At 61.7% G+C, this 55885-nt stretch carries 54 protein-coding genes and 1 tRNA gene (1 of these 55 running past the window's edge); 24 read left to right on the top strand and 31 right to left on the bottom strand.

The window, feature by feature from the left end; genetic code table 11:
- Positions 1-62 precede the first annotated feature (62 nt).
- The 3 genes from Q0908_RS06780 to Q0908_RS06770 all read right to left on the bottom strand — a co-directional run bounded on the left by Q0908_RS06780 (position 63) and on the right by Q0908_RS06770 (position 1573).
- Positions 63-497, bottom strand: a complete 435-nt coding sequence (locus Q0908_RS06780; protein ID WP_299282137.1) for an RDD family protein — start codon at positions 495-497, stop codon at positions 63-65.
- 59 nt (positions 498-556) lie between these two features.
- Positions 557-961, bottom strand: a complete 405-nt coding sequence (locus Q0908_RS06775; protein ID WP_299282135.1) for a DUF2852 domain-containing protein — start codon at positions 959-961, stop codon at positions 557-559.
- Between the two features lie 144 nt (positions 962-1105).
- Positions 1106-1573: a YbaK/EbsC family protein gene (locus tag Q0908_RS06770; RefSeq protein ID WP_299282133.1), complete on the bottom strand. Its 468-nt coding sequence runs from the start codon at positions 1571-1573 to the stop codon at positions 1106-1108.
- Between the two features lie 76 nt (positions 1574-1649).
- On the opposite strand from Q0908_RS06770, the gene Q0908_RS06765 reads away from it, so the two are divergent.
- From Q0908_RS06765 to Q0908_RS06745, 5 genes are all read left to right on the top strand, one after another.
- Positions 1650-4412: a glutamine-synthetase adenylyltransferase gene (locus tag Q0908_RS06765; RefSeq protein WP_299282131.1), complete on the top strand. Its 2763-nt coding sequence runs from the start codon at positions 1650-1652 to the stop codon at positions 4410-4412.
- Entirely contained in the window at positions 4409-4687 is a 279-nt protein-coding gene (locus Q0908_RS06760) for a hypothetical protein (protein WP_299282129.1), read from the top strand. The genes Q0908_RS06765 and Q0908_RS06760 overlap by 4 nt, the downstream gene beginning before the upstream one ends.
- Before the next feature lie 128 nt (positions 4688-4815).
- Positions 4816-5472: a DUF6778 family protein gene (locus Q0908_RS06755; RefSeq protein ID WP_299282127.1), complete on the top strand. Its 657-nt coding sequence runs from the start codon at positions 4816-4818 to the stop codon at positions 5470-5472.
- A 39-nt stretch (positions 5473-5511) separates the two neighbouring features.
- Positions 5512-6723 (top strand): RSP_2647 family RNA methyltransferase, encoded by a 1212-nt coding sequence (locus tag Q0908_RS06750; protein WP_299282126.1) that lies wholly within the window; start codon positions 5512-5514, stop codon positions 6721-6723.
- A complete protein-coding gene (locus Q0908_RS06745) occupies positions 6720-7268 on the top strand; it encodes an RSP_2648 family PIN domain-containing protein (protein ID WP_299282124.1) in 549 nt (182 codons plus the stop codon). Before Q0908_RS06750 ends, Q0908_RS06745 begins: the two co-directional genes overlap by 4 nt.
- Here Q0908_RS06745 and Q0908_RS06740 read toward each other — a convergent pair.
- The 7 genes from Q0908_RS06740 to Q0908_RS06710 all read right to left on the bottom strand — a co-directional run bounded on the left by Q0908_RS06740 (position 7265) and on the right by Q0908_RS06710 (position 13451).
- On the bottom strand, positions 7265-7954 hold the full coding sequence (locus tag Q0908_RS06740) for a M48 family metalloprotease (RefSeq protein WP_299282122.1): 690 nt from the start codon (positions 7952-7954) through the stop codon (positions 7265-7267). The genes Q0908_RS06745 and Q0908_RS06740 overlap by 4 nt on opposite strands.
- Before the next feature lie 41 nt (positions 7955-7995).
- Positions 7996-9159 carry a cytochrome P450 gene (locus Q0908_RS06735; RefSeq protein ID WP_299282120.1) on the bottom strand — a complete coding sequence of 388 codons (1164 nt, stop codon included), beginning with the start codon at positions 9157-9159 and terminating at the stop codon, positions 7996-7998.
- A 39-nt stretch (positions 9160-9198) separates the two neighbouring features.
- On the bottom strand, positions 9199-10386 hold the full coding sequence (locus tag Q0908_RS06730) for a VWA domain-containing protein (protein WP_299282118.1): 1188 nt from the start codon (positions 10384-10386) through the stop codon (positions 9199-9201).
- 1 nt (position 10387) lies between these two features.
- A complete protein-coding gene (locus Q0908_RS06725) occupies positions 10388-10558 on the bottom strand; it encodes an apolipoprotein acyltransferase (protein ID WP_299282116.1) in 171 nt (56 codons plus the stop codon).
- A gap of 35 nt (positions 10559-10593) precedes the next feature.
- Positions 10594-11952 (bottom strand): DUF2927 domain-containing protein, encoded by a 1359-nt coding sequence (locus Q0908_RS06720; protein WP_299282366.1) that lies wholly within the window; start codon positions 11950-11952, stop codon positions 10594-10596.
- A gap of 5 nt (positions 11953-11957) precedes the next feature.
- A complete protein-coding gene (locus Q0908_RS06715; RefSeq protein WP_299282114.1) occupies positions 11958-12416 on the bottom strand; it encodes a GNAT family N-acetyltransferase in 459 nt (152 codons plus the stop codon).
- 195 nt (positions 12417-12611) lie between these two features.
- Positions 12612-13451 (bottom strand): MoxR family ATPase, encoded by an 840-nt coding sequence (locus tag Q0908_RS06710; RefSeq protein ID WP_299282112.1) that lies wholly within the window; start codon positions 13449-13451, stop codon positions 12612-12614.
- Between the two features lie 184 nt (positions 13452-13635).
- On the opposite strand from Q0908_RS06710, the gene dksA reads away from it, so the two are divergent.
- Complete coding sequence (gene dksA, locus Q0908_RS06705) at positions 13636-14058, top strand: RNA polymerase-binding protein DksA (RefSeq protein WP_299149960.1); 423 nt, start codon at positions 13636-13638, stop codon at positions 14056-14058.
- 140 nt (positions 14059-14198) lie between these two features.
- Here dksA and Q0908_RS06700 read toward each other — a convergent pair whose 3' ends face one another.
- The 5 genes from Q0908_RS06700 to rocF form a co-directional block, all read right to left on the bottom strand.
- Positions 14199-14489 carry a hypothetical protein gene (locus tag Q0908_RS06700; RefSeq protein ID WP_299282110.1) on the bottom strand — a complete coding sequence of 97 codons (291 nt, stop codon included), beginning with the start codon at positions 14487-14489 and terminating at the stop codon, positions 14199-14201.
- Positions 14490-14783, bottom strand: a complete 294-nt coding sequence (locus Q0908_RS06695) for a hypothetical protein (RefSeq protein WP_299282108.1) — start codon at positions 14781-14783, stop codon at positions 14490-14492.
- A 48-nt stretch (positions 14784-14831) separates the two neighbouring features.
- Positions 14832-15083: a hypothetical protein gene (locus Q0908_RS06690; protein WP_299282106.1), complete on the bottom strand. Its 252-nt coding sequence runs from the start codon at positions 15081-15083 to the stop codon at positions 14832-14834.
- A 174-nt stretch (positions 15084-15257) separates the two neighbouring features.
- Positions 15258-16304, bottom strand: a complete 1047-nt coding sequence (locus tag Q0908_RS06685; protein ID WP_299282104.1) for an ornithine cyclodeaminase — start codon at positions 16302-16304, stop codon at positions 15258-15260.
- 12 nt (positions 16305-16316) lie between these two features.
- Positions 16317-17237, bottom strand: coding sequence for an arginase (gene rocF / locus Q0908_RS06680; RefSeq protein WP_299282102.1), 921 nt, complete (start codon positions 17235-17237; stop codon positions 16317-16319).
- A 105-nt stretch (positions 17238-17342) separates the two neighbouring features.
- Between rocF and Q0908_RS06675 the strand changes: the two genes are divergently transcribed.
- On the top strand, positions 17343-17768 hold the full coding sequence (locus Q0908_RS06675) for an Lrp/AsnC family transcriptional regulator (protein WP_299282100.1): 426 nt from the start codon (positions 17343-17345) through the stop codon (positions 17766-17768).
- On the opposite strand, the gene Q0908_RS06670 is transcribed toward Q0908_RS06675, so the two are convergent.
- Positions 17765-18229, bottom strand: coding sequence for a disulfide bond formation protein B (locus Q0908_RS06670; protein ID WP_299282098.1), 465 nt, complete (start codon positions 18227-18229; stop codon positions 17765-17767). The two genes, Q0908_RS06675 and Q0908_RS06670, sit on opposite strands and share 4 nt — an antisense overlap.
- Complete coding sequence (locus tag Q0908_RS06665) at positions 18226-18837, bottom strand: exopolysaccharide biosynthesis protein (protein ID WP_299282096.1); 612 nt, start codon at positions 18835-18837, stop codon at positions 18226-18228. Before Q0908_RS06665 ends, Q0908_RS06670 begins: the two co-directional genes overlap by 4 nt.
- Before the next feature lie 189 nt (positions 18838-19026).
- On the opposite strand from Q0908_RS06665, the gene Q0908_RS06660 reads away from it, so the two are divergent.
- A tRNA-Leu gene (locus Q0908_RS06660) sits at positions 19027-19112 on the top strand.
- 400 nt (positions 19113-19512) lie between these two features.
- On the opposite strand, the gene Q0908_RS06655 is transcribed toward Q0908_RS06660, so the two are convergent.
- Complete coding sequence (locus tag Q0908_RS06655; RefSeq protein WP_299282095.1) at positions 19513-19953, bottom strand: hypothetical protein; 441 nt, start codon at positions 19951-19953, stop codon at positions 19513-19515.
- Between the two features lie 82 nt (positions 19954-20035).
- Between Q0908_RS06655 and Q0908_RS06650 the strand changes: the two genes are divergently transcribed.
- Together Q0908_RS06650 and Q0908_RS06645 are read left to right on the top strand one after the other, a co-directional pair.
- Entirely contained in the window at positions 20036-25774 is a 5739-nt protein-coding gene (locus tag Q0908_RS06650) for a tandem-95 repeat protein (RefSeq protein ID WP_299282093.1), read from the top strand.
- Between the two features lie 319 nt (positions 25775-26093).
- A complete protein-coding gene (locus tag Q0908_RS06645; RefSeq protein WP_299282092.1) occupies positions 26094-27965 on the top strand; it encodes a Hint domain-containing protein in 1872 nt (623 codons plus the stop codon).
- On the opposite strand, the gene Q0908_RS06640 is transcribed toward Q0908_RS06645, so the two are convergent.
- Positions 27958-28557, bottom strand: coding sequence for an NTP transferase domain-containing protein (locus Q0908_RS06640; RefSeq protein ID WP_299282090.1), 600 nt, complete (start codon positions 28555-28557; stop codon positions 27958-27960). The genes Q0908_RS06645 and Q0908_RS06640 overlap by 8 nt on opposite strands.
- A gap of 13 nt (positions 28558-28570) precedes the next feature.
- Positions 28571-30979, bottom strand: coding sequence for an FAD-dependent oxidoreductase (locus tag Q0908_RS06635; protein ID WP_299282088.1), 2409 nt, complete (start codon positions 30977-30979; stop codon positions 28571-28573).
- Positions 30980-31084: 105 nt separating this feature from the next.
- On the opposite strand from Q0908_RS06635, the gene Q0908_RS06630 reads away from it, so the two are divergent.
- The 3 genes from Q0908_RS06630 to Q0908_RS06620 all read left to right on the top strand — a co-directional run bounded on the left by Q0908_RS06630 (position 31085) and on the right by Q0908_RS06620 (position 35977).
- Entirely contained in the window at positions 31085-32455 is a 1371-nt protein-coding gene (locus Q0908_RS06630; protein WP_299282086.1) for a DUF2254 domain-containing protein, read from the top strand.
- 116 nt (positions 32456-32571) lie between these two features.
- Complete coding sequence (locus tag Q0908_RS06625) at positions 32572-34992, top strand: FAD-dependent oxidoreductase (RefSeq protein ID WP_299282084.1); 2421 nt, start codon at positions 32572-32574, stop codon at positions 34990-34992.
- A gap of 154 nt (positions 34993-35146) precedes the next feature.
- Positions 35147-35977, top strand: a complete 831-nt coding sequence (locus tag Q0908_RS06620) for a LytTR family DNA-binding domain-containing protein (protein WP_299282082.1) — start codon at positions 35147-35149, stop codon at positions 35975-35977.
- A gap of 4 nt (positions 35978-35981) precedes the next feature.
- On the opposite strand, the gene Q0908_RS06615 is transcribed toward Q0908_RS06620, so the two are convergent.
- Positions 35982-37292 (bottom strand): HlyC/CorC family transporter, encoded by a 1311-nt coding sequence (locus tag Q0908_RS06615; RefSeq protein WP_299282081.1) that lies wholly within the window; start codon positions 37290-37292, stop codon positions 35982-35984.
- A 70-nt stretch (positions 37293-37362) separates the two neighbouring features.
- Here Q0908_RS06615 and Q0908_RS06610 point away from each other — a divergent pair, with 70 nt between their 5' ends.
- Positions 37363-38169, top strand: a complete 807-nt coding sequence (locus tag Q0908_RS06610) for a metallophosphoesterase family protein (RefSeq protein WP_299282079.1) — start codon at positions 37363-37365, stop codon at positions 38167-38169.
- Here the strand turns inward: Q0908_RS06610 and Q0908_RS06605 are convergent.
- The 3 genes from Q0908_RS06605 to Q0908_RS06595 are packed head-to-tail and all read right to left on the bottom strand — an operon-like array spanning position 38109 to position 40745.
- A complete protein-coding gene (locus Q0908_RS06605; protein ID WP_299282077.1) occupies positions 38109-39071 on the bottom strand; it encodes a site-specific tyrosine recombinase XerD in 963 nt (320 codons plus the stop codon). The genes Q0908_RS06610 and Q0908_RS06605 overlap by 61 nt on opposite strands.
- Entirely contained in the window at positions 39068-40606 is a 1539-nt protein-coding gene (locus Q0908_RS06600) for a hypothetical protein (protein ID WP_299282076.1), read from the bottom strand. Before Q0908_RS06600 ends, Q0908_RS06605 begins: the two co-directional genes overlap by 4 nt.
- Positions 40596-40745 (bottom strand): hypothetical protein, encoded by a 150-nt coding sequence (locus tag Q0908_RS06595; protein WP_299282075.1) that lies wholly within the window; start codon positions 40743-40745, stop codon positions 40596-40598. The genes Q0908_RS06600 and Q0908_RS06595 overlap by 11 nt, the downstream gene beginning before the upstream one ends.
- Positions 40746-40837: 92 nt before the next feature.
- On the opposite strand from Q0908_RS06595, the gene Q0908_RS06590 reads away from it, so the two are divergent.
- Together Q0908_RS06590 and aroB are read left to right on the top strand one after the other, a co-directional pair.
- The gene (locus Q0908_RS06590) at positions 40838-41425 is read left to right on the top strand and encodes a shikimate kinase (RefSeq protein WP_299282073.1); all 588 of its coding nucleotides are present in this window, start codon (positions 40838-40840) and stop codon (positions 41423-41425) included.
- Positions 41418-42524 (top strand): 3-dehydroquinate synthase, encoded by a 1107-nt coding sequence (aroB, locus tag Q0908_RS06585; RefSeq protein WP_299282071.1) that lies wholly within the window; start codon positions 41418-41420, stop codon positions 42522-42524. Before Q0908_RS06590 ends, aroB begins: the two co-directional genes overlap by 8 nt.
- On the opposite strand, the gene Q0908_RS06580 is transcribed toward aroB, so the two are convergent.
- Together Q0908_RS06580 and ssb are read right to left on the bottom strand one after the other, a co-directional pair.
- Positions 42521-42832 carry a hypothetical protein gene (locus Q0908_RS06580; RefSeq protein WP_299282069.1) on the bottom strand — a complete coding sequence of 104 codons (312 nt, stop codon included), beginning with the start codon at positions 42830-42832 and terminating at the stop codon, positions 42521-42523. The genes aroB and Q0908_RS06580 overlap by 4 nt on opposite strands.
- Positions 42833-42841: 9 nt before the next feature.
- Positions 42842-43357, bottom strand: a complete 516-nt coding sequence (gene ssb, locus Q0908_RS06575) for a single-stranded DNA-binding protein (protein WP_299282068.1) — start codon at positions 43355-43357, stop codon at positions 42842-42844.
- 235 nt (positions 43358-43592) lie between these two features.
- On the opposite strand from ssb, the gene Q0908_RS06570 reads away from it, so the two are divergent.
- From Q0908_RS06570 to Q0908_RS06560, 3 genes are all read left to right on the top strand, one after another.
- Positions 43593-44132, top strand: a complete 540-nt coding sequence (locus Q0908_RS06570) for a lytic transglycosylase domain-containing protein (protein WP_299282363.1) — start codon at positions 43593-43595, stop codon at positions 44130-44132.
- Between the two features lie 196 nt (positions 44133-44328).
- Complete coding sequence (locus tag Q0908_RS06565; RefSeq protein WP_299282066.1) at positions 44329-44841, top strand: hypothetical protein; 513 nt, start codon at positions 44329-44331, stop codon at positions 44839-44841.
- 173 nt (positions 44842-45014) lie between these two features.
- Complete coding sequence (locus Q0908_RS06560; RefSeq protein ID WP_299282064.1) at positions 45015-45443, top strand: hypothetical protein; 429 nt, start codon at positions 45015-45017, stop codon at positions 45441-45443.
- 13 nt (positions 45444-45456) lie between these two features.
- Here the strand turns inward: Q0908_RS06560 and Q0908_RS06555 are convergent, their stop codons facing one another.
- From Q0908_RS06555 to miaA, 5 genes are all read right to left on the bottom strand, one after another.
- Positions 45457-47544, bottom strand: a complete 2088-nt coding sequence (locus Q0908_RS06555; protein WP_299282062.1) for an ABC transporter ATP-binding protein — start codon at positions 47542-47544, stop codon at positions 45457-45459.
- A 97-nt stretch (positions 47545-47641) separates the two neighbouring features.
- On the bottom strand, positions 47642-49114 hold the full coding sequence (locus tag Q0908_RS06550; RefSeq protein ID WP_299282060.1) for an ABC transporter permease: 1473 nt from the start codon (positions 49112-49114) through the stop codon (positions 47642-47644).
- A 15-nt stretch (positions 49115-49129) separates the two neighbouring features.
- On the bottom strand, positions 49130-50176 hold the full coding sequence (locus Q0908_RS06545) for an ABC transporter permease (protein WP_299282058.1): 1047 nt from the start codon (positions 50174-50176) through the stop codon (positions 49130-49132).
- Between the two features lie 354 nt (positions 50177-50530).
- Positions 50531-51322, bottom strand: coding sequence for an AraC family transcriptional regulator (locus tag Q0908_RS06540; protein WP_299282056.1), 792 nt, complete (start codon positions 51320-51322; stop codon positions 50531-50533).
- 78 nt (positions 51323-51400) lie between these two features.
- On the bottom strand, positions 51401-52282 hold the full coding sequence (gene miaA, locus Q0908_RS06535) for a tRNA (adenosine(37)-N6)-dimethylallyltransferase MiaA (protein WP_299282054.1): 882 nt from the start codon (positions 52280-52282) through the stop codon (positions 51401-51403).
- 72 nt (positions 52283-52354) lie between these two features.
- On the opposite strand from miaA, the gene pyrH reads away from it, so the two are divergent.
- From pyrH to dxr, 5 genes are all read left to right on the top strand, one after another.
- Entirely contained in the window at positions 52355-53086 is a 732-nt protein-coding gene (gene pyrH / locus Q0908_RS06530; RefSeq protein ID WP_299282052.1) for a UMP kinase, read from the top strand.
- A gap of 89 nt (positions 53087-53175) precedes the next feature.
- On the top strand, positions 53176-53739 hold the full coding sequence (frr, locus tag Q0908_RS06525) for a ribosome recycling factor (RefSeq protein WP_299150022.1): 564 nt from the start codon (positions 53176-53178) through the stop codon (positions 53737-53739).
- Between the two features lie 130 nt (positions 53740-53869).
- Positions 53870-54589: a polyprenyl diphosphate synthase gene (gene uppS, locus Q0908_RS06520; protein ID WP_299282360.1), complete on the top strand. Its 720-nt coding sequence runs from the start codon at positions 53870-53872 to the stop codon at positions 54587-54589.
- Positions 54586-55371 (top strand): phosphatidate cytidylyltransferase, encoded by a 786-nt coding sequence (locus Q0908_RS06515; protein WP_299282050.1) that lies wholly within the window; start codon positions 54586-54588, stop codon positions 55369-55371. The genes uppS and Q0908_RS06515 overlap by 4 nt, the downstream gene beginning before the upstream one ends.
- Positions 55368-55885: the 5' end (the start) of a 1-deoxy-D-xylulose-5-phosphate reductoisomerase gene (gene dxr, locus Q0908_RS06510; RefSeq protein ID WP_299282048.1), read on the top strand. 652 nt of this gene lie beyond the right edge of the window; 518 of the gene's 1170 nt are visible here — the first part of the coding sequence; the start codon lies at positions 55368-55370; the stop codon falls past the right edge of the window. Before Q0908_RS06515 ends, dxr begins: the two co-directional genes overlap by 4 nt.

Genomic DNA, 55885 nt, shown 5'->3' with positions numbered 1-55885 from the left:
CTGACAGGGTACGCGCGGATGATACCAGCGCAGCGGCGCGAGGCAAGTGCGTAAACTGCGCCTTACGCTCGGGCACGCCGGTTCATCGCGGCTGTGCCCAGCATCACATCACTCAGCCCCTGACCGCGGTTGGATGTGGCCATCAGCACGACCGAGATCAACTGCAATGGGGCCATGGCCCAGCTGAGCGTGTAGCCGAATGTATGCACAAAAGCCTGGCCGAGATTGAGCCGCGCGCCGGTCGCGTCGCGGATTTCGATGGCCATCAGCCGCATGCCCCATGTGGCGGAACCGGTGGTCAGCGTGATCACCCGGTAGACAAAGCTGACCACCGCCACGAGCCCAAAGAAGAAGAACAGCCCGATAAAGGCCGTGAAGGGCACGATGATCAGCGCCAGGATCACAATCACAACCATGTCCACCACCCACGCCAAAAGCCGCTTGCCAGCGACGTCGCGGTAGAACTGGGGCTGCGTGATAGGGTCGGCGAGGTGCATGGGTCGGATCTCCGTTCTAGGGATGCGCGACCCCGGGTGGGGGCCGCGCGGTGGTTGTATCAGTCTTCGGAACTGGCCGCTTTGGCACGCTCGTCCATGAATTGATCGAACTCTGATTTGTCCTTGGCTTCGCGCAGCCGTTCGAGGAAGGATTCAAAGTTATGCTGTTCTTCTTCGAGGCGGCGCAGGGTGTCGGCCTTGTAGGCATCAAAGGCCGAGTTGCCGGTCGAGCGCATTGTGCTCATCGCGTTGCCCATGCGCCGGGTGCTGCAGGATTTCGAAAACATGCGTTTGCTCCAGATCATGTAAAACAGCAGGGCGAGGCCCACGGGCCAGAAGAAAATGAACCCCAGAACCATGGCCGCGATCCAGGCCCCTTTGCCTTTGTGATCAAGCCAGGACTCGGCTCTGCTGAACCATCCGCCCGAGGTATGTGCTGGTGGGTTTGTGGACATGGACGTCATTTTCGGACCTTTCGCGTAAGCGGGGCCTCTTTCGCCCCTATGGCTGTTGTGTCGGTTAATGTGAATGTGCTTCACATACTCAAAATTGGCATGTTGGGCCGATCTTGCAAGTCTTAATGTGAATCTTTTTTACATAAATTTCGATTAGGACGTAAAATCAGCAGGTTGGCTGCCTGAAAATGTGATCAGATCGTCGGGTTTGGCGCTGAAAACGTGGTGCGGGGTGCCTGCAGCGGCCCAAATCACATCGAATTCAGTCAGTTTTGGGTCGAAGAAGGCACGGATCGGGGACCGTTGCCCGACGGGGGAAACACCTCCGATCGCAAAGCCGGTTTGCGCCCGGATGAGTGCCGCGTCCGCCTTGCCCAAAGGCTCACCGGCCAATGCGGTCGCTTTATCGACGTCGACTCTGTTCCCTCCGGCGGTGATGAACAACAGCGCTGTGCCGCTGGTTTCGCCGCGAAGGATGATGGATTTGGCGATCTGGTCGATCTCGCATCCGATGGCAGCGGCTGCATCGGCAGCCGTGCGCGCCAGCGGGGTTTCCTGAATGGTGGTGTCGATGCCTGCCGCGTCCAATGCCGCGCGCACCCGTTTCAGACTTTTGCTCATAAGGGGAAGGTGGCGGGAAATAGGAGGGGCCACAAGGCCCATTGACGCCGTGCGGGTGCGCTTTGATGGTGGGCGGATGCGATTGACTGACGCCATCACCCGCCTGCCGCGCCCCCATAACCCCGAAAGGGGGGCGGAGGCTGTGGAGAGCCTGCCGGACCTCACCGGACCGGTGCGGGACCTGATCCGGGGGGCGGCGGGGTGCAGCCCTTACCTCGCCGGTCTGATCGCGCGCGAGGCGGCGTGGCTGCCGGACGCGCTTGATAATGTAGAGGCGGCTTTGCACAAAGCCCTTGTGCCGCCCGAGGGTGATCTGGAGGCGCTGCGGCCCGCGTTGCGGCAGGCCAAGCGGCGGGTTGGCCTGCTCGCTGCGCTGGCGGATCTGGGGGGCGCGTGGTCGCTTGAGCAAGTGACGGGTGCGCTGACCGCATTGGCCGATATGGCCTGCGACACGGCCCTCAAGGCGGCGTTGGCCCGACAGGTACAGCGGGGCAAGCTGGCCGATCCGGATGTTGGTCTGTTCGTCCTGGCCATGGGCAAGATGGGCGCGGGCGAGCTGAACTATTCCTCGGACATCGACCTTGTGTGCCTCTTTGACGAAACCCGGCACGATCCCGACAGCTACGGCGCTGTGCGCAAGGCCTGCGTCAAGGCGGTGCAGGACATGTCCGCCTGCCTCAGTGACCTGACGGGCGATGGCTATGTGTTTCGCACCGACCTGCGCCTGCGCCCCGATCCATCGGTGACACCTGTGGTGCTGTCGACCGCCGCTGCCGAGCGATATTATGAGGCTTTGGGCCGCACTTGGGAGCGGGCGGCCTATATCAAGGCGCGGACCTGCGCGGGGGATATCGCCGCCGGAGAGCGGTTTTTAGAAGAGTTGCGCCCCTTCATCTGGCGGCGCCATCTGGATTTCACGGCCGTGCAGGATGCGCATGATATGCGCCTCGCCATCCGCGAACACAAAGGGACGGGCGGGCCGATCACCTTGCCCGATCACAATATGAAACTGGGGCGGGGCGGCATTCGCGAGATCGAGTTTTTTACCCAGACCCGGCAGTTGATCGCCGGGGGCCGGGACAGGGACTTGCGCGTGCGCGGCACGGTCGAAGGTCTGGCGCGACTGGCGGAAAAGGGCTGGGTGCCGCCACACATCGCCACCGAACTCAGCGATCACTACCGCTTTGAGCGCACGGCGGAACATCGCGTGCAGATGGTGCGCGATGCCCAGACCCACAACCTGCCCGGCTCGGATGAGGGGTTTGACCGGCTGGCCGACATGATGGCCATGGACCGCGCCGCTCTGGAGGCGGAGTTGCACACACGCCTCGCCGCCGTTCACCAAGAGACCGAAGGGTTCTTTGCGCCCGGCGACCAACCCGCCGAACCAGTATTGGTGACGGATCCGGCCATGCAGGCCCGCTGGCGCAGCTATCCGGCGCTGCGCAGCACGCGGGGGGCTGCCCTGTTTGACCGGATCGAACCGGTGCTCGTGGACCGGCTGTCCCAAGCCGCCAAGCCGGACGAGGCATTTGCCGCCTTTGACCGGTTTCTGGCGGGGCTGCCCGCCGGGGTGCAACTGTTCGCGCTGTTTGAGGCCAACCCGCAATTGATCGATCTGCTGGTCGATATCGTCGGCACCTCGCGCGCTTTGGCCCAATATCTGTCACGCAATGCGGGCGTGCTTGATGCGGTGATCGGGGGTGCATTCTTTGCGCCATGGCCGGGCCAGTTTGCGCTGCAGCGTGAGGCGGCGACGCGGATGAAGGCCGAGACGGATTACGAGGCCAAGCTCGACGCGATCCGGGCCTGGGCGAAGGAATGGCACTTTCGCATCGGGGTGCATCACTTGCGCGAACTGACGACCGCCGACGAGGCCGGTGTGCAATATGCGGACCTTGCCCGCGCGGCCCTCATCGCGCTCTGGCCCGAGGTGCAGGCGCAGTTTGCGCGCCGCTATGGCCCGCCGCCGGGGCGCGGCGCGGTGATTGTGGGGATGGGCAGTCTGGGGGCGGGGCTGCTCACGACCCATTCGGATCTCGATATTATCATCATCTATGACGCAGATGGGGTTGAGGCCTCGGCCGGGCCGCGCCCCCTGCCTGCGCGCACCTATTACGCGCGGTTGACGCAGGCAATGATTACCGCTGTTACGGCTCAGACCGCTCAAGGGCGGCTTTACGAGGCGGACATGCGGCTGCGCCCGTCGGGCAATCAGGGCCCGGTGGCGACCAGTTGGGCGGCCTTCCAGAACTATCAGATGAACGAGGCGTGGCTGTGGGAGCATCTGGCCCTTGTGCGGGCACGCACGATTGCGGGGCCCGACGATCTGGCCGCCGATATCGACGCCTTCCGCCAAACGATCCTGTCCCAACCACGCACGGGGGCCTCCGTCATGGCGGACCTGCACGATATGCGCGCGCGGATTGCGCAGGCCAAGTCGTCCCAAGGGGTCTGGGACGCCAAGACCGGGCCAGGCCGGATGCTGGACATCGAACTGTTGGCGCAGGCGGGCACGGTGCTGAGCGCGGACACATGCGCTGATGTGCCGGGCGGATTGCGGGCCTGCGTCGCTGCGGGCTTGCTGAGTGACGCAGACGCGCAATCCCTGGCCACGACCTATGCGATGTTGTGGCAGGTTCAGATGGCCGCGCGGCTGCTCAGCACCGGGCCGGTGCGCATCGAAGATGTGGGCACCGGGGGGCTGGGCGTGTTGATGCGCGCCACCGGTGCCACAACCCAAAAAGCAGCCGAGGCTACATTGACCGAGGCGTACACCCAATCCGCCGCCATCATTGCACATGCGGTGGGGGACCCCGACACAAAGGCTAACCCATGATCCACAAAGGCAGCGCAGACGATCCAAAGGGCCTGATCTTTGAAGCCTACCGGATTGCCGGGATCACCAAGCCCGAGTGCCGCACCATTTTTCTGGACTGGGCGTTGAGCCTGCCGGGGGAGCAACCCCCCCATGAGGCCATCGCACGACTGCTTGAAACCTACGGCACCGACCATCCGGATCATCCGATGACCGACGTGTTGCGCGAGGGGCAGATGAGCCAGGCCAGCCCGCGCAGACGGGGTGGCTGGCGCGGGCGCAACAGGCCCAACTGAGCGCAGAGCGCCTCAGAACAATCGCGCATTTGAAACAATATTGTCTCAATTCCGCCAGAATTCCCGTGGAAGTTAACGGTGAGTTAACAGAAGCATGGGGACTCCCTCGTGCGGATCGGAGACATGAGATGACACGTATCAAACTGGTTTTGCTTCTTGCACTGGGTGGCCTCGTTTCGGCCTGCGCAAGCACCAACGTGGCCACACGCAACGCGCCCTTTGACGCGCCCCAACTGAGCGCCACGCCGCAGGTGCAACAGGTTCTGCCCCTCGGCGCGATCCGGGTGGAGGACGTGACCGTGCGCGTGCCGCGCAGCCTCACCGTCTCTGAGGCAAACCGGTACTTGCCCAAAAGCGATATCGTCTGGCGCGATGACCCCATCGGGGATCGTCACGCACAGGTCGGAGCGATCTTTTATGAGGCGATGACGCGCGGCACCGCAGCCCTTGATGGCACGCGGGGCGTTACGCTTGACATCGAAGTGCTGCGCTTTCACGCCCTGACCGAAAAGGCGCGCTACAGCTTTGGCGGCGTGCACAATATCAACTTCAAGCTGACATTGCGCGATGCCGAAACCGGCACGCTTCTGGCCGAGCCACGCATGGTGCGTGCTGATCTCGAAGGGTTCGGCGGCGATCAGGCCATTCAGGCCGAGGCCCGCGGCCAGACCCAAAAGGTCCGCATCACCGATCACCTGGCTGAAGTGATCCGTCAGGAACTGACCCAAGCCGAAGGGTTCCAGAACCCGCAACTGGGCTTCATTCAGGCGATGAACCAAATCTGACCTTTCGCAGCTCAGCACAACACACTAGAGGAGGGCGCTATGACAGCGCCCTCACTTGTTTCCGACACCCGCCCCGTAATTCGTCTGCGTCCCAAGATGGACCCGCGCCGCATCCGCCATGGCTTTCCCTGGGCTTATGCCAATGAGGTCGTGACCGACCGGCGCACCAAGGCGCTGGCACCGGGCACCCTGGCGGTGCTTGAGGATGAAAACCGCAGCCCCATGGCGCTGGTGGCGGTGAACCCGGCGTCAAAGATCATCGCGCGTGTCGTCGATAAGGATGTCACCGCCGAAGTCGATGTGGCGTGGTTCACGGCGCGGTTGCAAAAGGCTCTGGCGTTGCGTGATCGGCTTTATGATGCCCCATTTTACCGGTTGATCCATGCCGAGGCGGACGGTTTGCCCGGTGTCGTTGTTGATCGCTTTGGCGACCTGCTGGTGATCCAGCCCAATGCGGCCTGGGCTGACACCCGGATCGAGATGCTGGCTGAGGCCGCACGGCAGGTGACGGGGGCGACCACGCTGATCAAGAACGCTGGCGGGCGGGCGCGCAGCCTCGAGGGGCTGGACGACGTGACAATCGTGTTGTCGGGCGAGATGCCAACCGCCCCGATCCCGGTGCCGATGAACGGGGCCACCTATATGGCCGACATCGTCGGCGGGCAGAAGACCGGCCTGTTCTTTGACCAGCGACCCAACCATGCGCTGACCAAGCAGATGTCCAGGGGCGCGCGCGTGCTGGATGTGTTTTCGCATGTGGGCGGCTTTGGGCTGGCCGCGCTGGCCGGTGGGGCGACCTCTGCACTGTGCGTGGATGGATCAGCGCCCGCGCTGGAACTGGCAGCGCAAGGGGCGGGTGCTATGGGCGCATCCGACCGCTTTGAGGCACGCAAGGGCGATGCGTTCGATGTACTCACAGCCCTTGGTGACGAGGGCCAAAAGTTTGACATCGTGGTCTGCGATCCGCCCGCCTTTGCGCCCGCCAAACCCGCGCTCGACGCGGGCTTGCGCGCCTATGAGCGCGTGGCACGACTGGCCACGCCTCTGGTGGCCGAGGGCGGCATTCTGGTGCTGTGTAGTTGTTCGCATGCCGCAGACCTTGCGAAGTTCCAGAGCGCCTGCGTGCGCGGCATTGGCCGCTCGGGGCGCAGTGCAGCCTTGATCCATAGCGGTTCGGCCGGGCCTGATCACCCTCTGTTGCCGCAACTGGCCGAAACCGGATACCTCAAGGCGCTGTTCTTCCGCCTATGAAAATCCTGATCGACGCCAATGTGCTTTATCCTACGGTCATGCGCGAAGTGGTCTTGGGTGTGGCACGCGCGGGGCTGTTCACCCCGCAATGGTCGCCCCGCATCCTCGAGGAATGGGCGCGGGCGGCGGCAAAACTTGGGCCCGAGGGCGCGGCGCAGGCGCGCAGCGAGGTCGCGATGCTGAATGCGGCGTGGCCGGGGGCCGAAGTGCGCCATCCGCCTGAACTGGAAAACCGGTTGTGGCTGCCCGACCCCAATGATGTGCATGTGTTGGCGTCGGCCATCGCCGGGTCGTCGGATGCGATCATGACCGTCAATGCCAAGGATTTCCCGTGTCATATCCTGACCGAAGAGGGGCTGGTGCGTGTCGATCCCGACAGCTACCTGCAAGGCTGCGTCGAGGCGAACCCGGACCGCGTCGTGCCCGTGGCCCATGCGGTGCTGGCCGAAGCGCGCAGGCTTTCAGGTGAGGATTGGACCCTACGCGCGCTGATGAAAAAGGCCCGGCTGCCGCGGTTCGGCAAAGTCATTGAACGGCTCGGTTAAGACGGAATTTGCCATTTGGCTTCAAGGTCTTGCAACGCCTTGATGCGCTGTTCGGTCTTGGGGTGGCTCATCAGCCAGGCCGGGGCTGCGCCCGAGTTCGATTGCGTCAACGCCTCCAGCTTTTCAAACAGTGAAATCTGCGGGCCAATGCCGATCCCTGCCTTGGTGAGCAAAGCGGCGGCATAGGCGTCCGCCTCGTACTCATCGCCGCGCGACAAGCGGGCGGCCAGCAACGTGGTCAGCCCGTTCGCAATCCACACCCCAACGCCGGGAATAAAGCGCGACAGGATCATCGCGAGCGCCGTGCGCAGCGCGTTCTGGCCCGAAAAGTCAATCATGCGGCGGCGGCTGTGCCCGAGGGCGACATGGCCCAACTCATGCGCGATCACGCTGGCCATTTCGGCGGCGGACACGGCCCCTGTGCGAAACTTGTTGTAGAAGCCGCGGGTGATGAAAATACGTCCATCAGGTGCAGCCAGCCCGTTCACGGGCGCAATTTCGTAGATATGGACCTTGATCCGGTCGATCTCCAACGCACCCGCAAGTTGATCACACATTTGGCGCAACATCGGATCGGCGAGTTCTGTGGATTTCTCGTCCAATTCCCGGCTCGTGCGCCAGACCGAAAACCGATACATCGCGATGCCGTAGCCAAGCGCGAGAAGGATGGGAAGAACCTTGATCATAGCTCAGATATGGGGCCGGGCAGGGCGCGCGGCAAGCGGCATTATGCCTCCCATGTGACGGGGACACGGACAGGACCGCGAAAGGCCCACCCGGCAAAAGGGACATCACCGGCCAATGCGAGGCCGGGCAGTTGGTCAAACAGCATCGGCAAGGCGTGGCCCGCGATCAGCGTCCGCGAGGCCGCTGCACCTGCGCAGAAATGCGGGCCAGCCCCGAACGGGATCGCGGGGCCGGTGTTGCGCGTGACGTCAAAGTGGTCGGGATCGGTGAAGTGTGCGGCGTCCCGGCAGGCCGAGCCGAACATGAAAAAGATCAGCTCGTCCGTCTCGAAATCAACCCCGCAGGCCTGCCCGTCATAGGCGACCCGGCGTGGCGACATGCCGATGGGGGCGACGAGGCGGACATATTCGGCAAACACGTCCTCCCATCTGGCGGTGCCGTCCTTGATTAGCGTGTGTTGGTCGGGGTGGTGCAGCACGGCCCATGCGGCCCCGGCGATGGCGTCACGCGGCTCGTTCTGGCCACCGCCGATGATGACGCGGACATTGCCTGCGATGGCGTCGACGCCCAACCCCGCCTGATCGAGGACCGAGATGATCGACAGGTCGGGCGCGGCGCGCAGGGTGGGCAGGCGGTCTTTGATCAGGTCGAGAACACGGGCGGCATAGCCATGGCCCTTGGCGTCCACCTTCGGGTCGCGCTGATAGTTCGCGGCGGCATCGAGCATCGCCTGACTGGCGGCGTCCATCTCTGCCGCCTCCATATTCGTCAGACCCGTCATCACCCGCAGCGCGTCTGCCGACACCGGCATCGCGAAATCGGACACCAGATCGCATCCGCCCTGCGGTTTCAGCCGGTCAATATGGCCCTGCACGATGGCGTGGAATTGCGGGGCCAGCACATCGCGCACCGTGCGCGGGCTGAGGGCGGGGAACAGTGCGCGGCGCTCAAACATATGCGCGTCGCCATCCTTGCGCATCATGTTGGGGCCCATCACGCGGGTCAGCAAGCCATTGGGCTGGTGGCTGGAAAACAGATCGATCCGCTTTTCGTGCGCAAAGACGTCATCACGGCGGGTGAACAGCGTCGCGCCAAGCTCGGGCACAAAGCAGACCGGAGCCGTCTCGCGCATCGCCGCCAGCGTCGGGTAGGGATCTGCGTGAAAGGCGACCGGGTCGATGGAAAAGACAGGGGCGTTGGACATGCGCACGACGCTAGCCCGGCGTTTCGTAACTGAACAGCCCTAGCGGGTCATCGCCTTCATGCCCCGGCTGAGGCCCTCGAGAGTCATCGGCACCATGGTGTCGGGGCCAAAGATCTCCTGAATCATGCCGATGGAGTGGGTGTAGCCCCAGTATTTCTCGGGGACCGGATTGATCCACAGGTTTGATGCCCACTGATCGCGCGCGCGCGCAAGCCAGACCTGTCCGGCCTCGGCGTTCCAGTGTTCGTTGGCCCCGCCCGGATAAGCGATTTCGTAGGGGGACATGCTCGCATCGCCCACGAAAATGCATTTGTAATCAGGGCCATAGGTGCGCAGGATCTCGTGGGTTGGGGTCTGCGCATCCCACCGTCGCCGGTTGTCGCGCCACACGCCCTCGTAAAGGCAATTGTGGAAATAGAAGTGTTCAAGGTGCTTGAATTCCGACTTGGCGGCGGAAAACAACTCTTCGACAATTTTCACGTGGGGGTCCATCGACCCGCCGATATCGAGGAACAGCAAGACCTTGACTGCATTGCGCCGCTCGGGGCGGGTCTGCACATCAAGATAGCCGTGTTCGGCGGTGGCGCGGATGGTGCCGTTGAGGTCCAGTTCCTCTGCCGCGCCATCGCGCGCCCATCGGCGCAGACGTTTCAGGGCCACCTTGATGTTGCGCGTGCCCAGTTCAACTGTGTCGTCCAGGTTCTTGAATTCACGCTTATCCCATACTTTGGTGGCACGCTGATGGCGGGATTTGTCCTGACCGATCCGCACGCCCTCGGGGTTGTAGCCATAGGCCCCAAACGGTGAGGTGCCCGCTGTCCCGATCCACTTGCTGCCGCCCTGATGACGTTTCTTTTGTTCCTCCAGTCGTTTCTTCAGCGTTTCCATGAGTTTATCAAAGCCACCCAAAGCTTCGATCTCAGCGCGTTCCTCTTCGCTCAGATGCTTTTCAGCCAGCTTTTCAAGCCAGTCCTGCGGGATATCCACCGCCTCGAGGACCTGATCGATACCGATCTGTTCCAGCCCCGCAAAGGCGGCGGCAAACGCGCGGTCAAACTTGTCGATGTTGCGCTCGTCCTTCACCATGGCGGTGCGGGCGAGGTAGTAGAACGCCTCGGCATCGTATGTCGCCAGCCCCGCCTTCATCCCCTCGAGAAAGGCCAGAAATTCGCGCAAGGACACCGGCACTCCGGCTTTGCGCAAACTCTCGAAAAAGGGCAGGAACATCTCAGGTGCTCAGGATGCGGTCGATTGACACGGTGGCGATGAGGCCGACCACCACGAAGGCCAGCGCGTATCCCGTGGCGTATTGCGCGATGTCCAGCCGGTTGCCGCCGCGCTTGCGCGCTGTCAGCCCGCCGATAATCGCGCCGGTGATGGCGGCTGCGAGTACGATCATTTGTCCTTGCCTCTCAATTGCTTGGGGCGGCAAATTCATCCATTCAATGGGTTCAGCGACGAGATTTCGCGCAGCTTGGCCCGGACCGCCCAGTCTGGGCCAAATCCGTAGCGTGCCCACCCGAGGCTGTCCAGCCTGACCGTGCGTGCCTCGGCCGAGCGGCCTTGCAGATCGAGCGCCTCGGCGCGCAACAGCAGCAGGGTAGACAACAGCGCGGCGTTCTCGTTCAGCGCGGCCTCGTCGATATGAGGGCTGAGGATCACCATGGCCGCATCGCCGTCGCCCCGCGTGATTGCATAGGCGGCCAGTTGAGTGGCGACATAGGCGCGGTGCAGATCGGCCCCCTGGGTGGCGGCATAGTACTGGTCGGCGGCGCGGAAATGGGTCTGCGCGGCTTTTGGGTCAGACGACAACAGCAGGCGGCCATTGGCGTAGTGGGCAAAGGCGCGGCGGTGGTCTTTCCAGCCCATGGCCTGCGCGATCTTCAGCGCGCGGTCGGCAGCGGCGCGGCGAGCAGGCTGCGTGGCACCGGGGCCGAGGGCCGTCTGCACGGCCTGGCTCCAGGCGCGGGGGGTGCGGGTCGCGTATTTGGCGGGAAGTTGATCGCCGCGCGGGTTGATGCGCGCAAAAATGGCCGGCAGGCGCTGCGCCACTTCGCCCCGGGTCATGCCGGAGCGCAGTTCGGGCGCGTAATAGGCCCGCAGCATCATCATATCAAAGCCGGTCAGGACAGTGTGCACATTGTCGTCGTTGAACACGGAGTCGGGCAGGCGATAAAGATCGTTGAGCGGGCCAATGGCCTGGGCCAATTCCTCGTGCAGACAGTCGCGCACCTCTTGAGGGCTGGCGTCGTTGGGCAGGAATATCGCCAGTTGTTTGCGGGTGCGCAAATTGGTCCAGCTTGTGCGGGCGCTGCGGCGGTTGGATTTATATTCCGAAATGGTCGTGATGTTGGGCACGACGAAACAGGCGGCATGGGGCAGGGCGCGGCGGATCTGCGCACGGCTGACCGCCTCGATGGTGATATTGGCGGTGCTGCCGGGAGTGGCGGCACCGATGTCGATGCCAGCCTCGGTGCGCAACCGGTGCATCAGGCGGCGCAGGTCGGGCCCGAGGGACGCAGGTGGCGCGCCGGTGACCCGGACCGAAATCGGCCCTTCAAAGCGGGTGAAGACGGGCAGCTCTCGCCCGGACTCAAGTTGAAAGCTCAGCTCGATGAAATCCAGCGCCAGATCGTTGTTGGACCGGATCGGGACCGCAGGGCGCGGCGCGCCAAAGGTCTTCATCGGGGGCAGGTCGCTGATCTGGGGCAAGGCGCGCGTGGGCGTATCGCCCGGCGTCACAGGCATACAGGCGTTCAGCAACAGCACCATCGGCAGGACAAAGCGGCGCATCCGGTTCATGACGCGCGTTCGTATTTGATGAAGGGCGTGAGGTGGCCGATACGGTCATAGAGCTTGCGGGCCTGCGTGTTGGACTCTTGGGTCATCCAGTAGACGGACGGCGCGGCATTGGCGTCCGCCGTCGCATAGACCGCTTCGATCAGACGCCGTCCGACCCCCAAACCGCGCACTTCTGGCGTGGCATAGAGGTCTTGCAGGTAGCAGACGTTTTCAATGCGCCAGCCGTGGCGGTGAAACAGGAAATGGGCCAACCCGACCAGTTTGCCGTCCAGTTCAGCCACCAGCCCGTTGAAGTCATGCGGGTTGTCGCCGATGAGGCGAACAAAGGAGGTTTCGAAAACCTCTTGCGAATGGGATGTCTTGTAGAATGCGAGGTAGGCCGCCCACAGGTCGTTCCATTGCGGACGGTCCGCCAACGAAAGTGGGCGCACAATAAGTGCGTCTGAAAAGCTCATTTATACTGCCTGCCTGCCTTATAGCATTTTGGATGCGGGTGTTTTCACCTCTCATCAAGGTTAGGGTATGGAGCATTTCAGGCAAAATAAAGACATTTTATCCACAGCCCGCCACAGCCATGGCGGGAAAGTACACATGTGACCGAAAAGACTCGCCTTTCGGTCAAACGGATCTGGTGGTCAGCGGATACGGTGTCAGCGCTGGCCACGCGCCATAAAGGCCAGCGGCTCGAACAGGTGGACGTCCTGTTCATTCTTGAGCAATGCGCCATGCAATTTGGGCAGCGCAGTTGAGCCATCCGCCTTCAGATCCTCGGCGCTCAGATCTTCGGCCAGAAGCAGTTTCAGCCAGTCCAGCACTTCCGAGGTCGATGGCTTTTTCTTGAGCCCCTGCTTGTCGCGGATTTCAAAGAATTGGGTGAGGGCAGTGGTCAGCAGCGCCTCTTTGATGCCCGGGTGATGGACGGCGACGATCTGTTTCATCGTGTCCATGTCGGGAAAGCGGATGTAGTGAAAGAAACAGCGGCGCAGGAAGGCGTCGGGCAGTTCCTTTTCGTTGTTGGACGTGATGATGACGACGGGCCGGTGACGCGCCTCGATCGTCTCGCCGGTCTCGTAAACGAAGAATTCCATCTTATCGAGTTCCTGCAGCAGATCGTTGGGAAACTCGATATCGGCCTTGTCGATCTCGTCGATCAGCAGCACGACTTTTTCGCCCGCCTCGAACGCCTCCCACAGCTTGCCCTTTTTGATGTAGTTGGACACGTCATGCACGCGGTCCTCGCCCAACTGGCTGTCACGCAGGCGCGACACCGCGTCGTATTCATAAAGCCCCTGTTGGGCGCGGGTGGTGGATTTGATGTTCCATTCGATCAGCCGCAAGCCAAGGCTGCGTGACACTTGCTTGGCCAGTTCGGTTTTGCCGGTGCCCGGCTCGCCCTTGACCAACAGCGGGCGTTCCAGGGTGACGGCCGCATTGACTGCAATGGTCAGGTCATCGGTGGCCACATAGGCGTCGGTGCCTTGAAATTTCATTTGGGTTCACCCTGTTGCACAACTTTGTTCATGGATACGCTTTTAGCCAACCTGAGATGGGATTGTGTAGTGACAATCCTCAAACCCTCCGATAAATGCTGCGGCAGAACACCGGTCGGGGCGGTGTGTCCGAGACCTTAGGGGACCGTTGATGGCAAGCATCAGTCGAATTGAGGGGGAACAAATGAAACAGGAAGTGTTTTTGCCGGATGATTATCGTCCGGCCGAAGATGAGCCGTTCATGAACGAGCGGCAGGTCGAATATTTTCGGCGTAAGCTGCTGAACTGGAAGTCCGAGTTGCTGGCTGGCAGCAAAGACACCATTGAGGGGTTGCAGGACGGCACGCGCAACATTCCGGACGTTGCCGACCGCGCCTCTGAAGAGACGGATCGCGCGCTCGAATTGCGAACCCGGGACCGTCAGCGCAAGCTGGTGTCCAAGATCGACGGCGCGCTGCGCCGCATCGACGAGGGTGAGTTCGGGTATTGCAACGTGACGGGCGAGCCGATTTCGCTCAAGCGGCTGGATGCGCGGCCCATCGCGACCATGAGCCTCGAGGCGCAGGAACGCCACGAGCGGCGCGAGAAAGTACATCGCGACGATTGAGTTTGCGCAGGTGACGGCGATCAGTGGTAAGGGTGGTTCGGCAAGACCCATCAGCCCCACCCTTCGTTCAATCACCGATACAGTAAGGCGCATCCATGATGCGCTTTTTGTTTGCCGAAAGGCCAGTGCGATAACGGGTGCTATTTCGCCCCGTTCATCATCGCAGCCATCGCCTGATGGAATTCGGCATAGGTCTTGAACGTACGGTCCGCCTTTCTCAACTGCTCTTGCGCTGCTTTGAGCGCGCTCGCCGTCGACATCCGCTCTTCCTTTGCGTAGTCGAGCTTGCTGTATTGCGGGAAGGCACCTGTCAGCTCTTTGAAGATCTTCGGCAAACTGTTCTTCAGATTTTGCGCATGGATCGGCACATTGTACTTTTTCTGAAGCGAGACGAGACCTTTTTCAAACCGTGACAGAAGTTCCGGGGCCACTTAGCCGGAGCCATCCAACTGCCCGTCCAGCGCCGCCGTCAGTTTCTTGAGATCCACGGTGGCAAGGCTGACATCCTTTTGAATGCTCTCACAGGCTTTGGTCACTTTGCGCGCCTGTGTGTCCAGCTTTTCCAGTTCTTTCAGCACCAGTCCTCGTGTCTTGTCGCGCTCGTCCTTGAACTTTGCAAACTCCTTGGCCTCGTCCTTTTTTGCCTGCTCTTTGCGGGCTTCGACCTTGTCGGCATTCTTGATCAGCGTGACGGCGACCGCTTCGAGCCTGCGGATTTCCTTCATATATGCGGCGCACAGCTGTTTCGTGTGCGATTGGAGCTTGGTGCATTTTTACTCCGCCTTGCCCATCGCCTCGTAGAGTTTGCCATAGGTTTCCACGATGGCCTCCATTTCCATCATGCTGGCATTTGATGGATCGCCCGAGGGCGGAATGTTGTAGGCTTTCAGCTTGTTCATCATCTTGGCGACGCCACTGCCTGAACAAAAGCCGGAGCGGTGATCTTGCCAGAACTTCGCGGTGAAGCCCTTCTTGGGAATATCCTTGATCATCGATTTGGTGTTTTTGTCGTCAAGCGTTGGCATGGCTGCGGATGTATCCCTCGTGTTTCGTTTTTTCTTTGGTGTAGTGATCCGGGGGCCCGTCACAATGTCAGGCGACCCCGTTCCCAATTATTCTTGGCCGAAAAAGCCATTTTTTGGGCGCGTTTCGTCAAGGCTAGAATCGGGGCCGGCTGAGTGCCTCAACGTAAAGTGCTGTCAGACCTTGGCCCGGTTCAACATCCCGAACAGATCGCGCGGATCATCCGGGTCGGCCAGCAGATCCAACGGATGGAAGAACGCCGTCCCCTCGATCCGGTCCCGCACAAAGCGCAAGGCGGAAAAATCCTCGATGGCAAAGCCGACGCTGTCGAAAATGGTGATCTGCTTGTCGGATGTGCGGCCCGCACGCCGCCCTGCCAGCACTTCCCAGATTTCGGTCACCGGGTGGTCGTCGGCCAGTTGCTGAATATCACCCTCGATCCGGGTCTGGGGCGGGTATTCGACAAAGATGTCGCCGCGTTCCAGAATGGCGGGTGCGATTTCGGTCTTGCCGGGGCAGTCCCCGCCGATGGCGTTGATGTGCACGCCCGCGCCGACCATGTTGTCGGTCAGGATCGTGGCATAGGCCTTGTCGGCAGTGCACGTGGTGAGGATCTGCGCGCCCTCGATGGCGTCTTCGGCGCTGGTACAGGACGTCACATGCAAGCCCGTACCCGCGAGGTTCGCCGCACATTTCGCCGTGGCGGCGGGGTCGATATCATAAAGCCGCACGTGGGTGATGCCCCCAATCGCCATCATCGCGAGGCTTTGGAATTCGGACTGCGCGCCGTTGCCGATCATCGCCATGATCGTCGCCCCCTTGGGCGCGAGTGTCTTGGCCACAAGGGCCGAGGTTGCGGCGGTGCGCAGCGCTGTCAGCATCGTCATTTCGGTCAGCAGCACGGGGTATCCCGTCTCCACATCCGCAAGCAGGCCAAAGGCCGTCACGGTCTGCAACCCCTCGACGGTGTTCTTGGGATGCCCGTTGACGTATTTGAACCCGTAGGTTTCCCCGTCCGAGGTCGGCATCAACTCGATCACCCCTTCGGCGGAGTGGCTGGCGACGCGCGGGGTCTTGTCGAACCGCTCCCACCGGGAAAAGTCGTCGGCGATGTAGTCGGCGAGGCCGCGCAGCATCTCTGGCAGGCCCACGTGGTGGATCAGTTGCATCATGTTGTCGACAGACACGAAGGGCACGAGGGCCTTGTCGGAGGGGGATAGCATCAAGCGGCTCCTTCAATATGCGCGGGTGGGGCGGTCGAAAATGCGGCGGCCAAAGGCCGAGGCGGTCAGATCCACCATGGCCTGCGCCGTGCGTCCGCGCTCATCCAGAAACGGGTTCAACTCGACCAGATCAAGCGAGGTGAGAAGGCCGCTGTCGCAGATCATCTCCATCACCAGATGCCCTTCGCGCATGGTGGCTCCGCCGGGAACGGTGGTGCCAACGGCGGGGGCGATGGAGGGGTCGAGGAAATCCACATCAAGCGAGACATGCAGCATCCCGTTGTCCTCTTTCACCCGCTCTAGAAAGGCGGCGAGGGGCTTGGCGATGCCGTGTTCGTCGATATGGCGCATGTCGATATAGGCCACATCGGTGTCTTGCAGGGCCGCACGTTCGGCCGCATCGACCGAGCGCAGGCCGATCATCGCGATCCGCTCATGCGGGATGGGGTGGGCGACCTCGGGAAAGCCGTCGAACCCGTCGCGGCCCGTCAAATAGCCCATTGGCGTGCCATGCAGGTTGCCGGAGTCGGTGGTGGCGGGCGTGTGGTAATCGGTATGCGCATCGAGCCACAACACGAACAGCGGGCGGTTCTGGTCTGCCGCGTGCGCCGCGACCCCGTGGACGGTGCCCAGGGCCAGCGCGTGGTCGCCGCCCATAAAGATCGGCAGGGAAGTGGCGCAGACGGTGCGGGCGGCCTCGGACAAGGCTTGCGTCCAGGCAATCGTTTCCTCGAGCGCGTGCAGGCGGTCATGCGGTTTGCCCTCGAACGGGGCTGGGGTCACGTTACCCGCATCGCTCACCTTGTGACCCAGATCGCGCAGCGCCGTATCCAGCCCGGCCGTGCGATAGGCATCGGGGCCCATGAGGCAGCCGCGGCGCCTCTTGCCGCTGTCCATCGGAACGCCGATCAGGGTGATGTCAGTTTGGGTCATGAATGCCTCCGCTTTGATTGTCCTTGATATCTGCGCGATATGTGCCATGGACAAGACTACAAATTGATCATATTGGACGGTCATTAATCAAATTGGACATTCAAGATGGACGAAACGGACGCCCGCCTGATCGCAGCTCTGCGCCATGATGCGCGTGCCAGCCTGTCGGACCTGTCCCAGAGCCTCGGGCTGTCGCGCGCCACGGTGCGCAGCCGCATCGACAAGCTGCGGGCGCGGGGCGATATCCTTGGCTTCAGCGTTGTGCTGCGCGAGGATACGCTGCGTGACCCGGTGCGGGGGCTGATGATGATCGGGATCGAAGGGCGCGGCACCGAGCGGATCATTCGCCAGCTTCAAGGCATGAGCGAATTGCGCGCGGTCTATTCCACCAACGGGCGGTGGGATGTGATTGTCGAGATCGGCACGGACACGCTGGAACGTTTCGATGCGGTTCTGTTCCGTATCCGCGCCCTTGACGGTGTGGTGGCGAGCGAGACGTCGCTGCTGCTGTCGACCCGCAAATCCGCCTAGCGGGCGCGCAGGGCGGCGATCCAGAAACCGGCCAATACAAGTGACAGCACCATGTTCCAGCCCGCCATGCTGAGGCCTGCGACCTGCCAGGCGATCTCGTCACAGCGGATCAAGGGCGCAGCCATGATCTGGTCGAACAGCGCATCCGCGTCCACCCCACCGACGGCACCGGAGGAACAGGAGGTCGGACCCTGCCACCAGCCTTGCTCGACCCCGACATGATAGCCGCCGATGGCTGCGGTGGTCAGCGCCGCAAGTGCGCCAAGGGCCAGCAGCGCGGGCAACGGCACGAAAAGTGCGATGGCACCGATCAGCACAGCAACGGCATGCGGATAGCGCTGCCAGATGCACATCTTGCACGGCGCATAACCCAAAGCCTGAAAGAAGAACGCGCCCGCCAGCAACGAGGCGGAGCCGAGGACGGCGGCGGCGATCAAGCGTGTGCGTGTTGTGAGGGTCATAGTCCGATCCATGTCTTGATGAGGCTTACCAGTGTCGCACCCGCAAAAAGCAGCGTGCCGATCCACGCAATGCCAAGGATCGAGCCGACAATCACGAGGATGCCATCACGTTGCAGCAGCCCCATGGCAACGATCACGACGGCCAGCCCGGGGACGGAGTTCGTGCCGGGCAGGGGCACGAGGATCGAGGCGCTGAACAGCACGAGGCAGAGGCCGACGATGCGGTCCATCGGGGCAAGGGTCAGCGCGGCGAGCCGGGGACGACTAACCGCTTCAATCCGTTTCAGCCAAGGTGCCGCGCGGCGCGACAGCGTCTCAAGCCCTTGGGCCGAAACGGTGCGCGCGGCCAATTTCGCAGGCAACCACGGGACGCGCCGGCCCGCCAGAATTTGGAAGGACACGAACATCAGCGGCAGCGCCACGATCTGAGGCAGGCCATAGAGAAAGGGGATGCAGCAGGGCAGGGCGAGGATCAGCAGGAACAGCCCAAAGGCGCGCTCGTGCAATTGCGTGAGGATCCAATCCAACGATACGACCTCACCCGTCGCATCTGCGGCCAGATGCGCGAGGCGATCCGAGATTGCCATGTCGTGGGGCGCGAAAGCCATAATCCTGCACCTTTGCCTGCGGTTGGCCTGCGGTATCAAATCGGGTGCCGGTGTGCCAGTGGCAGCGCAGGGGAAATGGCGCGCAACGGGTGTGCGGCAGGTCCGCCGCGCGGGGCGCAAAAAATCTGGGTCCACAGGCATAAGGACGGCTTGCCCATGTGCTGGTCACGGTGTAGGTGATCCTGCGAGGCCCAAGTGGCGGAATGGTAGACGCAGGGGATTCAAAATCCCCCGCCTTTGCGGGCGTGCCGGTTCGAGTCCGGCCTTGGGTACCAGCCTCACCAAATTGTCTGCGATACAGACCGACGTGCTGCGCGCTGTATGACGGGCTGAATGCATGCGATCACATTCTCGATGTTCCCGTATAGGTTGGGCTAAATCCCGCTTAGGTAGTATTTTGGCATTGACTTCTGCACAGGCCGATTCGCGAAATGAGGCGGTGATGTGGCAAAACTTGCATCAGTTTGAGTTAAATTTTGGCATTGATCATAAATCGAGAACACAATCTGGCGAGTTTATGGCGCAGATCGGGGCAATACGGCGCCGCTTGATTGTTTCAGCCTTGGAAACGGGGCGTTGCGCAGTTGATCGGGCAAAATTCCGCTTACCCCCTTGCTTTGTTGGAAAATGTGCGATTCCGCGCCGGTGAATAAATTTAACATAAGCGAGAAATCGCTACCGACGGTTGCGCATTGTGTCCATCTGCTGCCGTATGGTGATGTTGACGTGCTGAAAATGACGCCGTTTTTCGGACATTTTTTCCTTTTTTTGAAGCTTCCCTGAACGTAAGACGACATTGCCCAACTGGGGGGCGATGTCTGAGGTCACGGGGGCGGCCGCACAAAACGTACCGAAAGGTGCGAAGAGTGTGTTCGCTGCGTTGCTAGTCAATGCAAGCCAAAACAAGCGCGCTGATGTGAGCTCAGCGCCGGATGGTTTTGCGTGAACGTCATTCTTCCTCTCCTTGTTCGTGCGTGTGTGCTGGCCGCCCAGAATGCCGCCACATCGCTTTTCGTGGGTAACGAGTGAGTGAAAGATGGAATGCGTTGTGAACCAGATGTTGCAGCAGAAGATGCAAACCGCCAGCCAAGCCAATGCGCTTGCGAGGCCTGGCATGGTCACCAATCCCTCTCGTCTTTCTGTAATTTACCCGGCCGCGTTGCGCGCCGTAAGCAACAACGCCTAGGAGATCCGCGCCATGACAAAATTTATTGATTTCAACAACCTCGCCGCTGGCACAGTGGTTGATAACGAGTTTTCCAGCCAAGGTGTGACAATCTCGGCGGTGGGCGGGTCCAACCAGGCGATGATTTTCGACACCGCCAACCCCACCGGGGGCGACAATGATTTGGCCACGACCAACCTGAACGGCGCGCTGATTATTTCCGAAGATGGCGACAGCAGCGACCCCGACGACAACGCCGGCGGCGGCACCTTCAAATTCGTATTCGACACGCCCGCAGATGTGAACCGGCTGACCTTCCTCGATATCGAAGAGACGGCGACAGTCACGTTTTTCGGTGCCAATGGGCAGGTAATCACAACAGTTGAGGTCGACCCCACAGGCAATAACAACCAGTTGATCCAGGACTTCGACGTCTCCGGCGTGGCCCGGATGGATGTCACGCTGCACGGCTCGGGTGCGATCGATAACCTCGTCTTTGATGACAGCGGTCTGGACGGCGTGGTCGAGGGTGACAATGACGCGAACCTGATCGACGGGGCCTATGATGAGGACCCCGAGGGCGACTGCATTGACGCCAATGACCAGATCCTGCCCGGCGAAGGCCCCAATGACGATATCGTGGACGCCTTTGGCGGCGACGATACGGTGGTGTCTGGTGCGGCGAACGACGAAGTCTATGCCGGGTCCGGCGATGACAGCGTGCAAGGTGGTGCGGGCGACGACCTGATCTTTGGCGACAGCAATTATGACGGCCCCAATGCGGGCGTGAGCGTGCGCGAAAGCTTTGAGTGGAACGAGTCCGGCTTTGCCAATGGCCAGGCCATTGGCGACTTCACGCAGAACACCGGCAATGTTGAGGTCTCATTCTCGACCCTGTCGCAATCGGGCCCATCGGTCAGCAAGCTGCTCGGGTCCGAGCAAAACGTCGCCAACATTGACGATGATGGCATGGCCGTGGACGCCAACAGCTCGCTCGACAACGTGCTGAACGGCAGCGGCAACTCGACAGACTACCAATTCGATTTCTCGGCCGCTGTCGAGGATGTGTCTTTCCGCATCAATGATGTTGACGGTGACGGTGTTGTGCGCGTCAAAGCCTTTGATGCAAATGGTGTGCAGATCGCGGTCAACCTTGAGGGAGGCGACCGGCTGACCCTGCTCGACACCGACGGTGTTGAGGGCAATGACACGGCCGACAGCAACGGCGGCTATCTGCTGGACACAAGCTCGGAATACTCGGTGCTGGTCAGCATCGCAGGCCCCGTGTCCCGGATCGTGATCGAACATGATCAGAACGGTGTGAACAACTCGGGCATCAACATCACGGACATCTATTTCGATGCGCAACTGGTGGACGATGGCCTGCCGGGCAATGACACGCTGATCGGTGACGCCGGTGACGACACCATCTTTGGTGAAGAGGGCGACGATTTGCTGCGCGGCGGCTCGGGCGAAGACAGCCTGGTGGGCGGCGCAGGCTCTGACCGGCTCGAAGGCGGTGCGGATGACGACGTACTTGATGGTGGCGCGGCACGTGACACACTGGTGGGCGGCGGCGGCGACGACACCGCCTTTGGCGGTGCCGGAAACGACGAAATCTGGATGGGCTCGGGCAATGACTCCGTTGACGGCGGCACTGGCAACGACTGGATCCATGGCCAGACCGGTGATGATACGCTGAACGGCGAGGCCGGCAATGACATGGTGTTTGGTGAGGACGGCGATGACGTCCTGACAGGCGGTGCCGGTAACGACACATTGTCGGGCGGTGCCGATGCCGACACCATCTTTGGCGGTGCGGGCGACGTGGTTGACGGTGGCGCGGGCGGCTTCAACGCCAACCCCGATCAGAACACCGACCTCGACGTGCTGGACCTGACCGGCCAGGGCCCCTTCTTCCTTGATAGCGTGACGCCCGACGCCAACGGCAATGGGATCAACGGCACAGTGGTCTTCGTTGACGGCGACGGCAATCCGAACGGTCTGACCCTGACCTTTACCGAGATCGAAGAAGTGATCGGCGACGAGATCAACCGCGGCCCAGACGCCGTGGACGACACAGCGACGGTCGAAGAAGACGGCACTGTCGATATCTCGGTTCTGGCCAATGACACAGACCCAGATGGCGATGACCTGCGCATCACCGATGCAAGCTCGCCCGATGGCGAGGTGACGATCAACCCTGATGGGACGATCACGTTCTCACCAAACGAGAACTTCAACGGGCCGACCACCATCACCTACACAGTGACGGACGATCAGGGCGGCGAAGACACCGCGACTGTAACGGTCGATGTCACTCCGGTGAACGATGCACCCGATGCGGTCAACGACGCGACCACCACCGATGAGGACACACCTGTCACCATCGATGTGCTCGCCAATGACACGGATGTGGACGGCGACGCTCTGACGATCACGGGGGCTTCGGTGCCTGCGGATCAGGGCACCGTCGACATTGTGGACAACCAGTTGCTGTTCACCCCGGCCCAGGATTTCAACGGCGATGCGACGATTTCCTATTCCATCGAAGACGGCAACGGGGGCACTGACACCGCCGAGGCCATCGTCAATGTGACGCCGGTCAACGATGATCCGGTGGCCGTCGACGATATCGCCGAAACCCTGGAAGACGAGCCTGTAATCATCGACCTGATCGGCAACGACACGGATGTGGACGGCGATCCGCTGACCATCGGCTCCGTCTCGGTCCCTGCCGAGCAGGGCGAGGTCGTTGACAACGGCGACGGCACGGTGACCTTTAAGCCTGCGCCCAATTTTAACGGGCCAGCGACCATCACCTATACCGTCGAGGACGGTCAGGGTGGTGAGGACGAAGGCCAGGCCACCGTCAATGTGGGCGCGGTCAATGATGGCCCCGTGGCCAATGACGACACCGAAACCACCGAAGAGGACACGCCCGTCACCATCGACGTGGTCGGCAACGACACCGACGACGATGGCGATGAGTTGACGGTGATCTCGGCGACAGTGCCCGCAGATCAGGGCACGGTCGAAATTGTGGACAACGAACTGCTGTTCAAACCTGCCGAAAACTTCAATGGCGAGGCGACCATCACCTACACCATCTCGGACGGGAACGGCGGCACGGATACAGCGAATGCTGTGGTTGATGTGACCCCTGTGAACGACGATCCGGTGGCCAATGATGACACGGCAACGGTTGAGGAAGACGGCTCTGTCACCATTCCGGTCCTCGACAACGACACGGATGTGGACGGCGATCCGCTGCGGGTGACCGACGCGACCTCGCCCGATGGCGAAGTGACCATCAACGACGATGGCACCATCACCTTCGAGCCGAACGAGAACTTCAACGGACCCACCACCATCACCTACACGGTGACGGACGATCAGGGCGGCGAAGACACGGCCACCGTTGATGTGAACGTGACCGCAGGCAATGACGGTCCTGTTGCCAATGATGACGAGGATGTCGCGAACGAAGACGGCCCCGCCATCGACATCGACCTGACAGCCAACGACACCGATCTTGATGGCGACGACCTGGAAATCCAGAGCATCGACACCACCGGTACACTCGGGTCCGTTTCGGTGAACCCGGACAACGACTCCGTGTCCTATGACGCTAACGGAGCCTTCGAAAGCCTTGGCGTGGGTGAAACCGCAACCGACACGTTTACCTATGTGGTCGAGGACGGCAACGGCGGCACCGACACGGCGACCGTGACCGTCACAGTGGAAGGTGCCAATGACGGCCCGACTGCCAATGACGACACGTCCGACACGGACTTTGACACGCCCGTCACCTTTGACGTGCTGGCCAACGACACCGACCCGGACACCAATGACGTGCTCTCCATCACCGGGGCGACTTCGCCTGACGGGGATGTGGTCGACAATGGCGATGGCACGCTGACCTTCACGCCCACACCGGGCTTTGAAGGCCCGGCCGAGGTCACCTACACGATTTCGGACGGCAACGGCGGCACCGATGAAGGCGTCTGGACCGTCAACGTGGCCGAACAGCCGCTGGATGGGATCGTGTCGGGCACCGACGATGGCGAGTTGATCGACGAAGATTACATGGACGATCCGCAAGGTGACATGGTCGACAACGGCGACAACATCTTCTCCAACGACCCCGAAGACGAAGACGATGACATCATCGAAGCAGGCGGCGGCAACGACACGGTCGAAGCTGGCGACGGCGACGATGAGGTCGACGGCGGGACCGGCGACGACGTGATCAACGGCGGCGACGGCAATGACACCGTTGACGGCGGCGAAGGCAATGACGTGATCGACACCGGCAACGGCGATCTGGCACCTGACCTTGGCTTCCCCAATGACGATGGCACGCCTGCACCCGGCTTCCCCTTCGGCTTTGCGGCCGACGCGGACCCCGAAGACGACCGGGATTCGGTTGACGGCGGTGCGGGTAACGACACCATCTCGACCGGAGATGACCGCGACACCATCACAGGTGGCTCGGGCAACGATGTCATCGACGGCGGCATCGACGATGACCGGATCACCGGCGATGAAGGCGACGACCGGATCGTCGGCGGCGAGGGCAACGACTTGATCGAAGGCGGTATCGGCAACGACACCATCTTTGCAGGCAACGACCCCGACCTGGGCCTCGACCAGCTCAACATCGAGGATGATGGGTCGAACCCGCTGTTCCCTGCGGATCCACGTCCCGACAACGGCATCGACACTGTGTTTGGCGGTGACGGCGACGACGTGATCTTTGGCGCGGACGACACCGACTTCCTGTTCGGGGATGCAGGCAACGACACCATTGACGGCGAAATCGACGATGACCTGATCGATGGCGGCACCGGCAATGACAGCCTTTTGGGTGGCCAGGGCAACGACACCGTTGCAGGTGGTGACGGCGACGACACTATCGATGGCGGCATCGGTGACGATGACCTGCTTGGCGGCGCGGACGCGGACACGTTTGTGAATGTGAACGCAGGCGACGTGGTCGACGGCAACGAAGAGGTCACCGACGGCGTTGATTTCGACACGCTCGATCTGAGCGGCTCAGCACCAGAGGGTGGTTCGCTTCAGGTGATCTTTGACGATCTGAACCCTGAAAACGGCGTTGTACGCTACCGCGATGCGGATGGTGAGGACGCGGGCGAACTGGTGTTCTCCAACATCGAGAATGTCATCCCGTGCTTTACGCCCGGAACGCTGATCGCAACGCCAACAGGTGAACGTCGCGTCGAGGACCTGGCTGTCGGTGATCGGGTGATCACCCGCGACAATGGCATCCAGGAAATCTGCTGGGTCGGTCAACGCGCAATGTCTGGCGCGGATTTTGCCAACGCGGCGCATCTGCGGCCCGTGTTGATCCAGAAAGGTGCCTTGGGCAACGGTCTGCCGGAGCGTGACATGCTTGTCTCGCCCCAGCACCGGGTGCTGATGGCCAGCGACCAGACGGCGCTGTACTTCGATGAGACCGAAGTGCTCGTAGCGGCCAAACACCTGACGGCCATGGAGGGGATCGACGTGGTGGACGTGTCGGACACGACCTATATCCACGTGATGTTCGACCAGCACGAGGTGATCTTGTCGGATGGGGCATGGACCGAAAGCTTCCAGCCCGGCGATCAGACGCTGGCCTCGATGGGCGATGCGCAACGGGCCGAAATTCTGGAACTGTTCCCCGAGTTGGAAACAGAGACCGGGATCAAGGCCTATGCCGCAGCGCGCCGCAGCCTGAAAAAACACGAAGCGCGGCTCCTGACCTGAGGTCGCGCGCTTCGTGCATCGCTAGGATCTGTGCAGCATTTTCCGCATGATTCGCGGAAAACGTGAGAGACGGGGCAGGGGGCTGCGCCCGTCTCTTGTCGTCAGTAGGCCCTAAAATGACCTATTGTTTCGCAAATGGGGGCGTTATTGACCTCAATGTGGCTAGAAAGTGCCTTTTTCGGGGCCAAGTTTACCATCTCGTTAATTTTCCCCCTGAATTCCACGTCGATTTGAATTAAATCACACTCCAGCGTGTTGATGTCTTGGGGATGGTCAGCCGCAGACCATCACGTGCGATTGAAGTCAGGGGTTTTCTGCCATGCCAGTGTTCAATGGGACATCAAACAACGACACCCTTCAAGGGGGTGCGGATAACGACACAATCAACGCATTTGGTGGACAGGATCTGGCCTCGGGCGAGGGCGGTGACGACAGCATTTTGGGCGGCGGTGGCAATGACACCCTGTTTGGCGATGCGGGCACGGGCACGGCGCCGGGCAATAACGCGACCCCGCTTGTCATCGACATCAATAATCTGGTCACCCCGGATAATGCCGACAACAACGCAGTAGCCGGGCAATCGGCTGTCTACCGCAATGTCGCGCAGCTTGAGGACGGCACGCAGGTCTCGGCCCGCATCATCCTGGTGTCCAAATCCGACCCGTTTCTGACGGTTGACCTGTCTGGTGGCAACGGCTCGGAAATTCTGATGAACGGCAATGGGCCGGGCGATACAGCCGATTTCCGGATGGAATTTTTCATCCCCGACAGCCCGAATGCAACGACCGGCACCCCGATCGCGCTGAATTCGGTGGCCACCATCAACGACCTTGATCGCAACAGTGTGGGCGACCGCGAGGCGGTGACGATCAACACCAGCAGCTTTACCGCATTTGGCGTCAGCGGCGACACCTCGCTGAATGTGACGACCGGCCCGGGCACCATCACAGCGGCGGGCGGCGAGCAGAACAACCCGTCCGATCAGGATGCGTGGTTCTCGGCGCAATTTGAAAATCGCGAGTTTCTGGAATTCACGCTGGAAGCGCGCACAACAAATTCCGGTTTTTCGTTCTCAGGCGATTTGATCGATGACGCTGTTGTGACGCCCATCGAGGCGGGCAATGACACAATTGATGGCGGCAGCGGGCAGGACCAGATTTTCGGGCAGGGCGGCAATGACAGCCTGCTTGGCGGACGGGGTGACGACACGCTTGACGGCGGCGAAGGCGATGACACGCTTGAGGGCGGCCAAGGTCAGGACCTGCTTGATGGCGGCGCGGGCGCGGACTTCCTCGCGGGCGGGAAGGGGGATGACACCCTGCTTGGCGGCGACGGTGAGGACGTGCTGCAAGTCGGCCCCGACAATGATCTTGCCGAAGGCGGGTTTGGATCGGATCGCTTTACCTTAGATGGTCTGGGGAATTCCACCATCATCGGCGGTGAGGATGCGGATGGCTCCGACATCGATATTCTGGACCTGACCGGTGTGCGCGCCAACGTGATCCAGAGCGGCCCGGAATCCGGCACCGTGGAACTGCTGGATGAAAACGGCAACGTGGCCCGCACCGTCACCTACTCCGAGATCGAGCAGATCATCATCTGCTTCACCCCCGGCACCCGCATCGCCACCCAAAAGGGCGAAGTCGCTGTCGAGAATTTGCGCCCCGGTGACAAGGTATTTACCCGCGACAATGGCGTTCAGGCGCTGCGTTGGGTGGGTCGTCGTGATCTTGGCGCAGCGGACATGCGCGCACACCGTGATTACCAGCCTGTGCTGATCCGCAAGGGGGCGTTGGGCAGGGGCCTGCCTGAACGCGACATGATGGTCAGCCCGCAGCACCGGATGCTTGTCACCTCCGATCTGGCGGCTGTCATGTTTGATGAGCGCGAAGTGCTGATCGCGGCCAAGCATCTGACCGGCCTTGATGGCATCGATCAGGTGCGCACCGACTCTGTCAGCTATCTGCACCTGATGTTCGATCAGCACGAAGTCGTGTTGGCGGATGGCGCATGGTCAGAAAGCTTCCAGCCCGGCGATCACTCGTTGCGTGGCATCGGAACCAAGCAGCGCGACGAGGTTTTGTCGCTGTTTCCCGAGTTGGAGACGCTGGCGGGTCTCGACAGCTATGGTGCGGCGCGTTTGTCACTTAAGCGGCACGAGGCCGAGATTATCGTGGATCGCCTCAAGTAGCATCCCGGGCCGCGCGCCATGCGGCCCACGCTTCGGGCGTGTCCAGATCGCGGCGCGCGCGGTCATCTGCGAAGGTCACGTGATGGACGCGATCCCCGAGGGCGCGGATGATGTCGCGCCCGCCATCGTCGCCTGTAATCCTTTGAAATTCAGGGAAAATCATCTGGTGGATCAGCATCGGGTGGCCACCTTTCCCGTCGGGCGTCGCGCCCCGCCAGATCAGCGCATCGGGGGCCACGTTACGTGCATCAAGGACGGCGCGCAGATCACTTTCGCCAATGTCGGGCAGATCGGGCAACAGCAGCAAGGTGTGGTTTGTGACGTCCTCAAGGCTGGCAAAGAGGGCGCGTAGGGTGTGCCCAAACCCGTCGCTCGCGTCCTGCACGGGGATCAATGTGGCGTCCAACCCCTCAAGCGCGTCGTAGCGGGGATGGGGGCCGAGTGGTAGGCCGATCCGCACATCACCGCTGATCGCCCGCGCCATGATCGCCTGACGGCGCAGCAACGCAACGCCATCCACCTCTTGCAGCAGCTTGTCCGCGCCGCGCATCCGCGAGGACGCGCCCGCAGCCGGGATCAGGATCGGTATCATGGGCAGGGGTATATCACCCCCGCATCCGCGCGCCATCCGCATCAAACAGCGGTGTGGTCACAACGCGCGCCGCGCGCATATGGCCAAGGATTTCGATCTCGATCGCGCGGCCCTCTTCGATTCTGTCGACGGGCAGGAACCCTTGGGCCACCGACAGCCCCGCATGATGGGAATAGCCGCCCGAGGTGCAGAAGCCCACCACCGTGCCATCCATCCAGATCGGTTCGTACCCTTGCACATCCGCATCCTCCGCTTCGACGATGAAGGCGCAGAGTTTGCGGGTCGGTCCATTGGCGCGCTCGGCCTCTGCCGCGGCACGTCCGATGAAATCGGTGTTCTTTTTCCACGAGATGAATCGATCGAGCCCCGTTTCCGCCGCCGTGTAGTCGGGCGAGAACTCAAGCAGCCAACCGCCAAAGAACTTGTCGAGCCGCAGCGACATCATCGCGCGCATCCCGAATGGGATCATGCCGTGAGGCTGGCCAGCCTCCCACAAAGTGGTCCACAACTGGCGTTGGGACAGCGGGTCGCAATAGATCTCGAACCCCAGATCGCCGGTATAACTGACGCGCTGCACGATGCAGTCGGTCATGCCCACCATGATCTGCCACACGTCAAGGAATTTCATGTCCGAGATGTCGGTGCGGGTGCAGCCCTGCAGAACCTCACGCGCGCGGGGGCCTGCGATCTGAAAGCCGGTGCGCTGGTCCGAGATGTTTTCGATGCGCATACCGTCCTCAGCCTTATTGTGGAAGTGGCGCATGTGCACGGCCTGCGCGCCGTAGGAGGCGGTCAGCTGAAAGTCGTCCTCGGACAGGCAGGACATGGTGAAATCCCCGATCAGCTTGCCCTTGGGCGACAGCATCGGTGTGAGAGAGATGCGTCCCTGAGCGGGCACGCGGCCCGCCATCACCCGGTCGAGCCATGCCCGCGCCCGCAGCCCGGTGACGCGATATTTGCCGAAATTATGCACTTCGTTGATGCCGACACCACTGCGTACCGCCTTGACCTCACGCGCGGTCGCCTCGAACGCGTCGGAGCGGCGGAAGGATGGCGTTTCATAGGTCGGCTCATCGCCTTGCGCGAAGTAGTTTGGCACCTCGAGCCCGTATTGCGCGCCCCAGACCGCACCCATGCCCGAAAAAGTGTCATACATCGGCGTCGTGCGGTTGGGCCGCGCGGCAGGCAGTTCCTCGTTCGGATAAGCCACGGAAAAGCGTTTCTGATAATTCTCGACCACCTTGGGGCGGGTATAGCCCGGGCTGATCCACGACCCGAACCGGGCCACGTCCATCGCCGTCACGTCCCGCTCGGGCTCGCCCTCGATCATCCATTGCGCCAGCATCAAGCCCACACCGCCGCCTTGGGAGAACCCGGCCATGACGCCGCAAGCCGACCAATAGTTGCGCAGGCCCGGGATCGGCCCCACCAGCGGGTTGCCATCGGGCGCAAAGGTGAAGGGGCCGTGGATCACCGACTTGATGCCCGCCGTTTCCAGCACAGGGAAGCGCTTGTAGGCGAAGGCAATCGACTCCTCGATCTTGTCGAAATCATCCGGCAGCAATTCGTGCCCGAAGTCCCACGGGGTGCCATCGACGGCCCATGGACGGCAGGGTTGCTCGTAAAATCCGATGCACAGCCCGCGCCCTTCCTGGCGCAGATAGCTTTCGCCCGCCGGGTCCATCACATGCGGATGTTCGCCGTCGCGGTTGTATATCTCGGCAATCTCGTCGGTAACGATGTACTGATGCTCCATCGGGTGCAGCGGCAGGTAAAGGCCCGCCATCGCCGCGACTTCGCGCGCCCAAAGCCCGCCGGCATTGACGATATGTTCGGCGTGGATGGTGCCCTTGTCGGTGACCACATCCCATGTACCATCGGCGCGCTGATTGGTTTCGACCACCTTGGTGTGGGTTTCAATCACCGCCCCGCCCATGCGTGCGGCCTTGGCATAGGCGTGGGTGGTGCCGGATGGATCAAGGTGGCCATCGAGCGGGTCATAAAGCGCGCCGATAATTCCGTCGGTGTTGGTGATCGGGGCGATGTCGCGGATTTCATCTGGCGTCACGATCTCGGTCTCAAGCCCCATAAAGCGATGCTTGGCCCGCTCGGCTAGCAGCATGTCGAACCGATCCCGGTTGTCGGCCAAGGTAACGCCGCCCACATGGTGCAGCCCGCAGGAGAGGCCCGTGATCTCCTCCAACTCTTTGTAAAGACGGATGGTATAGCCCTGAAGGGCAGCCATATTGGTATCGCCATTGAGCGTGTGAAAGCCGCCCGCAGCGTGCCACGTGGAACCCGAGGTCAATTCGGAGCGTTCCACCAGCATGACATCCGACCAGCCCAGTTTCGTCAGGTGGTACAACACGGATGCGCCGACAACGCCGCCTCCGATCACGACAACACGGGTGGTGGTCTTCATATCCTATGGCTCCTTGACGCTGACAGGTGCACACTATGTGTGACACTCGGGCAGGAGCGCAAAAAAGCGACCTTGGATGTCGATAACAAACCATTCGAGGGCGCGATGGGACCGTTGATTTCGAAATTTGGAGCGTGGCAACGTCTGGTCTGGCGTTTGGGCAAGGAGCTTCTGGCCCAGTTATGGGTGAGGGTGCTGTTTGTGGGGGCGATGGCGGTTGTGGCGCTTGGCGTGGCGTCCCTGCTGGGGCCGACCCTGCCGGACGAGGTGTCGGGCTATGTCAGCGGTAAGGCGGCGGATCGGCTCTTGTCGATCATTGCGGGCGCGATGCTTGCGGTCACCACCTTTTCGCTGACTGTAATGGTCACGGTCTATCGCAACTCGTCCTCGCAGTTCACGCCGCGGGTGCATCGGCTGATCATGCAGGACCCGACCACACAGAACACGCTCGCCAGCTTCATCGGGGCCTATGTCTATGCGCTGGTGGGGATCATCCTGCGCGAGTTGCAGATATTCTCGGATGACCGGGCGCTTGTGCTGTTCGTGATGACGGTGCTGGTGCTGATCTATGTGGTGTGGTCGCTGGTGCGGTGGGTGCTGCATTTGCAGACCTTCGGCAGCCTGATGGACACCACCCGCCAGATTGAGAAGATCACGCGCGCGCAGTTCAAGGAACGGCTGAAGACGCCCTGCCTCGGGGCCAACCCGTGGACGGACGAGACCGAGTTGCCCGAAGACTGCGAGAGCATCCGCGCGCCCGAAACGGGCTATGTGCAGCATTTCTATCACGAATCCCTCGACGACAAGGCGCGTGAGCAGGGCTTTGACCTCTATATGGCCGTGAACCCCGGCAAGTTTGTGATGGAGGGGGATGTGATCGCCTATGGCCACCGAGCACGCGACCGTGAAGAGGGGTGCGAGGACGGCGATATGACCGAGATCGTGCAGGCCCATTTCAAATTCGGCGATGTGCGCACCTACAATCAGGATCCGCGCTTTGGGCTGATGGTGTTGGGCGAGGTTGCATCAAAAGCCCTGTCGCCGGGCATCAATGATCCGGGCACGGCCATCGACGTCATCACCCGCTCGGCCCGTATTCTGTCGGACTATCAGGACGAAACCAAGTCGGACGCCGAGGTCGAATATCCCCGCCTGTGGGTCCGCCCGCTGAGCCCCAATGACCTGATCGAGGATGCGTTTGGCGCACTGGCGCGGGATGGCGCGGGCGTGATCGAAGTGCAGCAACGCCTGCAATCGGCCCTGGGGCGGCTGATCGAACATCCCTCGCCGGATATGGGGCGGGCCGCTTTTGTGGCCGCAGGGCTGGAGTTCCGCCGTGCCCGCGCTGCGCTGACCTTCGAGCCGGATGTGGACCGGTTGCGCAGATCCACTGCCTATTCCGTGCTGGACGCGCTTGACAGCGAAGATGCGGATGACCCGTTGCAGGATGATCACGGCGTGCAGGACGCGGACTGACCCGCAAGCGCTGCAACTTGTCGCTGAGAGGATAGTTTTGTCGTCCAGAGGGCAAGCCGCGCGGCGGCGGAAGTCACAAGGTGGGTGGTGCAAACGAGACCAAAGGCACGAGACCCATGAAAACCCACGCACAGGCTGTCGTGATCGGCGGCGGCGTTATCGGCTGTTCGATTCTCTATCACCTGACCAAACTGGGCTGGACGGACGTGATCCTGCTGGAACGGGATGAGTTGACCTCAGGCTCCACATGGCATGCGGCGGCCAACATTCACGGGCTGCATGACAGCACCAACATCAGCCGTATTCAGCACTATACCATGGGCCTTTACAAAGAGCTTGAACAGGAAACCGGGCAGGGCTGCGGCGTGTTCCAGCCCGGCTCGCTCTATCTCGCGCAGACCGAAGCGCGCGCGCATCAACTGCGCCTGCAAGCGGCCAAGGCGAAACTCTATGGCATGAATTTTCACGAGGTGGACCGCGCCGAGGCGGAGCGCCTGCACCCGCTGGTCGATTATGACGGCATCCGCTGCATCATGTGGGAACCCGAAGGCGGCAATGTGGACCCGTCGGGTGTGACCAACGCCTATGCCACCGGAGCGCGCCAGAACGGGGCCGAGATTGTGCGGTTCTGCCCGGTCACGGGCACCGAACAGCAGCCTGATGGGACATGGATCGTGCGCACCGAAAAGGGTGATATCGCAACGCCTTGGGTGGTGAATGCCGCCGGGCTGTGGGGGCGTGAGGTGGCGGCACTGGCCGGGATCACGCTGCCGTTGCAGCCGACCGAGCACCAGTATTTCGTGACCGAGACGATCCCCGAGATCGCGGGAATGGACCGTCGCCTGCCATCCGTGGCGGATCGTGACGGAGAATACTACCTGCGCCAAGAAGGGCGGGGCCTGCTCGTCGGGGCCTATGAGAAAGACTATCGGTTCTGGGCCGAGAACGGCACGCCGCAGGGCTTTGGGCATGAGCTGTTCGCCGATGATCTGGAGCGCATCGAGGACAACATGATGCGCGCTATCGACCGGGTGCCTGTGGTCGGTACGGCAGGCATCAAACGGGTGATCAACGGGCCGATGATCTGGTCGCCCGATTCCAATGTCCTCTTTGGCCCCGTGCCGGAACTGACGGGTTATTTCTGCTGCAACGGGATCATTCCCGGCTTTTCCCAATCAGGCGGCATGGGCTTGCTTGCGGCGCAGTGGATCATTGAGGGCGAGACGAAATACGACATGTTCGCTTGGGATATGGCGCGCTTTGGGTCATGGGCGGGCAAGGCGTTCACCAAGGCCCGCGTGGGCGATCAATATGCCAACCGCTTCAAGATCCACTTTCCAAACGAGGAACGCAGTGCAGGGCGCCCCGTGCGCACGCGCCCCATCTACGAAATGCAGCGCGATATGGGTGCGGTCATGGGGCTGAACTATGGGTGGGAACACCCCTTATGGTTTGCGGATGCACCCGGCGTTGAGGACACCGACGGGTTCACCCGCCAGAACTGGTGGGGGCCGGTGGGCGCGGAATGCCGGATGCTGCGCGAGCGCGGCGGGATCATCGATATCTCGAACTTCGCGAAATACGAATGTACAGGGCCGGGGGCCGAGGACTGGCTGAACGCGGTTTTCGCCAATCGCATGCCAAAGGCAGTCGGGCGGTCCTGCCTCACGCCCTTGATCAGCAAACGCGGTGGCATTGCGGGCGATTTCACTGTGACCCGCATCGCCGACGACACCTTCTGGATCATCGGGTCGGGCATGGCGGAACGCTATCACCAGCGGTTCTTCAAACAGGTGCCCTTGCCGGACGGCACCATATTCATCTCTCATACGGACGCGATGTGCGGTTTTAACGTCGCCGGACCGCTGGCCCGTGATCTGTTGCAGCGCATGACCAATGCCTCGCTGGCAACGACCGATTTCCCCTTCATGCGCTCCGCCATGATCGAGCTTGCCGGGGTCAAGGCACTGGCTCTGCGCGTGTCGTTCACGGGCGATCTGGGATGGGAACTGCACTGCGCGCAAGCCGATCAACATCGGCTTTACGAGGCACTGATCGAAGCGGGGCGCGACATGGGTATCGGCCCCGTGGGCAGCCGCGCGTTGATGAGCCTGCGCATCGAGAAGGGTTATGGATCATGGAGCCGGGAATACAGCCCCGAATATTGGCCCCAAGAGGTTGGTCTGGATCGGCTGATCAAGATGGACAAGGACTTTCTGAACAAGGAGGCCGTGCGCGACGTGATGCAGCAACCTGCACGCGAATCGCTGGTGGTTTTGCAATTGGATGATGCGGATACCGCCGCCTCTGGTGCGGATGCCACGGGTGGCGAGCCAATCTTTTTTGAGGGCAAGGGGGTGGGTCGGGTCACATCCGGGGCCTACGGCTACAGCGTGAATCAAAGCCTCGCCCTGGGATTTGTGTCCGGGCCAAAAGCGGGCGATCAGGTCGAGGTGATGGTGCTGGGACAGCCCCATAAGGCAACTATACTTGACGCTCCGCCCTTTGATCCGGCGGGTGCGCGGTTGCGCGCCTAAGGGCTGCAAGTTGAAAAAAACGGGGTGCGGCTTGGCGTGACGGCACTTTGGACACAGGCCTGTTTACTGACATCACGTCGGTCGTCGCACCGCACCCCCGTCAGGCCATATTGACACATTTACTCTATTTAGCGTCACATGCTAGAGACCCTGCATGTTGCGAACGGATGATTGCCGCGAAGTGCACGTTTATGTCTCCAATGGCAGCGTGGCACATTTCACGATACGTGAAATGCATGAGCTATATACGTCATGGCAACTCTGGGTTCTGATCTGCGTCGGCTTCATGATCATGACCACTGGCCACCCGGTGACATTGCCCCAATTTGACAGTTTCGGGTTGCGGCTGGCGTTTTGGTGCATCGCGCTGGCTTTCTATCTGGTGACGTCGACCTCCTATTCCCTGGTTGCGCAATGGATCTGGGACCGCACGATTGGCGGGCCGATCCCGTTGATCTTGCTGTCGACACCATTGGTTCTGGCGGCGACCTACCTGACCTCGGCCCTCCTGACCGTGATGTTCGAGCCCGGCCGCCCGGCATTTTACAGCATGACCTGGCAGATGAACCTGCGGAATGTGTTCGTGGCGCATGTGTTTGAAACGGTTGCGTTGCTGTGGTTGCTGCCTGCACAACGGGCACAACGCGCCGATCAAAATACGGCGCGCAGCGTGACACTGGCGGGTCGGCGCTTTGTTTTGGCACGGATCAGACGTGTCAAAGGGGCCGAACACTATCTCGAGGTCTACTGCGCCGATGGCAAAGAGGTGATCCGCGAACGCATGGTCACCTTTCTGGAGCAGGTCGGGCCGGGCGACGGCATTCAGACCCACCGCTCACATTGGGTTGCCAGCGACAGCGCACTTGATCTGACCGGCAGCAAATTGCGTCTGCGCGACGGGGAAATCGTGCCCGTGGCGCGGGGACGGCTAGAGGATGTGCGCCTTTGGCTCGCAGGCCAAACCAGCTCCGAAGAATTGGCCTAGGCGGTCACTCCAGCTCTTTGATCCGCAAGGCCGTGATTCGATTGCCGTCACGCGCCTTCACCTCGAACCGGAAGCCGTGAAAGCTGAACACTTGGCCCAGGGTCGGGATGGTTTGCGCCTCGTGAATGACAAGGCCGGCCACGGTGTTGGCCTCTTCATCGGGCAGGTTCCAATCGGTCGCGCGGTTGAGGTCGCGGATCGTCATGGCCCCGTCGACCATATAGTGCCCGTCCTCGCCCCGGTTGATCGCGTGATCGCCATCGGGGTCGAATTCGTCCGTGATCTCGCCGACGATCTCTTCCAGAATATCCTCAAGCGTGATCAGCCCTTGCAACGAGCCGTATTCGTCCACCACCAGCGCAAAATGGGTGCGCATCCGCAGAAATTGCCGCATCTGGTGATCAAGCGTTGTGGTTTCGGGCACGAAATAGGGGGGCATGGCGACTTGCGAGATGTCAAACGCCTTGAGCGCGCCCGCATCGCCTTCCGGTCCGCCGATCTTTTGATACATCGCGCGCAGCAGGTCCTTGGCGTGGATCACGCCGGTGATGTTTTCCTGTTCATCACGGAACAGGGGCAGGCGGGTGTGGCTCGATTTCAGGCACTGTTCGAGGATGTCTTGCGGATCGTCATCGGCATTGATCATCTCGATGCCGGAACGGTGCAACATGATCTCTTCCACGGTCCGGTCGCCGAGGTCGAGCGCGCCCAAGATGCGGTCGCGGTCTTCCTTTTCGACAACCCCTTCGGAATGGCCCAGATTGAGCGCCCCCGCGATTTCCTCGCGCACGGCCATGATGTGGCTGTCGGGATCGATCTGCACACCGAACAGGCGCAGGATGCCCCGCACCAGCAGGCGCACTGCGGACACGATGGGCGAAAACAGCAGCACCACGATTGAAATGGGGCGCGACACGAGGGCGGCGGCTGTTTCGGAATTTGTGATGGCATAGGTCTTGGGCAGCACCTCGGCAAAGATCAGCACCAGCAGGGTCATGACCAGCGTCGCCATCGCCACGCCGCTTTCGCCAAAGGCGCGGGTAAAAACGGTGGTGGCCAGCGCCGTGGCCAGAATGTTCACGAGGTTGTTGCCAAGCAGGACCGAGCCGATCAGCCGCTCGTTGTCTTCGGTGATGTGGAGCGCGCGTTGGGCACCGCGCGATCCCTTGTCCGCGCGGACACGCAGTTTCCCGCGCGAGGCTGCCGTCAGGGCCGTTTCGGAACCCGAGAAAAAGCCCGACATGAAAAGCAGCATCAAGATCACGCCGCAGGTGATCCAGAAGGCTGCGTCAAGCGCGGTAGAGGGGTCGTCCATTCGTGATTTATCCTTTGATCTGACTTGGGTTATGGGGGTGAGGACGCGCGCAATCAAGGGAGGTGAGGCAATGCGGCACGCAGATCTGGGCGTTTTGGATGGCCCTGTGCTGATCTTTGGCGGTCCGTATTCCAACCTTCAGGCCACCCAAGCGGTGCTGGCCGAGGTCCGTGCGCGCCGGGCTACGCCGATCTGTACGGGCGATGTGGCCGCCTATTGCGCCCGCCCGGTCGAGACGATTGCGGCGATCCGCGCGTCGGGTTGCGCGGTGGTCTCGGGCAATTGCGAGGTGCAATTGGCTTCTGATGCGCCCGATTGCGGTTGCGGGTTCGAGGCGGGCACGACCTGCGACATGCTGTCGGTTGGCTGGTACGGTTTTGCCCGCGCGCAGGTGAGCAAGTCGGATCGGGACTGGATGGCCCACCTGCCGGATGTGGTGACGTTCCATCACCAAAGCGCCCGCTACGGCGTTATCCATGGCGGGGTGCGCGATGTGGCGCGCTTCTTGTGGTCGAGTTCTCCGGCATCAAACCTCGAGGACGAGTGGGATGCGCTTGAGGCGCAGATCGGCCCTGTCGATCACATCCTCGCAGGGCATAGCGGGATCGCGTTTGACCGCCCCTTGCGGCGTGGGCGCTGGATCAATGCAGGGGTGATCGGGATGCCGCCGCATAACGGGTGCGCGGCGACGCAATTTGCGGTGCTGGATCAGGGTCGGGCGACCTTTCACGTGCTGCCTTATGATGTGGCAGGGGCGGCAGCTGACATGCGGTCCGCAGGGTTGACCCAAGGCTATCACACGACCCTCGAAACCGGCTATTGGCCGTCCGAAGACGTGTTGCCCCCTGATTTACGTGTCCCTTTGGCCAAAGGGTGATGATCCAGCACAAGCTGGGTCAGGCGTTCGTCCACCACATGGGTGTAGATCTCGGTCGTGGCCACGTCAGCGTGGCCCAGCATCGTCTGGATCGCGCGTAAATCCGCGCCGCCTGCCAACAGATGGGTGGCAAAGGCGTGGCGCAGCGTGTGGGGTGTGACCTTGTCGGGCGGGACCAGACCATAGGCGGCCAACCCCTTGATCCGGCTGTAAAACCAGTGGCGTGTCAGATGCCCCGAGACTCCGCGCGACGGGAACAGGAACCGCGATGGCGGGCTGCCTTTGCCTCTGGCGACCTCCTGCGTTTCATCACGTGCCGTGATCCACGCGCTCAGCGCCTCCCGAGACGGCGGAGAAAGAGGCACCAGCCGTTCCTTGCCACCCTTGCCCAGAATCAGCAACATCTCCGGATCGCCCCGCGCCGCCGAAACAGGCAGGCCCACCAGTTCGCTGACGCGCATGCCCGTGGCATAAAGAAGTTCCATAAGGCAGGTGTCGCGCAGCCTGTCATGGGGATTGCGGCCAAAGCTGCGGGCGGCCTCAAGCAGCTTGTCCACCTCCGCCTCGTCCAGCGTCTTGGGCAGGCGCTTGTCCTGTCCGGGGCTGGTGATCTGTATTGCAGGATTGTCCGCACGCCAGCCTTCATCAAAGGCAAAGCGAAACAGTTGTTTGATGGCCGAGAGGCGGCGGGCGCGGGTCGCCTTGGCAAGTCCCTGGGTATCGCAATAGATCAGGTAGCTTTCAAAATCGCTTTGGGTGGCGATTGCGAAATCGCTTCCCTGACGCACCAGCCAGGCCTCTACATCCTTCAAGTCGCGCCCATAGGCCAATAACGTATTGCGCGCGGCCCCCAATTCGGCGGCCTGCGCCTCAAGGAAGGTCGATATCCAATGCGCCGTCACACCGGCTCCTCAAGCAGCAGAACCTGCAAGGCGGCGCGGCGTGCCACGTCTTCGAGCCCCAAGGCGCGCAAGGTGGCAAGGCCGGTGCGCAGTTGCGCCACATCGCCCGCGCCGCCCGCATGGGTTAGGGCAAGGGTACGCAGGATGGCGTGGCCCAGATCACCATCTTGGGCAGAGGCGATGATGCCAGCGTCTGGGGCCGCATCGCCGAAGGCGGCCAAAATGGCTCCTTGAGCGCCGTCGCCTGTCAGGTCCGCGGGCACTGTTCCCGAGGCGACTGCAGCCAGCACGGGCCGATCCAGCGCGCGTTGCGGAAAGATCTGCGCGGCGGTCTCGTATTGCGGCGATAACAACAGCACCTCAAAGGCGATGTCAGCGCTTGGCCCACTCAGTGTGAGCGCGGCAAGATCATTGGCAAAGAGGCTGGCAAACGGGGCTGTCAGTCGTGCCGAGCGCATCGCGCGCCACGCCCCCGGCAGCGTCTTGGCCACCGCGTTCACGCTGCGCTGCCCAAGGGCAGTCTCGACCCGCTGCAGGGCCGAAACGCGATCCCATACGCCCCCCGATGCAGCGGGCTGGCGGTGGGTGTAAAGCCCGAGCAGACGGTTGTCCGCCACAGCGCCGGTGCGCGCGAGCCGCTCGCCGGCCTCGATCCGGGCCTTCCAGCCGACGGTGTTAGCCAGATCGGCATTGGCATAGACGACCGGCCAGCCGCGCGTCGGGATCGGCGTGCCAATGGCCTGAAATACGCGGAACATCAACGTGTCCGGCGTGGTGGGAACGGGCAGGGGGGCTGCGTCTTCAAACAGGTCCGGATCAAGGAACCTCTCGAGGGCCGCCACGGTCGTTTCATCCATCAACCCAAGGGCGCGGCCGGTCCCGAGGATCAGCACGGCCGTGTCCCAATCGCCCGCGCGGGCGGCGCAAAACACCTCATGCGCAGGGCCGGGGGACAGGTGCGGTTGGGCGCGCAAGGTCGCGCAGGCCGCCGCCTCGGACCCGGTCAGCAGCGCCATATCCATATAGCGCGCCATATGTGCTGCGCTGGCATCCGGGCCCGCCTGCTGCAACAGGGCCATGGCCGGGTCGAGCGCGCCGAGTGCATAGAGGGCGTCAATGCGGGCCAGATCAAAGGCCGTCGCATTCTGGGCCGGGGGCAGAGATTCGGCCAAAAGAAGGGTGTAGAACAGCGACTGAAGGGCTGGCTGGCGCAAATCCGGCATGATCGCGATGGTGCGGGCAAGATCGGTGCCGTCACTGCCGGACCACAGCGTATCGGGCAGGCCTGTCACGTTGGCAGGGGCTAGACCAACCCGTCTGGGGGCCGCCCCATCCAGCGGCGCGACGGACACCTGCGGCACGGTCGCGGTCGAGGTCACGTCAGGCTCGGTCGGTTGTGGCAGGGCTGCGGGCGTCGCGGCTTGGCTGTCGAGCCAGTCAATCACGCTCAGCGGGGCCTCGACGGGGGTCTGGGCCACCAGAGTTGCCGGACCCATCAAAGCGGCCAGACAGGCAAGGGTAAACCTACTCCGCATCAAGCGTCACAGGCAGCCGGATTTCGGTCTGCTCAGGAGAGAAATTCGCGCCAAAATACTCACCGACATAGGCATAGCACACAAGACCGATGAACCCGATGATCAATAAGAAGATCAGCAGCTTGAAAAGTCGGCCCATAATTTAACTGCCCCGGTAATTTGCCAATGGTTTCTTGGTTTTGCCCAAAGCATATATGGCCTTTTTCCTAAAATCACGTCACATACGGCATAATGAGCGAAAATCAGCAAAATCATCTTTCCGCAGGACGCTACAGGCTGAAAAAGACCATCGTGATGGTCGGCATGATGGGCGCGGGCAAAACGGCCGTGGGGCGCGCCCTTGCGCTGCGGCTTGGCGTGGCGTTTCTCGATAGCGACGCCGAGATCGAGGCGGCAGCAAACATGACGGTGCCCGAAATTTTTGAACGCGATGGTGAGCCGTTCTTTCGCACCAAGGAAACCCAAGTCATATCCCGTTTGCTGGATGAGGCGCGGGGCGTGCTGTCCACGGGCGGGGGCGCGTTTCTGGCCGAGGTGAACCGCGCCAATATCACGGCGCGCGGTGTCTCTGTCTGGCTGGATGCGGACCTCAGCCTTTTGTGGCAACGCGTGCGCCACAAGGACACGCGGCCCCTGCTGCGCACCGCTGATCCGCGCGCGACCCTGGCCAAGATTTATGACACACGCGTTCCGCTTTATGCGCAGGCGGATGTGACGGTAAAGTCGCTTCCAGACCTGTCGATCGAGGAAATGGTGGACCGCGTGATCGCGGCCTTGCTGGCCGAACGCCCGGATGTGTTGGAGCAGAAACATGCGTGAAACTGTTCATGTGCCTTTGGGCACGCGGGCCTATGACGTGCTGATCGGCCCCGGTTTGCTGGCCGAGTCCGGCACACTGATCGCGCCGTTTCTCAAGCGGCCCCGCGTGGCCGTGGTCACCGAAACACGCGTCGCGGCCCTGCATCTTGAAGGGTTGCGCGCTGGTCTGGCGCAGGCGGGCATCGACCTTGTGTCCCTAGAACTGCCCCCCGGGGAGGCCACCAAAAGCTGGGCGCATCTGGGGCAGGTGACCGAGTGGCTGCTTGATCAAAAGGTCGAGCGGCAGGATATGGTCATCGCCCTCGGGGGCGGTGTGATCGGCGATCTGGTGGGGTTTGCCTGCGCGATCCTGCGGCGCGGTGTGCGGTTCGTTCAGGTCCCGACGTCACTGCTGGCGCAGGTTGACAGTTCGGTCGGGGGCAAGACGGGGATCAACACGGCCCAGGGCAAGAACCTGGCCGGGGCGTTTCATCAACCCAGCCTCGTGCTGGCGGATACTGACGTGCTCGACACGTTGACGGCGCGCGATTTTCTGGCCGGGTACGGGGAGGTTGTGAAATATGGCCTGCTTGGGGATGCGGCGTTCTTCGACTGGCTTGACGAAAACGCACCCGCGATGGCCCAAGGTGATATGGTGCTGCGGGTCGAGGCGGTAAGACGCTCGGTTCAGATGAAGGCCGATATCGTGACCCGGGATGAGACCGAGCAGGGAGACCGCGCCTTGCTCAACCTGGGTCACACCTTCTGCCACGCGCTTGAGGCGGCCACGGGCTATTCGGATCGCCTGTTGCACGGCGAAGGGGTGGCTGTGGGCTGCGCGTTGGCCTTCGAGCTGTCGGCTCGCCTTGGCTTGTGCAGTCAGGAAGACCCAAGCCGGGTGCGCGCCCATATCAAAGCCATGGGCATGAAGACGGATCTGGCCGATATCCCCGGTGAGTTGCCGGATGCGGCTGCGCTGCTGGAGTTGATGGGGCAGGACAAAAAGGTGGTGGCAGGCACGCTGAACTTTGTGCTGGTGCGCGGGATCGGGTCGGCTTTTGTCACCTCTGACGTGCCGCGAGAGGTGGTCTTGGGCGTGCTGAGCGACGCACTGGCCTAGTCGTCGATATCCTGGCCCCATGGGTCGATGCCATGACGGGTACAGAACCAGAAGTAGAACGGAGTCTCGATCACAACCCCGGCAAGGACGGTAAATGCCCACCAGGGCAGCGGCAGCCCGAGCATCACAAACGACAGACCCTGTCCTGCATAGGCAACGGCGATGCACAGGAAGACCACCGCCGATATCACCGCATCATAGGCCAGCAACGCACCAAGTCGTTGCACGCCCAGTCGCGGATAGACCGCGACATAGGCAAAGCCGAATGCCGCGATCAGAAACAGAATGATCCGCAGTTCAGGACCCATGGAAAGGGCTCAGAACGGGATCTCGTCGTCGAGATCACGGCTTGGGCCTGGGGCATTGCCACCACCACCGCCACCGCTGCTGCTGCCGCCATAGCCGCTGTCGCGATCGTCATAGCCCATCTGGCCACCACCGCCGCCACCGCCATAGTTGCCGCCAGCGCCGCCGCCGCCGTCGCGACCATCCAGCATCGTGAGCGTGCCGCCATAGCCCTGCAAGACAACTTCGGTGCTGTATTTGTCCTGACCCGATTGGTCCTGCCATTTGCGGGTTTGCAACTGCCCTTCAATGTAGACCTTGGAGCCTTTGCGAAGATACTGTTCGGCGATGCGCACCAGCCCTTCCTGAAAAATCGCGACGGAGTGCCACTCGGTCTTTTCCTTGCGCTCGCCGGTGTTGCGATCCTTCCACGTCTCGGACGTGGCGATGCGCAGGTTGCAGACTTTGCCGCCATTCTGGAACGTGCGCACCTCCGGGTCGCGCCCCAGATTGCCGATCAGAATGACTTTGTTAACGGACCCTGCCATATTCTTCCCCTTGGCTTGACGGGCGCGCCGATTCCGGGCGCCGCAGTGTGCTTTTGGCTAGACTACACATGGTTAACGGCGGCTTAAACGCCATTTCGTCTTCGTGACTGGCACAATGGCCAAAAAACCGTATATAGTGCGCCAAGAACAATTCGAGGCATGGACTGGGGTGCAGGGCAAGATGCGGGGCGTATGGGCAGGAGCCATTATCTTGGCGCTGGTGGCCGAAGCTGGGATGGCGCAGACTTTGTCGAGCCGCAACCGCACTAAGCTGTTCAAATCGCAGACCAAAGTTCTCGATAGTCGCGCCGCCAAACAGTATTCCAATTCGGTGCGTTTGCAGCCGCCCAAGGTGGTGACGCCGACCAAGTGGGACACCACAGGGTCGAGCCCTGAATACAAAGGCAAATATCGCGGTCCGTTTCTGGCTTTGGCCAAGGATGCCGCCCGACGCCACGGCGTGCCCGAAGACCTGTTCCTGCGCCTTGTCCAACAAGAATCGGGCTGGAACGCCAAGGCCCGCTCGCACAAGGGTGCCTATGGTCTGGCGCAGTTGATGCCCGCAACAGCCCGTGGGCTGGGTGTGGACCCCAAGGTGCCTGCCGAAAACCTTGACGGGGGCGCGCGGTACCTCAAGCAGCAATATGCCGAGTTTGGCAGCTGGCGGCTGGCATTGGCCGCCTATAACGCTGGTCCGGGGGCTGTGAAAAAGTACAACGGCGTGCCGCCCTTCAAAGAAACCCGCAATTACGTGAAAATTATCTGGGGCAGCTAGTGCTTGCGCTAAGGTGCTGAATTGCTTTCGCTATTCTGCGGATAGTCCACACGCGCTTGCGCTGCAATACGCTGGCGCATGTGCCTTGTCGGAACTTATTAAACCCCTGTCTTGTTCTCTCGATGAAGACGCTGCACCGCGACATGTCCCTATAGGCATTTCTGCAGCGACGACAAAAAGAAAAGGAAAGACACAGATGACACAGTTCATGAAGAAGACCGCTATCGCCGCATTGCTGAGCGCCACATCCCTGAGCGCCGCACAGGCTGCAACTCCATTGGGTGACGTGACCGTCGAAAGCCGTACAGCGGGGATCGAGGGTGCTGCCTCGTTCCTGTTCTTTCCCAACATCACCGAAGATCTGGAAAACGCAATCGAAGCGCGCCTGCCGATGACCGGCATGGAGAAAGACGCGCAGATCGAAGTGCAGGTGATCGAGTTGCTGCTGGATGGTGACACGATCGCGCCCGACAGCACCGAGTTCAACGAGATGCAGATCACCGTGATGTATTCGCATCCCGACAATGCGTTTCCGTCCGAAATCTATCCCGCCCGTGTGAGCGCGACCGAGGTCAGTGTCCCCGTGCCCGCCGGATTCAAGGTGGTTGATGCGACGGCACCCGACTTTTACCGCGTGCTGATGGCAGGTGCCGCTGATCAAGTGGTCAAACTGCTGCCCGAAGAGATCGAAGTCACACCATATAACTAATCATCGCAGACACCTGCATGATCACCGCGATACCCAAGCGCGCCGCATCTCGGATGTGGCGCGTTTTTGTTCGTGTTCTGTCACACTCCCGCCCTGATTGCAGGATACGACCTGACGCGTAGCGTGTCCGCCTCCGGGTCTGACGCTGCGGTGGCAGCACGAAAGGACGCCAGATGAAGGCTCAAAGCTCGTTTTCTGATCGCGTCGCGCGCATCGAGAACCACACCACGTTTGGTGCGTCTGCCGGGTACCGGGCGCAGAACCTCATTCAGTCCCGAAAGGTGTTGCGCCGCATTTACGGTGAACTACTGGTCGCGGGCGGGCTGTTGGGTGGGCTGGCCGGGTTGATCTTTGCCCAGCAATTCGGTCTGTCGACCTTGCTCTCCATGGATATGGAAACGCTTTACGAGCTGGTCATGGCGGATCGCACCATGATGGGGCTGCTGGCAGGTGTGGCTGTTGGCCCCATCGGTTTCCTGCTTGGCCAGATTTGCGGAAGCCCGCGGGTGTCGCAGTTCTGGCTTGGCTACTTTGCCGGGGTGCTGGCCTCCAACTGGTCGGACATACAGATTTACGCCGCGACCCTGACGGCTGTCGGGTAGTCGGCCCGCCCCCTTATTCTGCAGCGATTTTGATGACCGGCTCCATCCGGGCAAGGATGTCGTCGGCCAGATGGCATTTCACCTGATGCCCTTCGGCGAGGTGACGCACGGGCGGCACCTCTTTTTCACACAGGCCGCCCGGCACTTCAGACTTCCAACGGCACCGGGTCTGGAACGGACAGCCCGGCGGCGGGTTCATCGCCGACGGAATGTCACCTTCGAGCACGATATGCTTTTTCTCGACCTTGGTGTCGGCGATGGGCACGGCCGACAGCAGCGCCTCGGTATAGGGATGATAGGGGGGCGAGAACACCTGATCGGTGCTCCCGAGTTCGACCACATGGCCGAGATACATGACCATCACCCGGTCGCTGAGGTAGCGCACGATCGACAGGTCGTGGCTGATAAACAGCAGGGTCGTTTTGTGCTCGCGCTGGATTTCCATCAAAAGGTCGGTGACGGCGGCCTGCACAGACACATCAAGGGCCGAGACGGGTTCGTCCGCCACCACGATGCGCGCATCCCCAGCAAAGGCGCGGGCGATCCCGACCCGCTGCTTCTGACCACCTGACAACTGGCGCGGCATGCGCGTTGCAAAGGCGCGCGGCAGCTTCACAAGGTCCAACAGTTCGAGCATACGCTGATGCCGCTCGGCCTCGTTCTTGCCGACTTTGAAAATCTCGAGCGCGCGGATGATCTGGCGGCCCACCGTCATGGACGGATTGAGTGTGTCGAACGGGTTCTGGAACACCATCTGCACGTCCGCAACGGTCTGGGTGTCACGCTCTTCGATGGGAATGTCCTGAATGGCCTTGTTGCCAAGGGTGATAGTGCCCTCGGTCGCCGTCTCGAGCCCCATCAGCACCTTCGCGAATGTGGATTTGCCGCAGCCCGACTCGCCCACGATGGCGAGGGTTTCGGATTCGCGCGCCTCGAAGCTCAGCGTCTCGTTGGCCTTCACCACCTTCTTTTCACCGGACGAGAACAGGGCAGAGGCCGCGACCTCGTAATATTTCTTGAGGTTGTCCATCTTCAGGACGACATCGCCGATCTCGCCCTTCTGCTTGACCTCGGCCAGCTCCATCGGCGCGTTCCAGTCGATTTCCTCGAATTTGACGCAGCGGGTTTCGTGGCTGCCATCGGGGTTCGCGGGGCGCATCGGGATCGCCTGTTTGACGTCACACCGCCCAGCCTCGAAATAGTCACAGCGCGGGCCGAAATTGCAGCCGGGTGGGCGTTCATGGGGCAGGGGGAAGTTGCCGGGGATCGCCACAAGAGGACGCGCGTTCTTGTCCGCACCGGGCAGGGGGATCGAGCGGAACAGCGCCTGCGTATAGGGGTGCTGCATCTCGTCAAACACCTGTTCAATGCTGCCGCGCTCCACCGCTTCGCCGGAATACATCACGCAGATACGGTCGCAGGTTTCCAGCACCAGACCGAGGTTGTGGCTGATGAACAGCATGGAGGTGCCGTATTTCTTGCCCAAGTCCTTGACCAGTTCGACCACCGCCGCTTCGACAGTCACATCAAGCGCCGTGGTCGGTTCATCGAGGATCAACAGCGAGGGTTCGGACATCAGCGCCATCGCGATCACGATGCGCTGCTGCTGGCCGCCCGAAAGCTGGTGGGGAAAGGAATTCAGTATACGCTTGGGGTCGGGCAGCTTCACATCCGTGACCACCTGCAAGGCGCGCTCGTAGGCGTCTTTTTCGGACATGCCCTGATGGATCATCGGCACTTCCATCAACTGCTTGCCGATCTTCATGGCCGGGTTCAGCGATGCCATCGGCTCCTGATAGATCATCGCGATTTCCGAGCCGCGGATGTCGCGCAGCTCCTCGGCGCTCATCTCTTGCAGGTCGCGGCCCTTGAACTTGATCGAGCCGCCGACGATGCGCCCGTTCTTGCCCAGATCCTGCATGACCCCGAGGGCCACAGTGGATTTGCCGCAGCCCGATTCCCCTACAAGACCGACAGCCTCGCCGGGTTGCACGGTCACCGAAAAATCCATCACGGCAGGAATTTCGCGCAGTCGCGTGAAGAATGAAATGCTCAGCTTGTCGATCTCGAGGATCGGGCCATCATGATCCAGTTTCGCCATCGTGTTCGTCTCCTCGGTCAATGCGCAGGTGCCCTGCCTCTTTTGACCTAAAATATCGCGGGGGTCCGGGGGCTGGCCCCCGGTCCCACACTTGAAATCAGTCTTTCAGACTCTCTTCGCGCAAGCCGTCCGCCAGCAGGTTCAACCCCAGCACCAGCGTCAGCAGCGCAAGGGCCGGCGCAATCGCGACATGCGGATAGACCGACAGCAGGCGGCGACCGGCGTTGATGGTCGTCCCCCAATCCGGGCTTTCGCTTTCAAGGCCGAGGCCGAAAAAGCCGAGCGTGCCGAGCAGTATGGTAGTGTAGCCGATACGCAGACAGAAATCGACGATCAGCGGCCCGCGCGCGTTGGGCAGGATCTCCCACAGCATGATGTACCACGGGCCCTCGCCACGTGTCTGGGCGGCGGCCACATAGTCGCGTGTCTTGATGTCGAGCGCGAGGCCCCGCACGATCCGAAAGACCGTGGGCGCGTTCACAAAGACGACGGACACGAATACGACCAGAATGCCCGGATCGATGTCAAAAAGATCCACCGCGCCGGGCAGGCCGGGGATCGCGTAGGTCGCCGTGGACACGATGGCCCCATTGGTCGAAATCAACGACAGGTAGATCCAGCCCAAAACCCCCAGCACCGCGATCAGCAGCGGCGTGCGGAACGAAGGTTGCGTGTAATAGCGCGAGTTCAGCAACACTGCGACAAAGATCAGCGGAAAGATGAACAGCACCGTCGCCATGTAGTTGGGAATGCCCGTCGCCACGATCTCGGGCGTGACCAGCAGGTAAAACAGCAGGATGACCGGAAAGGCGAGGATCAGGTTGGCCAGGAACGACAGGATCGTATCCAGCCGTCCTCCGTAGTAGCCTGCGGGCAGGCCAAGCGTGATGCCGACCATGAAGGCGAACAGCGTGGCCAGCGGTGCGATCTGCACCACGACCCAGGCCCCCTTGAACAGGCGGCTGAAGACGTCGCGCGCGAGGTTGTCGCCGCCCAGAAGATACCAGGCATATTGGCCGTCTTCGGCACCGCGCAGCGGCGTGCCGGGCACCTTGTTCTTCATTCCCGATACTTGCGTCAGGCTGTCATGGGTCGAAATCCAGTCGAACAGGCCCGCCATCACACCTGCGAACACCCAGAACATCACCAGCGCAAAGCCGATCATGCCCACGGTCGAGTCAAAGAGCTTGCCGTAGAGGCCCAAGCGCCGCTTGAACTGGATCGACACCACAAAAGTGACCACCAGCGCGATCCAGACCGGGATCAACTGCTGGCTCATCCCACCGATGATCCCGCCCAGTCCCGCGCCGCCAACCGCACCGGCAAGCACATAGATCACCAGCAGCGCGAGCAGGGCTGCGCCTGTCCAGCGCGTCGCGGTTGCGGCCAGATCATAAGGGCCACCGGCCGTGCTCAGCGTGCCATCTGGGTTGGTGACGACGCGCGCGCCGCCCGTGGCGATGCTGAGAACGATCTGCGCCAGCACGACGACGAGAAACAGCGCCACCAGAACATACAGCACGGGGTCCAGAAATTGCCCAAGCGTTCCGGTCCATGTCAAAGGTTCCATGTCTCTGGCCCTCCCTTAAGAAATGCGGATGCGTGGGTTGAGGAACACGTAGCCGATATCAGATATCAGCTGCGTGATCAGCACCACGACCACAGAGACGACCGAAACGGCCAGAAGAAGTTCGATGTCGTTGTTGCCCGCCGCCTGCACCAGCAGCCAGCCAAAACCCTTGTAGTTAAAGAGCGTCTCAACGATCACGACCCCGTTCAGCAGCCACGGGATTTGCAGCATGATGACGGTGAACGGCGCAATCAGCGCGTTGCGCAGCGCGTGTTTCATGACGATATTGCCGAAGCTGACCCCCTTGAGCCGCGCGGTGCGGATATATTGCGCCGTCATCACCTCGGTCATCGATGCCCGTGTCATCCGCGCGATATATCCCATCCCGTAAAGGGCGATGGTGACCACCGGCAAGGTGAAGTTTTCGAAGGTCGCGTTCTCGATAGCCTGGGTCGCCGATCCCTTGAACCACTTGAGCCCGAAGGCGGAGGAGGCAAAGACCGCGATGAAGATGACCCCCGAAACATATTCAGGCGTCGCTGTAGTCGCAATCGAGAAGGTCGAGAGCGAGCGATCGAGCCCCGACCCCTCGCGCATCCCCGCCAGTACGCCCACGATCAGCGCCATGGGCACCATTACCAGCAACACGAAGCCCATCAGCTTGCCTGTCGCCGCAAGCCGCGTGGCGACCAGGCTGCCGACCTCATCCTTGAACACCAGCGAATAGCCCCAGTCGCCCTGCAATACACCGCAGAAGGTGGAGCGCTCCTCGACCGGGGTCCCTTTGTCAAAACACTGACCGGTGACCGTGCCGTCGTCCTTCTCGGTGGTCCAGCCGGGCGCGACGCCAAGCCAGCGGCCGTATTTGACGAATGTGTTGTCGGTATAGCCGCGATCCCCGAGCCAGCTTGCCACGGCCTCGTCCGACATGCGGAAGTTGCCCTGGGTTTTGGCCAGTTTCTCAAGGTTTGGGTAAAGATTGGTCAGAAAGAACACGATGAAGGTCAGGCAGATTGCCGTCAGCAACATCACACCCAGTCGTCTGAGAATGAAAAGTCCCATATAGCGCCCCTGTTGTGGTGGCTGCGGCAGTCTTGTGCTGCCGGTGATGTTTCGCGGGCAACATTGGCTGCGCCTCGCGTGAACGTCATGTGGACGTCATAAGAATTTCGTTGGTGATTGATTGGCTACGACACGTTGGCTCCCCGGTTTCCGATAGTGCTGGCTTGTTCCCGATGGGGGCTCTGTCTGGCTCGAAACAGTGCGCACCCGTGCAGCATCAATCGGTTATCGGGGCATGAGGCAACAGAACCGGACGCAGGTCAACGGTGTCCTTGCAATATTTGATGCACGTTTGCGACATTTACCTGATCCATACGCGACATGCCTGAACGGACAGCGATGTTGCAAAGGCCATCAAAGCCGCCCGTTTTGGCGCACGGCGGAGGGGGTCATACCGGTGTGTTGCTGCATGAACCGGGTGAAATAGGCAGCCGATCCAAAACCCAGATGCCGCGCCACGTCCTGAATGGCACCGTCACTTTCGATCAATCCGATCCGTGCCGCGTAAAGCACACGTTCGGTCAAAAGATCGGCTGCCGTGCGCCCCGTGGCAGCCTTGCAGACGCGCGTCAGGTGGGTTGGGGTCACATTCAATGCCTCTGCATGATCGGCCATGGTCAGCCCCAAAGCGTGATGATGGGCGACCCGATCACAGAATGCCGCGCTCAGCCGGGCGGCGGCATTCATGGGCAAGGGCAGGTGATCGGGCATTGCGATCTGGCGGCGCAACCAGACCGAAATCAGGGCCGTGTGCCCATCCAGCGCATCCTGCGTCAGCGGGCGCGGCGTGGTGACTTCGCGGTGGGCGGCCTCGAACAGCGCCGTCATATCCGTGATGGCCGCCACATCGCGGATGCGCAACTGCCGGGGACCTTCGGGCAGGCGGATGTCACTGCCATCGGGGATCAGGGCGACCATGCCAGCCCCTTGCCGGCCCAATTCAAGCGAAAACAACGTGCGCGGCGGAATTGAGATGGCATTGTGCGTACCCACCCCGCGCCGGGTTCCGTTCAGCAGCATCCGCCCCTGACCGCGCGTGATCCAGATGATCAGATGCTCGGGGCGATCATGGACCTGGGACAGCCGCCAGTCCTGCGGACCGGTCAGTTGGCCAAGGGTCGCAATTTTGATCGGAGCAAGGGACATCTGGCCTGCACGGTTGTTCGAAACTGTAAATTTTGAACATGCATGACATGATTAAACCAGCGGAAACAGGAAAAAAGGTCAAGGGCGGGCGAGGTGTTCGGCATCGATCCGACGCCAGTCCGCCATGCGGGCGCGAAACCACGTGCGTTGCCGCTTCGCGTAGCGGCGCGTGGCGATGGTGGCGCTTTCGACGGCTTGGGCGTAGGTGAGGGTGCCGTCGATTACACCCATAGCCTCGCGCACCCCGATGGCGCGGCAGGCGGGCAGGGTGGGATCAAACAGGGTGCGCATGGCACGGGCTTCCTCGAGCCCGCCTGCGCGCAACATCTGATCAAAGCGGGTTTCGATCCGCGGGGTCAGCCAGTCCTTGGGACTGTCCAGAACGATCCCGGCATAGCTGCCTTTGACCAAGAGTGGCGGGGCAGTGTCATCCTGCCATGCCGCCAGCCCGCGCCCCGTGGCGGTCTGCACCTCCCAGGCCCGCTGCACGCGGGCGCGGTTGGCGGTGTCGATGCGCGCGGCAGTCTCCGGATCGAGCGTGGCCAGCATATCACCCGCCTCCATCGTGTCGCCTTGGGCGCGCAGGGCGGGCGGGGTTTCAGGAATTTCTGCCAGCCCTTCCGTCAGCGCGGCGAAGTAAAGCCCGGTGCCTCCGACAATGATCGGGCGCGGCCCGTCCAGCAGCGGCGCAACCTCGCGCAGCCAATGCCCGGTGGAGTAAGGGGTATCGTAGGCGACATGCCCATAAAGGTGATGTGGCGCGCGAACCTCTTCCTCGGGCGAGGGGCGGGCTGTGATCACCCGCCAGCAGTCATAGACCTGGCTGGCATCCGCATTCACGACGACACCGCCCTGCGCCTCGGCGATGGCCAGCGCAAGCGCGGATTTACCCGAAGCGGTCGGCCCTACAATCAGAACGGGCAGTGCAGGGTCGAGTTTGGCAATAAGGTCGGTGATCACGCGGTGTCTTCCATTGAAAGCCCGACGCTTTTAGGACAGGTTGCGCGCAAATTGAAAGAGCGGGGGCACGCCATGACCGAGACCGATTCTGGAACGACCTACAAACGGGTCATGTTGAAAATTTCGGGCGAGGCGCTGATGGGCGATCAGGGCTATGGGCTGCACCCCCCGACGGTCGAGCGGATCGCCAAAGAGGTCAAGGCGGTCCACGACATGGGGGTGGAAATCTGCATGGTGATCGGGGGTGGCAACGTCTTTCGCGGCCTGCAAGGGTCGGCCCAGGGGATGGAGCGGACCACCGCTGACTACATGGGGATGCTGGCCACGGTCATGAACGCGCTGGCCATGCAATCTGCGCTCGAGGGGCTTGGGGTGTTCACCCGCGTCATCAGCGCCATCACCATGAACGAAGTGGCCGAGCCCTATATCCGCCGCCGCGCGGTGCGCCACCTCGAGAAAAAGCGGGTCTGCATCTTTGCCGCGGGAACGGGCAACCCGTACTTTACCACGGATACCGCTGCGACCCTGCGCGCCAACGAGATGTCGTGTGCTGCGATCTTCATGGGCAAAAACGGGGTCGACGGGGTCTATGACAAGGACCCGGCCAAACACGCGGATGCGGTGCGCTATGACACGGTCACCTATGACGAGGTGCTGGCCAAACGCCTCGCTGTGATGGACGCAAGCGCCATCGCGTTGGCGCGCGACAACAACCTGCCGCTTTATGTCTTTCCGCTGGATACGCCCGGCGGGTTCAAGGAAATCCTTGAAGGACGCGGCACCTTTACCAAGGTTCAGGGCTAGGCGGCAGTTCTGCTGGCCATCTGCCCAAATCATGGCCTATATCGGTATCCAACGCGGCCAAGACGGCCCAAGAAACGACGGGGAACGCGATGTCCGAAGACTTCATGCTTGACACAGACGACCTTGAGCGCCGCATGGACGGTGCCATGGCGAACCTGAAAACCGAATTTGCATCACTGCGCACGGGCCGCGCGTCAGCCTCGATGCTGGAGCCTGTGATGGTGGATGCGTACGGATCCATGACCCCGATCAATCAGGTTGGCACCGTGAACGTGCCCGAACCGCGCATGGTCACAATCAACGTCTGGGACAAGGGCCTTGTGGGCAAGGTCGAAAAAGCGATCCGTGAAAGTGGGCTGGGGATCAATCCGCAGCTCAACGGCACGATCATCATGCTGCCGATCCCGGAACTGAACGAAGAACGCCGCCGCGAGTTGACCAAGGTGGCGGGCAGCTACGCCGAAAACGCCCGCGTGTCGGTGCGCAACCTGCGCCGCGACGGGATGGACCAGATCAAGAAGGCTAAGGCCGACGGCATGTCCGAAGACGACGAAAAGCTGTGGCAGGGCGAAATGCAGGACATGACCGACAAGTATATCAAGGCCATCGACGCAGCCCTGGAGACCAAACAAGCCGAGATCATGCAGGTCTAATGACCGCACCGGGCCAAGGCCCGGCAAACGCTCCGGGGGAGCGTTTGGATCATTAGAGGGCGGAGCCCCGGTAGAGGGCAACCAAACAAAACCGCCTTGCTTTGGCGCTCACAAACCAAGGAACCATCACATCTCAAACCCCGCACATACCGGCCCGCGCCACGTCGCGATCATCATGGACGGCAACGGACGTTGGGCAACGCAGCGTGGACGCCCCCGTCTGTTCGGCCATCATGCGGGTGCGCGCCGGGTGCGCGAGATCGTGGAGACCTGCCCTGATATCGGCGTCGAATATCTGACGATCTTTGCCTTCTCGACCGAGAACTGGAAACGCACTCAGGTCGAGGTCGCCGGGCTGATGAGCCTGTTTCGCCGCTACATCACCAAAGAGGCCCGCGCGCTCAGCGCGTTTGGGGTGCGGGTGCGGTTTATTGGGGATCGAGTGCGGCTGGACCCCAAACTGGTCAGCCTGATGGACGAGCTGGAATTGCTGACCTCGGAAAACACCAAGGTGCACCTGACCATTGCGCTGAATTACGGCGGGCGGGACGAGGTGGCCCGCGCCACAAAACGACTGGCCGAGGATGTGGCCGCTGGCCGGCTCGACCCCGACGATGTGGATGAAGAAACACTGCCAAAATACCTGGATACTTACGTTTTACCCGATCCGGACCTCGTGATACGCACCAGCGGTGAGGCGCGCATTTCGAACTTTCTGCTCTGGCAATCGGCCTATGCGGAATATGAATTCATCGATACGCTGTGGCCCGATTTCGCGCGGGCTGAATTCACCGCCTTGTGCGCCAATTACGGTGGACGCGAGCGACGCTTTGGCGGGGTCAAGGCATGACGGAAAAGTGGTCCGATCTGGCGGTGCGCATGGGCTCGGGCCTTGTCATGGTGCTGATCGGCATCTGGGGTATTTGGGTCGGCGGCGACGTCTTTCATGTGCTTGTAGCCGTGATCTGCGGGCTGATGGTTTGGGAACTTGTGCGCATGATCGCTCCAACCAGCGTGGGGCGCGCGGTGCAGTTGGGCGGTGTGGCCGCCGTCGCCGTTCTGCTGGCGGTCTATTTGCCCACAGGCTTTGCGCTGCCCCTGCTGCTGGCCCCGGCGATGGTCGGCTTTGGCCAGCTCGACAAGCACCGCGTGACCTACATGACCTTTACCGTGCTCGTGCTGATGGCCGGGTTCGGCATGATGAACGTGCGCGACGATCTTGGGTTTGGCTGGATGGTCTGGCTGGTGCTGGTGGTCGTGGTCACGGACGTGGTGGGCTATTTCGCGGGCCGCCTGATTGGCGGGCCGAAATTCTGGCCGCGCGTCAGCCCCAAGAAGACGTGGGCCGGAACGGTCGCGGGCTGGATCGGGGCAGGGGTGGTGGGTGCCGTCTTTGCGATCAACACCGAGGCCACGCTACAGCTGATCGGCGTGTCCATCGCCGTGTCGATGGCCAGCCAGATGGGCGACATCGCCGAAAGCGCGATCAAGCGGCGCATGGGGGTCAAGGACTCTTCGGCCCTGATCCCGGGCCATGGCGGGGTGCTGGACCGCTTTGACGGGATGCTCGGCGCATCGGTCTTTCTGCTGATGCTGGGCCAGGTCGCCGGATTTCCGGGCGGCGTCTTGTGAGCCGACGCATTTCGATACTGGGCGCGACGGGATCGATCGGGCAAAACACCATTGATCTGATCGCGCGCTACCCGGACGCCTATAACGTGGTCGCGCTGACCGGGGCGTCGAATATCGCTCAACTTGCCAGTGATGCCAAACGGTTACGGGCCGATGTTGCCGTGACGGCGGATGAGGATCGGCTTGAGGATCTGCGCGACGCCCTGCAGGGCTCGGGCATCGAGGCGGCCGCCGGACCGGCCGCGGTGAACGAGGCGGCGAGCCGCCCTGCGGATTGGGTCATGTCGGCCATTGTGGGGGCTGCAGGCCTCGCGCCGGGCATGTGTGCGCTTGAACAGGGGGCGACGCTGGCGCTGGCCAACAAGGAAACGCTGGTCTGTGCCGGGTCGCTGATCCTTGAAACGGCCAAGCGCCACGACGCGCGCCTGCTGCCTGTGGACAGTGAGCACTCGGCGGTGTTTCAAGCGTTGGTCGGTGAAGAGATGAGCGCGGTCGAACGCATCGTGATCACCGC

Origin of the sequence: uncultured Tateyamaria sp. (assembly GCF_947494755.1) — a bacterium.
GTDB lineage: Bacteria > Pseudomonadota > Alphaproteobacteria > Rhodobacterales > Rhodobacteraceae > Tateyamaria.
This window is presented reverse-complemented; position numbering and strand designations above follow the sequence as displayed.

What these genes read in the sequence shown, in the direction of transcription:
- Q0908_RS06750 (WP_299282126.1), top strand. Translation starts at nt 5,512, where the DNA reads ATGACAGCGCCCTCACTTGTTTCCGACACCCGCCCCGTAATTCGTCTG.
- Q0908_RS06720 (WP_299282366.1), bottom strand. Translation starts at nt 11,952, where the DNA reads ATGCGCCGCTTTGTCCTGCCGATGGTGCTGTTGCTGAACGCCTGTATG.
- Q0908_RS06545 (WP_299282058.1), bottom strand. Translation starts at nt 50,176, where the DNA reads ATGGGACTTTTCATTCTCAGACGACTGGGTGTGATGTTGCTGACGGCA.
- Q0908_RS06690 (WP_299282106.1), bottom strand. Translation starts at nt 15,083, where the DNA reads ATGCCAACGCTTGACGACAAAAACACCAAATCGATGATCAAGGATATT.
- Q0908_RS06540 (WP_299282056.1), bottom strand. Translation starts at nt 51,322, where the DNA reads ATGTCCCTTGCTCCGATCAAAATTGCGACCCTTGGCCAACTGACCGGT.
- Q0908_RS06590 (WP_299282073.1), top strand. Translation starts at nt 40,838, where the DNA reads ATGAGCGAAAATCAGCAAAATCATCTTTCCGCAGGACGCTACAGGCTG.
- Q0908_RS06710 (WP_299282112.1), bottom strand. Translation starts at nt 13,451, where the DNA reads ATGAAATTTCAAGGCACCGACGCCTATGTGGCCACCGATGACCTGACC.
- Q0908_RS06765 (WP_299282131.1), top strand. Translation starts at nt 1,650, where the DNA reads ATGCGATTGACTGACGCCATCACCCGCCTGCCGCGCCCCCATAACCCC.
- Q0908_RS06610 (WP_299282079.1), top strand. Translation starts at nt 37,363, where the DNA reads ATGCGGCACGCAGATCTGGGCGTTTTGGATGGCCCTGTGCTGATCTTT.
- Q0908_RS06615 (WP_299282081.1), bottom strand. Translation starts at nt 37,292, where the DNA reads ATGGACGACCCCTCTACCGCGCTTGACGCAGCCTTCTGGATCACCTGC.
- Q0908_RS06695 (WP_299282108.1), bottom strand. Translation starts at nt 14,783, where the DNA reads ATGAAGGAAATCCGCAGGCTCGAAGCGGTCGCCGTCACGCTGATCAAG.
- rocF (WP_299282102.1), bottom strand. Translation starts at nt 17,237, where the DNA reads ATGACCCAAACTGACATCACCCTGATCGGCGTTCCGATGGACAGCGGC.
- Q0908_RS06640 (WP_299282090.1), bottom strand. Translation starts at nt 28,557, where the DNA reads ATGATACCGATCCTGATCCCGGCTGCGGGCGCGTCCTCGCGGATGCGC.
- Q0908_RS06775 (WP_299282135.1), bottom strand. Translation starts at nt 961, where the DNA reads ATGACGTCCATGTCCACAAACCCACCAGCACATACCTCGGGCGGATGG.
- Q0908_RS06665 (WP_299282096.1), bottom strand. Translation starts at nt 18,837, where the DNA reads ATGGCTTTCGCGCCCCACGACATGGCAATCTCGGATCGCCTCGCGCAT.
- Q0908_RS06725 (WP_299282116.1), bottom strand. Translation starts at nt 10,558, where the DNA reads ATGATCGTACTCGCAGCCGCCATCACCGGCGCGATTATCGGCGGGCTG.
- Q0908_RS06560 (WP_299282064.1), top strand. Translation starts at nt 45,015, where the DNA reads ATGAAGGCTCAAAGCTCGTTTTCTGATCGCGTCGCGCGCATCGAGAAC.
- Q0908_RS06635 (WP_299282088.1), bottom strand. Translation starts at nt 30,979, where the DNA reads ATGAAGACCACCACCCGTGTTGTCGTGATCGGAGGCGGCGTTGTCGGC.
- dksA (WP_299149960.1), top strand. Translation starts at nt 13,636, where the DNA reads ATGAAACAGGAAGTGTTTTTGCCGGATGATTATCGTCCGGCCGAAGAT.
- Q0908_RS06760 (WP_299282129.1), top strand. Translation starts at nt 4,409, where the DNA reads ATGATCCACAAAGGCAGCGCAGACGATCCAAAGGGCCTGATCTTTGAA.
- Q0908_RS06595 (WP_299282075.1), bottom strand. Translation starts at nt 40,745, where the DNA reads ATGGGCCGACTTTTCAAGCTGCTGATCTTCTTATTGATCATCGGGTTC.
- Q0908_RS06630 (WP_299282086.1), top strand. Translation starts at nt 31,085, where the DNA reads ATGGGACCGTTGATTTCGAAATTTGGAGCGTGGCAACGTCTGGTCTGG.
- ssb (WP_299282068.1), bottom strand. Translation starts at nt 43,357, where the DNA reads ATGGCAGGGTCCGTTAACAAAGTCATTCTGATCGGCAATCTGGGGCGC.
- Q0908_RS06555 (WP_299282062.1), bottom strand. Translation starts at nt 47,544, where the DNA reads ATGGCGAAACTGGATCATGATGGCCCGATCCTCGAGATCGACAAGCTG.
- Q0908_RS06685 (WP_299282104.1), bottom strand. Translation starts at nt 16,304, where the DNA reads ATGCTATCCCCCTCCGACAAGGCCCTCGTGCCCTTCGTGTCTGTCGAC.
- Q0908_RS06580 (WP_299282069.1), bottom strand. Translation starts at nt 42,832, where the DNA reads ATGGGTCCTGAACTGCGGATCATTCTGTTTCTGATCGCGGCATTCGGC.
- Q0908_RS06570 (WP_299282363.1), top strand. Translation starts at nt 43,593, where the DNA reads ATGGCGCAGACTTTGTCGAGCCGCAACCGCACTAAGCTGTTCAAATCG.
- frr (WP_299150022.1), top strand. Translation starts at nt 53,176, where the DNA reads ATGTCCGAAGACTTCATGCTTGACACAGACGACCTTGAGCGCCGCATG.
- Q0908_RS06515 (WP_299282050.1), top strand. Translation starts at nt 54,586, where the DNA reads ATGACGGAAAAGTGGTCCGATCTGGCGGTGCGCATGGGCTCGGGCCTT.
- aroB (WP_299282071.1), top strand. Translation starts at nt 41,418, where the DNA reads ATGCGTGAAACTGTTCATGTGCCTTTGGGCACGCGGGCCTATGACGTG.
- Q0908_RS06735 (WP_299282120.1), bottom strand. Translation starts at nt 9,159, where the DNA reads ATGTCCAACGCCCCTGTCTTTTCCATCGACCCGGTCGCCTTTCACGCA.
- Q0908_RS06565 (WP_299282066.1), top strand. Translation starts at nt 44,329, where the DNA reads ATGACACAGTTCATGAAGAAGACCGCTATCGCCGCATTGCTGAGCGCC.
- Q0908_RS06770 (WP_299282133.1), bottom strand. Translation starts at nt 1,573, where the DNA reads ATGAGCAAAAGTCTGAAACGGGTGCGCGCGGCATTGGACGCGGCAGGC.
- Q0908_RS06650 (WP_299282093.1), top strand. Translation starts at nt 20,036, where the DNA reads ATGACAAAATTTATTGATTTCAACAACCTCGCCGCTGGCACAGTGGTT.
- Q0908_RS06740 (WP_299282122.1), bottom strand. Translation starts at nt 7,954, where the DNA reads ATGATCAAGGTTCTTCCCATCCTTCTCGCGCTTGGCTACGGCATCGCG.
- Q0908_RS06645 (WP_299282092.1), top strand. Translation starts at nt 26,094, where the DNA reads ATGCCAGTGTTCAATGGGACATCAAACAACGACACCCTTCAAGGGGGT.
- Q0908_RS06600 (WP_299282076.1), bottom strand. Translation starts at nt 40,606, where the DNA reads ATGCGGAGTAGGTTTACCCTTGCCTGTCTGGCCGCTTTGATGGGTCCG.
- Q0908_RS06755 (WP_299282127.1), top strand. Translation starts at nt 4,816, where the DNA reads ATGACACGTATCAAACTGGTTTTGCTTCTTGCACTGGGTGGCCTCGTT.
- Q0908_RS06670 (WP_299282098.1), bottom strand. Translation starts at nt 18,229, where the DNA reads ATGACCCTCACAACACGCACACGCTTGATCGCCGCCGCCGTCCTCGGC.
- Q0908_RS06625 (WP_299282084.1), top strand. Translation starts at nt 32,572, where the DNA reads ATGAAAACCCACGCACAGGCTGTCGTGATCGGCGGCGGCGTTATCGGC.
- Q0908_RS06715 (WP_299282114.1), bottom strand. Translation starts at nt 12,416, where the DNA reads ATGAGCTTTTCAGACGCACTTATTGTGCGCCCACTTTCGTTGGCGGAC.
- Q0908_RS06675 (WP_299282100.1), top strand. Translation starts at nt 17,343, where the DNA reads ATGGACGAAACGGACGCCCGCCTGATCGCAGCTCTGCGCCATGATGCG.
- pyrH (WP_299282052.1), top strand. Translation starts at nt 52,355, where the DNA reads ATGACCGAGACCGATTCTGGAACGACCTACAAACGGGTCATGTTGAAA.
- Q0908_RS06780 (WP_299282137.1), bottom strand. Translation starts at nt 497, where the DNA reads ATGCACCTCGCCGACCCTATCACGCAGCCCCAGTTCTACCGCGACGTC.
- Q0908_RS06730 (WP_299282118.1), bottom strand. Translation starts at nt 10,386, where the DNA reads ATGTTCCTGCCCTTTTTCGAGAGTTTGCGCAAAGCCGGAGTGCCGGTG.
- Q0908_RS06655 (WP_299282095.1), bottom strand. Translation starts at nt 19,953, where the DNA reads ATGCCAGGCCTCGCAAGCGCATTGGCTTGGCTGGCGGTTTGCATCTTC.
- Q0908_RS06550 (WP_299282060.1), bottom strand. Translation starts at nt 49,114, where the DNA reads ATGGAACCTTTGACATGGACCGGAACGCTTGGGCAATTTCTGGACCCC.
- Q0908_RS06620 (WP_299282082.1), top strand. Translation starts at nt 35,147, where the DNA reads ATGTTGCGAACGGATGATTGCCGCGAAGTGCACGTTTATGTCTCCAAT.
- Q0908_RS06745 (WP_299282124.1), top strand. Translation starts at nt 6,720, where the DNA reads ATGAAAATCCTGATCGACGCCAATGTGCTTTATCCTACGGTCATGCGC.